The organism is Pseudoalteromonas sp. Of11M-6, from assembly GCF_022347905.1.
Taxonomy (GTDB): Bacteria; Pseudomonadota; Gammaproteobacteria; order Enterobacterales; family Alteromonadaceae; genus Pseudoalteromonas.
This window is the reverse complement of record NZ_JAKRFW010000001.1, coordinates 115,344-173,014: the sequence shown is the minus strand read 5'-3', so window position 1 is coordinate 173,014 and position 57,671 is coordinate 115,344. Positions and strand designations below refer to the sequence as shown.

Here is a 57,671-nt window from a genome sequence, read left to right as displayed (position 1 = left end):
AGTTCGACATTAACGATTATAAAATGAAGACAGAGCTTACCCGCAGCAAACTGGTTACCTCGTTGCTTACCGCTATCCGTTCTTATCAACAAATTTGTGAGCTCGAAGCGCAAAGCCACGCACTAGAGCAGATCCTTTCAGCTTCTCGTGCCATACTCGGACATACCGATATGGGCTCCTTTGCAGCGGCAGTTGTCGCTCAATTGGCAAATATTTTAGATGCGTCAGGCGAAGGCTTAGTGAGTGGCTACCTAGATGATGATATGCATTTAAGGGTGTTTGGCGGTAGTGAGCAGTACCGTGAATTTTTTGGTCATGGTATAGAGCAGCTTGATAATGGTCGTGTCATCATGCAAGTACAAAACTGTATTGATACCGAATCCCACCAATCTACCGCGCATGACATTACCTTCTTACTTGAAAGCAAAAACAAAAAGGCTGCCATTTATTTAGAGCTAGAGGGCGAGCCGTCGGAAGCGCAATTGAAGTTTGCTGAAATATTTCTGACTAACGTTGGTGTTGGTCTTGATAATATCAAGCTATTCAATGAGTTGCGCGAGGTTGCTTACAAGGATAATCTAACCAAACTGCCTAATCGCGCTAACTTTATTGAGAAAATAGAGTCTTACTTTAACCAGCAGCAATCTCTCGTTTTTATTCTTGTTGATATTGCCCAATTTTCTGACATCAATAACGGTTTAGGCCAAGAAGTTGGAAACTTGTTGTTATTAGGGGTTGCCGAGCGAATTAGTATTGAGTTTCCAGAGGCCCAGTTAATTTCACGTATTGGTGCAGATGTGTTTGGCTTTTTAATGCCTGAGTCGCAGTTTGATGAAGAGTCTTTTATTGATAACTTGTGTGTTCCTTACCATGTCGGGGAGCATTTGTTGACCATGCACTTTCATATTGGAGTGTGTCGTCAAGAAGACTTCCAACCGCAGGGTATAGAAACCTTAAAACTCGCGTATATTGCACTTAACCAAGCAAAGCAGTCGAGTATTCCACTAGATTGGTATACCCCAGACTTAGAAGAAAAAATGGCTTGGAAGCTGGGATTAATAAGACAACTCAGGCAAGATTTTGAGATGAAAAAACTAGAGGTCTGGTATCAGCCTCAGTTTTCCATTGTTGATCGCAAGGTGATTGGCTGTGAGGCTTTATTACGTTGGCCTTCTGGAAATGGGAATTACATTTCCCCTGCGATTTTTGTTCCGCTTGCGGAAAATGCAGGGCTTATTGTCGAAATTGGCCAATGGGTATTAGAACAAGCCTGTCAGTTGCAGGCAACTTTGCAGCAACAGGGATTCGGTGAGCTTAGCATTGCTGTTAACGTCTCTGTGCCGCAGTTTAAGGTGCCAAACTATGCACAGCAGGTTAAGGACACTATCTCGTCATTTGATGTAGAGCCTAAACATATAGAGCTCGAAGTGACAGAAAGTGTAGTCATGGATGAGGTAAACTCAGTGATCAATACACTTCAAGAACTCCAGGAATTTGGTGTTGAGGTGGCCATTGATGACTTTGGTACTGGATTTTCTTCTTTGAGCTATTTGCAAAAGCTACCTTTAGCACGGCTTAAAATCGACCGTGCCTTTGTCAAAGATATCCCTCATGATGACAGCGGTGCAATTGCCGATCTTGTCATTTCTTTAGGTCAGCATCTCGGCCTAAAAACAATTGCGGAAGGCGTTGAGACAGAAGAGCAAATGACGGTGTTACAAAAGCTCGGCTGTGATGAAGTACAGGGTTTTTTACTCGCAAAGCCTATGCCTGAAAAGGAGTTACTTGAGTTTTTAGATAATCAGAACAGTGTATAGTAGTGACCTAAGACAAGTATATTACTTGTCTTATATGTTGATGAAGCAACCTTTAAAAAGTGCAGTGATGATCTGTTATGAGGGTCGCTTTTGGAAAGTTTTTCGATTTTAGCCTAAGGGTGCAGAGTGAAATATGTGTTTGTGATATCTACAACACAGGAAGTTAGTGCAGAAGCTCAACTCAGTCTAAATCCAAAATAGGGCGAATATTGCACAAACAAATTGATGCTCACATGAAAAAACAACGGTATTTTGATTAAGACACTGTTACATGGTTCCCATAGGTTAGTTTCCGATTACAGCTTAAATTCTCATTTATAAAGATTACCAAAATAACTTGTACCTGAAATGTGTTTTTTGCTAACGTTGCATAGAGGTTGATTAAATTTTGATCTCTTTAAACACATAGAAGGATATTTAAGTGAAAAAAATTATAATATTACTATGTACTTTTTCTGGAAGTGCATTTGCAGTTGGAGTTCCTAGCGGCTGTAAATATGAAGAGAGTACAATACACGAGCTTAATTTACTTGAATTACCAGCTACTATCGAAGCTGGTTGGAACTTGTATCGAGCCCCAAGTTTTTACACGGTCGTAGAATTTCTGAGATCTTTACCCGGTATAAATTCAAGCTCTTCTGCAAAATTATCAGGCCCTACTTATCTTCTACGTAATCAGAGCTACAGATTTAAAACAGATCTAGAGGTAGGTAATCCAAATGACATGCTTCGAGATGTCGCCTACTACAACTCTGAAAGGGGTCGTTTAGGTAATGACCGAAGTAATTGGGACTCAAATTCATACTTTAATCTGGCGTTTAATTCTACATATGGTGCAGGCTTAGTCTGGTCAACAGTGAGTGATGAGTGCTCTGCTAAAGGTGTAATTGTTCAAGATATGCCCAAAATGGAAGCCGTTAAAAATCCGTATGGTGATAAATACGAAGTAAAAATTGATTTTGAATTAGATCAATTCTCTGAAGCTGCTTTGGATCCTAATGTACCTGTAATTGTTGGTGTTACGACAAAAAGTGATTATTTTAGCGGAGGCACTAAGCGCGTAACCAAAGCAATTTACAATGCGGAGAATCAACTTACAGGAAGTGCTGTGGTAAGAATGAGATTTTCGATGGGTGGTGGACCGTATTATGTGGAAGCATTTATGAATGATGGCAATTATGGTCAGACTAAAAAGCTAGGGATGGTTATGGTACCTGGAGAGCCAACTCGTCCACCTAGCTGCCCGACATGTAATAAAAACTGAGTGAAATGACATCTAAATAATAGTAAATGGCTAGCAATTAGCCATTTACTATTTAAAGTGCTTACATTCTAAATGTAAATCCTGCAAAGATGTAACGGCCTAGGATATCGTGGAACCCCGGATAGGTGTTACCATTAGAGAAGGTTGTAGGGCCATCAGGAACGAGCGGTGGCGTGTTGTCAAACACGTTATTGATACCGGCTCTGAATGAGAGGTTTTCAGTTGCGTTCCATGTTGCAGCAATATCAACATAATCTCTTGCACTCAATGGTACTAGTATTGGTGATTTTGATGGGTCAGCCAATTCCGCAGCTGTAGGACGATAGAACTCTTCCACTTCACTCACATAACGATAGGTCGCTGTAATATTCACATCCCATGGAGTTACCCAAGTTGTTTTAAAGTTATAACGCATATCGGGAACTGGGCTTTCGCATACATTTTTATCCCATTTCCCGGCACACTTATCAACAATCCCACCTGGTGCGTTTTGTGTATCAAACTTCTCCATCCATGTACCAATTAGAGAGAATCTTAAAAGACCCATATCCTCAGGTAACGTGTAACGGTATGATGCATCAAAATCAATACCTGAAGTCTCTACACTACCAATGTTGGTATCTGTAGCGGTTACGGCATCTTCTCCTAACCAAAGCGAACCGGTTTTTTCACCACGGTTTATTAGGCCACAGAGCTCTTCGTTATTGTCTATCGCACATTGCTCTACGATATACTGTACTGGGAAAGGTTGAATGGCGTCGTTAACGGTAATATCAAAGTAATCTACAGCGATATCTAAGCCTTCAACAAACTCAGGAGAGTAAAGAATACCAAATGAATAGGTATCAGACTTCTCAGGCTTGAGGTCTGGGTTTCCTGCTTCAATCGCATTGTATTGCCCCGCTGGATTTGAAGAAACAGAACCATATTGGTCTGCTGTAACACCGGTTCTCATACACTGCTCAAGTGTATAAGCTGGATTAGCTCCCGCACAAGGGTCGTCCCAGTTTACTAGGGCAAGTGAAGACGGTCTCGCCAAGTCTTGAATGTTACCGGCACGCACTGCTCGTTGATAGCTTGTACGTAAACCTAAACTATCGTTAATGCGTATATCAAACGCTGCTTTGTAGGTATCTGTTTGTTTATCTGTTGAGTAATCAGAATAGCGATAAGCGAGTTCTAATGTAATGTAATCCGCAAATGAGCTATCTTCAATTAATGGAATATTTAGCTCAGTAAAGAATTCATTTACATCAAACTGGTCTGAAACGGGTTTTCTTGGTCCACCTTGACCTGCGCCATCGTTAGAAATGAAGTTAATGTCCGGATTAAAATCAATAGCTTCTTTGCGGTGTTCCAGACCCAATACAATACCGACGCCTGTTGAAGTACCAGGCACGACTATGCCATATTCAGTTAAGTCCCCAGTGACGAAACCACTGATTTGTTTTGAACGTGTATCACCGCGAGCAAAGAGTGGAATGGTAAGATAATCAATTTGCTCTTGGGTAATATTTGCTGGGTCGAATATATTCCAAGGGATACAGTCGGGATCGCTACCATCAATAACTGACTCACAGACAATCTTGCCATTGTCATCAGTGGTTGCTTTTAAGGCTCTAACAATTTTACGTTTTGATAGGTCGTTTTGGTAGGTTTGTTCATAAGACACATTTCCGTAGTTAAAGAATGCATCATAAGTCCAGTTATCATCAATTTCGCCTCTCATACCTAATACAAAACGGGTAGAGGTGTGTCGTAAATCATCTTGGCGAGGGCCTCCTTCTACGTTTCGTTTTGCGATAAATGCGCCAGATACAACACCATCGACCGCAGGCCCATTGGCACCGCAAAGGACTTCTCGTTGTTTTGCTGAAAGAAGCGGGTTATCACATTTAATATCGACTTCATTGAAGAAAGAACCAGATGGCGCAATTTGTGCCACGGTACGGTTATCCATGTAGTTCAATTCAGCATAAAAGGTATGTTGATCGGTAAAATTGTAATGGCCAAGCAAACCAAATGTTTTACGCTTGTCCGGACGCTGGAAGTAATTAAGTGGGCCAAAGTTATAGACACTATTACCCGTTGGTACTAGATCATCTCCTGCGACTTTAAAGTCATAGCTAGCTTGGTCTGTGATCCTACCGTCAGGTATTGTGCCAGAGCCACGACATATTCTTTGCCCTGGAGCTGAACTCGTTCTGCTACGATTGATATTCATTGAGCAGGCACTAAAATCACGGGAGTCCTGACGGATTTCATCAATTTCACGCCAAGTGAGGTAACCTGTAATATTGCCTTTATCGTTAGCTGAGTTGATACCAAAAATCATAGATATATCATGTGTATCACCGTCAGTAACTGAGGAATCAGGAATGTCGAAGCCTGAGGCAGTTAGCGCTCGTTGCATGTCTTTATGGTCATTTTTATGGTTGTAAACGCTTCCTTGATAGTCGACTTCAAAGCCTTCAAAGTCGTCTTTCATAATAAAGTTTACAACACCAGCAACAGCATCAGAGCCGTATGTTGCAGATGAACCACCGGTTAGCACATCTACGCGCTCAACCAAAGAGGCTGGGATTTGGTTTACGTCGGCACCAACACCCTCAATTCCAGCTGGTGAGCCTGAGGGTAATCGGCGGCCGTTGACTAAAACTAGTGTTCTAGAAGGGCCTAAATTTCGAAGGTCAACGGTTGCTGTACCAGTAGCACCGTTTGCTGTACCTGAAGTCTGATCTGCGAATACCGCAGGCATGTTGTTCAATAGGTCTTCAACTCGGGTAATGCCCGCGATTTCTATATCTTCAGCGGTTACACTCGTCACAGGACTCGCGCCAGTCATTGCTGCTCGCTTGATTCGTGTACCGGTTACTTCAATTCGTTCGACAGTATTCGCTGTTGTGGTGCCTGACTGTTCAGCATAAGCGATGCCAGATACACCCACTGTTAGCGTTGAACAGGCAAGTAAAGACAGCCTAATGTTCGCTGATAGGTTTGAAAGTTTCATCTTATTTCCTTATGTATTTTGTTAGCAGAATAGGAAAATTTCCCTGCAGCATAGAACTTACATTGCATTTACAGAAACTTCAACACTTAGACTGTAAAGTAGCCAGGAGGAGCCGTGGGGTAGGTTTTTATAGCAAAATTATAAAGATATAAGTTGAAATAACCTATTTTTGAGAAATAAAAAGGGTACCTCAAAGGTACCCAGAATAATTACTATTCAGCAATGAATGCCTCGCCTGATTTGATCCACGCTGCAGGTGGCAACCCTTTCAGGTGGTAATCAAAGTACTCTTTCATGCGAATTGAATAGTCCAACTGATTAGGCAGCTTTTTCAGATGGTGAGGTTCACCTTCGTATTGTAAGAAAATGGCATCTTTATCATGTCTTCTTAGGGCTAAGTAGTATTGGATACCTTCTTGCCAAGGAACCGCCCCATCTTTATCACCAAACATGATCAAAATAGGTGTATTTACCTTATCCGCGTAAAATACCGGAGAGTTCTCTATGTATAATTCAGGCGCCTCCGTTAACGGTTGACCGATACGGCTTTGGCCTGTTTCGTACTGGAACTGTCTTGCAAGACCTGATTCTAAACGGATCCCACTGAAAGCAGAGGTCATATTGGATACTGGTGCGCCAGAGACAACCGCTTTAAACATATCCGTCTGTGTGATCATAAATGCACTTTGGTAACCAGCCCAAGAGTGGCCCTGCAAGCCAATTTTATCTGGATCAGCAACACCTCTATCAATAAGCGCTTGCGCTGCATTGAGCATTGTTTGTGTTGCGGAGCGCCCAGGGTGACCAATTTCAAAACGAATATCAGGCAAGAATATCGCATAACCATTTGAGGTATACATCGGCAGGTTTGGTCTGTGGTTTAGCACCATTTTCGGGAAGTCATACATGCGCTGGCTCATATAGCGGTAGAAGTAAATCACCACAGGCACTTTATCACCAGCTTTATAATCAGCAGGTTTGATTAACACGCCTTGAAGATCTTCGCCATCGTAGCCTTTGTACTTCACAAGTTCAGGTTTTTGGCCCCAAGCAAATGTCTGCTGTTGTGGGTTTAAGTCTGTGAGTTTTGACGGGTTATTAAAGCCACTATCTGATATCCAATAATCAGGAAATTCTTGATAAGACTGTCTTGTGAAAATATAAGTGTCCGCCTCTTTGGCTTTTCTCACTACACTATATTTAGCTTCGCCAGACAAAACAGTTTGCAACTTGTTATCTTGTAGGGAAAGCGTTGCAATATGCGTTTGTTTATTTTCGAGGTTGTGCGCACTTAACAGTAAGGTATCGTCTGGGTTAAAGCCTAGTTTGTCCTTATCTTTATACTCAATGCGGTATTGTGTTTGGGTCTTATAGCCGTCGGTTAGCCGAGTTGCTTTTGCTGTTTTGGTATCAAATGCCCAAATATCATATTTACTGTAGACGTAGAGCGTCGAGCCATCGAGTTGCCAACCAGCAAATCCAAACCCTTTATTTGGTTCTGGCTTATCATGTTTATCATCCGCGAATAGTGCGTTTTTAACCGCTTTGCTTACTGGGGTAAGCTGTTGAGTGGATAGCGACTTCAACCAGACTTGTTCACCGTCGAAATAGGCAGCATGTTTACCGTCAGGCGCGACAGTAGGGCGGTTTGAACTTTCTTTAACGATGAGTTGTTTATCACCATTATCGATATCAACGCTGTAGTAGTCGCGATAAAACCCTTTGTACATGATTTGCTTTAGATATGGTGTATCGTCACTGCCCAGCACAAAGTTTGCGTTTGTGTGAAGTGAAATAGAAGGCACCTGAAGGTTTTCAAGCTGTACTACACGCTCGCCATTTACATGGTAAACCGCTTGATAATGTTGATCTCGGCGGCTTTCGTTCCATGTTTTTATTTCTCTAGTTTTGATTTCAGGATCTGCATTGTGCCAAACCTTTAAGCCTTTTTGTTGGCGAATGGTATCGTAATCAAAAAGCGAGCTTTCATCTGTGTATTTGAGTACTTTGGTTTTTTCTTCAAGCTGTGGACGATTTTCAAAAAACAGTCGTGAGCCGTCTTCAGACCATTTGATTGATGCTGTTTTGCCTGAAAACCAACCGCTTGGGTTGTGGATGTCGGTAATTTTATTGCTTGTTGGAGACCATAATTTGAGTTGGTAGTTGCGACGGCGTTTGTCATCGTTGACATAATTACCCAAATAAAAAGCGACTTGTTGTGAGTTAGGTTGCCAAGCAATGTCTCCCAAAGTGACACCTGGCTCATCAATAAGACTCGTGATTTGATTGCTTGCTAAGTCAATAACAGCAACACGGTTTTTACTGCCATCCTCACTGCGCTGATTGACCAGTATCGCGTTACTATTTGGTGCAACTTTGTATGCTGCGATATTGTCATAGCGAGTACTTTCATTGTGAGAAAGGTTCAGCACTACAAGCGTTAAGGCGTCATCACCCTTATCTGCACTGATTTTGAGTTCATCAGTTTGCTCGTCTGTATTCGCTTTTGCGTCTGACTTTTTGTCGCCTTTTTTTGCATCCTCACGATACACCAGCCACAGGCCATCATCTGAAAGTTGATAATCTTTAACTGAGCTAAAAGTTTGTTGTGCTTTGGTTGTGGTGTTCACCAACACTAAGTTGTTCTTTAGCGTTTTTTTCTTCTTTTTATCTGCAGTTTCTTTTTCAAGTAGGGTAGGGCGTTGGGTAAAACCAACCCATTGAGCGCCTTTATTGATAACTGGATTTGTACCACGGGGAACTGATGCAATCAGTGCTTTATTGTCGAGAGAATACACTTGGCCTTCGCTGTCACCACGGTAAGGCTTTGCACTTAGGCCGAGGAATGTACCTTGTTCGGAGATTACTGTACCTTGTGGGTAACGAAAATCAAAAACGTCTTTAAATTCAAGGCTGGGTTTAGCTGCTAAGCTGCTTACACTAAAAAGTGCCGCACTTAGAAGAGAGAGTTTTAGAGTCATATCTAGAGCATTTTAGTCTTTATTTATTGTGTTTTTATCACTTTTAACAGTGAAACTAAAATGCTCTGCGGTGTGCGGATGTATTTAAGCGGCTAGCCGCAGGTGTTTAAAGCCAGATTTTCTCAAGCTCAACCCACTGTTTATCGAATTGCGCGGTTGGTTTTGCTTTAAAGTCACTTCTTACAAACTGGTTCATCTTACCTTCAACAAAAGCTAAGAATAAGTTAGCCAGTACACTTTCTTCACTCGTGAATGCCTTACCTTCTCGCAGCTTGCGCTCTCTTAAAACTTGTTTGAATTGTGTCTCAAGCTTTTCAAATAAGCTTTGAACTCGTTCACGTAAACGTTCTTGCTCACCTTGTAGTGCATCTCCCGTTAAGATACGTGTGATGCCAGGATTTTTCTCTGCAAAGGCTAGGAGTAGAGTAAGAATGTTGTAGATCCGGTTACGAGTTTCTTTTTCGTTTTCTAGAATTAAATTAATGCGTGACAGCAACGTATCTTCGATGAACTCAATAAGCCCCTCAAACATTCTCGCTTTACTTGGAAAGTGACGATAAAGCGCAGCTTCTGAAACCCCGACTTCAGCAGCGAGTTTAGCTGTGGTGATACGTTGTCCTGGGCTGGTTTCCAACATTTGTGCGAGTGATTGAAGAATTTGCTCTTTGCGATTACTACGTTTTGTCGCTGGCATGAAATTTCCCTTATTTTTCTAATTGTTATATTATTTTTGTCGGGTTTATTAAGCACAGAGAGTGATGCGCAGAAGTGCAAACCCCGACTTGTTTACACATTATCGGGGTATCATGTTAATGTTTTATTCAGTTTCTTTCCAGTCTTTTACATGAAGGTTATTTTATCTTTTCGGCAATAGCTTGCATGACAGTAAGTGCTAACTCTTTTTTGCTAGAGTGAGGGAGTTCAAGTCGGTCTTTTTTCCAATATAGGGTCAATGTGTTGTTATCAGAATTAAAACCACCTGTGCTATCCGATACATCATTCGCACAGATCATATCCAACCCTTTATTGACCAATTTTCCTTGCGCATATTCGGCGACATTCTGCGTCTCAGCGGCAAAGCCAACGGTATAAGGACGAGACTGTTTTAGTGCTGCGACAGTGGCGATAATATCGGGGTTTTTGACCAGTGTAAGTGTGATTTCATCGCCTTGCTTTTTAATCTTTTGCTCGGCAACGGTGGCTGCACGGTAATCAGCGACCGCAGCGCAGCCGATAAAAATATCCGATTGTACGGCATATTCGAGTGCAGCTTGTTGCATCTGCTCAGCACTTTCTACATCAATTCGAGTAATTCCTGTGGGGGTATTCAGTGAAACCGGGCCTGCGATCAGATTTACGCTTGCACCTAAAGCCTTTGCCGCCTCAGCAAGGCTAAAGCCCATTTTTCCTGAACTGTGGTTAGTAATAAAGCGCACCGGATCTAATGCTTCGCGTGTCGGTCCTGCAGTAATAGTTACCGTTTTTCCTGCTAATACTTGCTCAGTAGGGCGAAGTGCAGCTAAACACAGTTGCACCAACTCATGGGGTTCAAGCATGCGTCCTGCGCCTACATCTCCGCAGGCTTGCTCGCCTTTACCGGGTCCCCAGATTTGGACATGGCGTGATGCAAGGGTATTGAGGTTTGCTTGAGTCGATAGATGTGCATACATCTGTTGATTCATTGCCGGCGCTACGGCAACAGGCGCGGGCGTTGCGAGCAGTAATGTGGTCAGTAAATCATCCGCAATACCCGCCGCCATTTTGGCGAGGATATTCGAGGTCGCAGGAGCAACCAGTACTAGGTCTGCCCATTTTGCAAATTCGATATGCCCCATTGACGCTTCTGCTTGTGGGTCAAGCAAAGAGTCAGAAACGATTTCACCAGAGACCGCCTGCATTGTCAGTGGCGTGATAAAGTGCTTAGCAGACTCAGTCATCACCACTTTGACATCTATTTGCTGTTCTTTTAGGCGGCGAACGAGTTCTGCGCATTTGTAAGCAGCGATACCACCGCTGATCCCAAGTAAGAGGCGTTTATTTCTTTGCATGTTTGTTTTATACGATCACAGTATCAATAAACTAAAGATATCACAGTCGGTGATAATTTTTGAATTCTCACTTTTTGGTAGCTACACTTTGGATGCCATGGAGGCAAACACATAAAAGGAAAAATTATGCAAATATCAGCCTTACCCAAATCCGCACGGCCAAGAGAAAAGTTAATAGAGCAAGGCCCTGAGGCATTATCAAATGCCGAGTTATTGGCTATCTTTTTACGCACTGGGATCAAAGGGTTAAATGCCATAGAGCTTGCCGAATCCCTGTTACAAGAACAGCAAACGTTACAGCGTTTATTCAATGCCTCATTAGAAGAGTTTTCAGCGTTAAAAGGCTTAGGCGTTGCCAAATACACTCAGTTACAGGCCGTTTTGGAGTTAAGCCGGCGTTATCTAAAAGAAGAGTGCTTAAGAGAAACGGTATTTCAAAACCCGACAGCGGTACGTGACTATTTGAGTGCTCAACTACGGGGGCTTGGGCATGAAGTGTTTATGGTGCTGTATCTAGACAACCAAAATCGCCTGATAAAAGATGAAGTGTTGTTTCACGGCACAATTAACGCGGCTTCGGTTTATCCAAGAGAAGTAGTAAAGGCGGCACTAAAATACCACTGTGCAGCCGTGATTTTTGCCCATAACCACCCATCGGGTGTAGCAGAGCCCAGCGAAGCGGATAAACTCATCACGAAAAAATTGCAGCAAGGCTTGGCACTGGTCGATATTAATGTACTTGACCATTTAATCGTCGCCGGAAGTCATTGTATTTCGTTTGCCGAACGAGGACTGATTTAAGCTGAGTTGCTGTTTTATCAGGTGGGTTTCGCTTTCTCAAGTTGTCCTTTTGAATTGAGCAAAATGGAATGGAGCTTGATCACTCAGCTTTTACTCGAAGTGTGAGGTAGCTGGTGGAGTGTTGCAGCCCAAATATACGTATAAGCACGAAAATTAAACAGTGAAAATTACGATGTAGAAAGGGCCAAAAAAGAAATTTGCTCGTTAAATCAGCATATTTGTATAAATTTTATAAATTAGTTCAATTTAAATGCAGTTTTTACTTTCCTAGTGGGCTTCGGATCATTATAATTGGCCGCTATCAAATTTACCCATGAGCTGATTTCAGTAGGATCAGATCCTTGATCTCTGCCTGTAGATACTGTATAAAGAGCGCCCTTTGATTTTACCTAGGGCACGCAGTTAAAAGGCCTTTAAGGGAAAATTAAGCTCGAGCGAAGTTATTGGAGATACATAGACATGTCTAAAGTCTGTCAAGTTACAGGTAAGCGCCCAGTGGTTGGTAACCACCGTTCGCACGCGCGCAACGCTACTAAGCGTCGCTTCCTACCTAACCTACAAACACACCGTTTTTGGGTTGAAAGCGAAAAGCGTTTCGTTTCTCTACGCACTACTACTAAAGGTATGCGTATTATCGATAAAAAAGGCATCGACGCGGTATTAGTAGATATCCGTGCTCGCGGCGAAAAAATTTAAGGAGCTTAAATCATGCGTGATAAGATCCGTTTAGTTTCAACTGCTGGTACTGGTTATTTCTACACTACCGACAAGAACAAGCGTAACATGCCTGAAAAAATGGAGATCAAAAAGTTCGACCCTAAGGTTCGTAAACACGTGATCTTCAAAGAAGCGAAAATCAAGTAATTCGTTTCAAGAATCAATAAAAACCCAGCCTCGGCTGGGTTTTTTGTGTTTGTACTTTAATTTTTTACGGCTAATTGCCAAAGCTCTCCACTTGGTTGCTTCAGCTCACTGAAAACCACATCGCCGTTTTGCAATATATCAAACTGCCCAATAAATCGTTGTGGCGGGGTGAAATACAACTTTTCTTGTTTAGTCTTCAGGTCAAATCGCCAAATACTTTTGTCTTTTTCATAGTAAAGCGCATTATCTCTGAGCCGCCAATTCAGCCAATTTCTCACCGGTACATCCGTCACAACTACAGACTCTTGCCCGTCTTCCAGTTGCCAAATTCCGGGCTGTGTAAACTTGGTAAAATACAACACATTATTAAGCTTGTAGCCGCTGTAGCCACCTTGTGTTGTAAGTTGCTGATGTTGGTTTGTTATTAGATTTAGAGACCATAACTGCCAACTACCAGAGCGTTCACTGCTGTAAATGATTTCATTGTTATCTTGGCTGTAATTGGCAACGTAAGGCTTAAGCTCAGTACCTATAAGTTGCATTGTTTTTTGACTGTTGATAGCAAACTGGTAAATGGCGTCTTGATATTCAAAAAGTATTTTAGAAGCGTCATTGTTGAGTTGATAACGTTGAAAGTTAAAAATGTGAGGCAAGTGAACTTGAGTGTGTTGTTGTGTTTCAGTGTTGATAGACCATAAAGCGGAATGCGCGCCGTGATCCGAAATATACCAAACTTGCGGCATTTGATTTGCGCGAGGTAAGCGATTCAACGCCTGATTATCAACAAGTGGTGAAAAGGTTTGCTCCGATACGTCGAAAAGGTGAATTAGGCTAGTTAACTTATATTGATTAAAGAGCAGGGTCTCATTGTTATCTCGTAATACTAGGCTTTCGATTGGTGCTGTGAGCTTGTGAAGCAGTTTTACTTTGCTCGATTTTATATCAGCGCGATAAATGCTGCTGCCTGCGCTAAAGTAAATAGATTGCCCGCTAGCAGACCAAGTCAGTGCCGTGAGATTATAAGGTAACTTAACGGTGCTCTTAACTGACATGCTTGGGTAATCGTACACCGTCAGTTCGTGCTTATCTTCTCCAAGATAGCGTGCGGCGGCGAGTTGGTCTTTAGTTGTGGATAAGCTAAATAGGTGGTCGCCCCTGAGGTTTCCTGAGATTGGAGGAAGCGTTAACTGGATATGCTGCTTTGTATTCAAGTCGAAACGGTAAAGGCCGTATCCACTATGTATATTTGTGCGTTTTCGATAAATGATTTCGTGCGGATTTGCGCCCCATATTAGTTTAATGTTTTCGATAGGCTGGCAAGAGAATAGCGTCGTGTGCCGTGCCTGCGCGATATCAAATTGTTTTACGGTACAGCCATTATCATCGTCAATATAGGCGATGTGTTTGGCGTCTGAGCTTAAGGCTTGTGTGCTGATGTTGCCAGAAAACAGCTTTCTATTTTGCTTGCTGTGATTGAGCCATAACTCCGATTGCTGAGTGTCGGTAGGATGCAGGTAACTAAAGCTTTTATATTGAGGCGCGCTACTTAACTGTAGCTCGATACCGCTCTGGCTCGTTAATTTTTGTGGTAGGAGTGGTTCGTTATTTTGCGCTGGCTGCATGAACTGATAGGCAATAAACGCACATACGCTGGTAATAAGTAGAGAAACACCCAAAAGTGGCGCGATCCGGGAGCTGCTCTTACTTATTGTTGCCGGAGTATGACTTGTGACTGCGGGAATCAGTCGGTATCCAAGGGTAGGGATAGTCTCTATATACTCAGTTTTACCATCTAATTTATTCATATACTGGCGCAATGTCGACACGGCTTTATTGATTGCGCTTTCTGTGACTACGCGACCTTGCCACACTTCTGCAATGAGCTTATCGCGCGAAACAACATTACCATTTGCTGCAATTAAGGTTTGTAGCAATAAGTATGGCTTAGGCTCAAGTCTGATGGAGTCTGTGCTACTCGTCAGCGTTCGATTAACAGTATCAAACCGAATGGCTGCAATCTCATAGCGCATTTATTATCCCTTTGATTATATTGTTTATATTTATTGGTAAGGAATTCCTCACAACGATTTCATGTGAATTCGTCGCGCTCTTTTTCAAAATATTTAGAGTACATGAAAACAATAAAATAGGAATGGCCAACATGACAAGTCGAATGTTTTTAAAACAGGCGTTAGGTTTAACACTCGCAGCTTTAGTCGCGGGTTGTGGCAGCAGTAGCGACAGCAAAAAGGCGTTAAGCAATGACGATGGAGTGTTAAAGCCCGTAAATGGTCTGGAGGTTCATCAACTCAATGAGCGTTACTATTATATGAAGCCGATTGAAAAGCCACATAAAGCGTACAAGCTGATGTTAGCCTTTCATGGTTCTGGAGGCACTGCTTACGGTATGGCAGGTTTAACCAAGCTACATGAACAAAACGATGATTATATAGTCGTTTATCCCAAATCAAAAAACGAAGAGTGGAATGAAGGCTGTGGTTGTAACAAGGCACATCGTTTAGGTGTAGATGACTTAGGCTTTGTTGATCAGATGATTGCAGAAATAAAAGCCAAATATGATGTCATTGACGGTGAAATTTATGCGACCGGCTTTTCTCAAGGCGGGTTATTTGTACAAAACTTATTATGTAACCGCTCGGAGACGTTTAATGCGATAGTAACGGTTGCAGCACCTATGTCCTACCAATTAGGTGATAGCTGTAACTTTTCGACACCTACAAACTACCGAATTATGCACGGTAAAGCAGACTCAGTATTGCCCTATAATGGCAAAAGTCACGCAAATTTTGGGCTACTCTCGTCACCTCAAGCGATTAAAATTATTGCTAATCTAAACTATGAGGCTGCTTTATCTGTTGATGAAGAAATAGCGGAAGGCGTGACGTTAACTCACTATCCTAATCGCAATATTCAAACGCAGCTCATTAGTGTAGACGGGGCTCGTCATAGTTGGAATTTACCACCTGTTCAAACCACCGAATCGATAATGGCATTTTTTGAGTCGACAAGCCGTTATGTGCTGCCCCAAGGCTCTGATCTTATCGCAGTAAACAACGATTATTACCATGTTCGGCAATTAAAGCAGCATGCAGATAAGCCAACCGTGGTCATGCTCTCGGGTGCGAATATGCATTTTCATAGTGATAGTGCTTGGTTCGCGTTACTACAGCCTTACTTGGCAGAGAGTTTTAATGTTTACGTCATTGATAGGCTAGGGCAGGGATTAAGTAGTGTTGATGACGCGCCTTCCATGAATAAATTTGCACACGACCTCCCTGTACTATTTGAAAAGCTCAATCTCAGTGATGTGCATTTGTTGAGTTACGCAAATAGTAATTCAGTGCCGCTAATTGCGATGCAAAAATCACAGAAGTTTCAACAAAAGATAGCAAGCATGTTGTGGTTAGACCCAGATATTTTACTGCCACATTCTATTGCTCAGTATCAAGGTTACCCAGTTGATGTTTATCGTCAATACGGACAAGACTTGATTGATCATGTTGCTGCTGGTAATTGGCAAGAAAAGATGGATAGCAAAATAGCTGAAGAGCAGGCGCATATTGAAACACTGCTTGAAGGAAGCGAGTTTGCAGACTACATGGATTGGCAATATTTCAATCACATAATGCAAACCCGCCACAGTGTTGCAGCTCAACTTACTCGAGTACACGAAATGATGAACTACCATGATGACTTGGAGTTAGTAAGAAACTGGCAGCCAGACAGCAGCATTCCTATTTCAGTGATAGATAGTGAGTTTGAAAAACTAGATATCGCCAATGCAGACTCTGAAGAAGCGAAAGCCAATCTAATAAAATGGGAGGCTGAGGGGAGAAAATGGTCTCAAGAAGTTGCTGAAACCAGCGGTGGGCAGTATTTACCAATATCATCAACTGAGCACCTGCTCCCATTTACCCACCCTGAGCTTATTAAGCAGGCATTGACTGAGCTTGCGAGCCAATGACACCAATCCAGTTTGCTAGATGAGCGCTTGAAGCGTTGAATTAACATATAAAAAACGCGAGCTTGTTTGAGGCTCGCGTTTTTATTTAAAATATTATTTGATAATTAAATCAGTCTGTTACCTCATAGTAACAAACTCCTCGGAGCCGGTTGGGTGTATCGCGACTACCGAGTCAAAGTCTGCTTTGGTTGCGCCCATCTTCATAGCGACGGCGAAACCTTGGATCATCTCATCTACGGCAAAGCCGATGCCGTGTAGGCCTACTACGGTTTCTTCTGGGCCTGCGCATACAAGTTTCATGCGACACGGTTGGCGGTGCTGAGTGACCGCGGTGTACATTGCAGCAAAGGTAGAGGTATAGACCTTGATGTTGTCTTTACCGTACTTTTCTTCCGCTTCTGGCTCTGTTAGGCCAATTGTGCCAATCGGTGGGTGGCTAAAGACGACGGTAGGGACTAGATCGTAATCCATTTTTGCGTTTGGCAATTCCGGATTGAATAGGCGCTCGGCTAGCATTCTACCTGCTTTTACGGCTACCGGAGTAAGCTCAATACCACCATCCATAATATCACCGAGCGCGTAGATACCTTTAGCTGTGGTGTTTTGCCATTCATCGACTTTAATATGGCCGCTAGGCGTGGTTTCTACATCTGTCGCAGCGAGGTTGATAAGATCTGTCATTGGTTCACGACCAATTGCCCAGATCAGTTTGTCTACGGTGTAAGACTCACCATTCTCAAGATGTAAGGTGACTGAGCCATCCTCTTCTTTGGTCACTGACTGTGGTACTGCGTGAGTGTGCAGCGTTGGACCTTCTTTTTCCATTACCTCAGTTAAGGTTTCAACCAAGATAGGATCAAAGTTACGAAGAGGGGCGTGCTTACGAACAAATAGATGGGTTTCTGTGCCCAAGCTGTGCAATACGCCCGCAAGCTCTACCGCGATATAACCCGCGCCCACAACCGCTACGCGGCGAGGTTGCTCTTTAAGCTCAAAGAAACCGTTTGAGTCGATACCGTGCTCAGCGCCTGGAATATTAGGGATCGTTGGGCGGCCACCTACGGTAATATTGATATGATCGGCAGTGTAGTGCTCACCATTGACTTCAATGGTGTTGTTATCAACAAACTTAGCAAAGCCATTGATCACGGTGACGCCATTTTTCGCTAGGTAGCCGTTGTAACCTTGGTGAATACGGCCAATGTAGGCTTCGCGGCTCTCAACGAGTTTACCCCAATCGAAGTTCTTTAGTTCAACATCAAAACCATAATCTGGTGCGTATAGTTTAATGGCTTCAGCAACTTGAGCACCGTGCCACATCGCTTTTTTTGGAACGCAGCCCACGTTTACACAAGTACCGCCTAAGTGCTTTGCTTCTATTAATGCCACCTTGGCACCTCGCATCGCAGCTCGGTTTGCAGATGCGATCCCGCCGCTACCACCACCGATTGCGATATAGTCAAAATGTTGAGCCATAAAAATTCCTCGCCAATTATTTGTTTTGCTTAAACCCTACTACTTTAAATAGCACAAGTGCACAACCGAAGACCGATATTAAGCAAAAATCTGTTCAGATACTTGTAAATGCGGTCATTCACCCTTATTTCAACCTCAATATTAGATTAGAAAATAAAGAGCGTGCCCATGAGTAACCCATTAATCGGGCTAGAAGGATTGCCTCCTTTTTCGAAAATTAAGCCTGAACATATTGTTGAAGCATTAAAATCTGCCATTGCGCACTGTCGTGAAACTATCGACACTGTTTTAGCACAACCAAGCTATACGTGGGACAGTTTTGTACTGCCTTTAGAAGAGTCAGACGATAAATTGAATCGTATGTGGTCACCAGTCTCACATATGCACTCAGTAGTAAATTCAGAAGCGTTACGTAAAGCTTATGATGAGTGTCTGCCATTAATTTCTGAATATTCTACTTATGTTGGTCAGCACCAAGGGTTGTATGAAGCCTATAAAGCGGTAAAAGAATCGGTTGAATTTGGTAACTTAACGATAGCTCAACAGACCTCTGTAGATAATGCTCTACGTGATTTCCAATTGTCGGGCATTGCACTTGAGCCAGTTAAACAAAAGCGTTATGGCGAAATAGTGGCACGGCTGTCGGAGCTGGCATCAAAGTTTGGCAACAATGTAATGGATGCCACTCAGGCATGGCAAAAGCATATTACTGACGAGTCAGAATTAGCAGGGCTACCAGAGTCAGCTTTAGCGCTTGCCGCTCATACTGCTGAAGCCAAAGGATTAGAAGGCTGGGTATTTACGCTAGATTTCCCTTCATATCTTCCTGTGATGACTTACGCAGATAACCAAATGCTCCGTGAAGAGGCTTATCGTGCGTTTGTAACCCGTGCTTCTGATCAAGGGCCTAATGCTGGAGAGTTTGATAACTCAGCGATTATGCATGAAGCACTTACACTTAGACACGAACTGGCTCAGTTGCTTGGCTTTTCTAGTTTTGCAGAAAAATCATTGGCAACCAAAATGGCTGAGACGCCAGAGCAAGTATTTACGTTTTTGAATGACCTGGCCGCTAAGTCAAAACCACAAGCCGAGCAAGAAGTGACTGAACTACGTGACTTTGCGAATAAAGAACACGGTGTAACTGAGTTAAAACCTTGGGACTACGCATATTATGGCGAAAAGTTAAAACAAGCTAAGTATGCGATTTCTGACGAAGCACTGCGCCCTTACTTCCCTGAGCATAAGGTACTTGCCGGTTTATTTGAAACCGTAAATCGCCTGTTTGGGATCCACGTGAGCGAAGTCAAAGACGTTGATACTTATCATCCTGATGTACGCTTTTTTGCTATTCATGATGATAAAGGTGAGTTGCGTGGTCATTTCTATCTCGACCTATATGCTCGTGAACATAAGCGTGGTGGTGCCTGGATGGATGACTGCATGGGCCGAAAAGTACGCGCAAATGGTGAGTTGCAGACTCCTGTCGCTTATTTAGTGTGTAACTTTAATAAAGCTGTTGGCAATAAACCTGCGCTATTTACCCATAATGAAGTAACCACTTTATTCCATGAGTTTGGTCACGGTATTCATCACATGCTAACGCAAGTAGATGCCGCGCCGGTTGCTGGTATTAATGGTGTGGCATGGGATGCGGTTGAGCTGCCAAGTCAGTTTTTAGAAAACTGGTGCTATGAAGAAGAAGCGCTGAACTTCATTTCAGGACACTATGAAACGGGTGAGCCGTTACCAAAAGAAATGTTAGACAAGTTACTGGCGGCAAAGAACTTCCAATCAGCCATGCAAATGCTGCGTCAGTTGGAGTTTTCGTTGTTTGATTTTCATATTCACGCAGACTTTGAGCCAAACACGGATTGCCAAATTCAAGCAACGCTTAATGCGGTGCGTGAGCGTACTGCGGTTGTTAAAGCGCCTGAGTTTAACCGCTTCCAGCATAGCTTTAGCCACATTTTTGCTGGTGGCTATAGCGCGGGTTACTACTCTTATAAGTGGGCAGAAGTGTTGTCTGCGGATGCGTTTTCTAAGTTTGAAGAAGAAGGGATATTCAACCCACAAACCGGGCGTGAATTTATGTATCACATTCTTGAAAAGGGTGGATCGGAAGCGCCAATGGTGCTGTTTACCCGCTTCCGTGGTCGAGAGCCAAAAGTGGATGCGTTACTACGCCACAGCGGGATCGCCGCCTAGTTATATTTCCACTCTAAGCGCCTTCTTCTGAAGGCGTTTTTTTTGTCTTAGAAAGTGTGACTTTTTGTTAGCAAATTCAATATCTCTGACTATTCTATAAAGATATGAATTAATAGGGAAAGCCACATGACGAAACTGGTTCTTGCCATTGATGATGACAAACTCGTCCATCACATTGTTGATGAGGCGCTATCGCGGACATGCAAAATATTACATGCGAAAAATGGTGAGGAAGGCTTGCGGTTGGCTAAAAAATATCGTCCGGATATTATCTTGCTTGATGTCGAGATGCCAGGGCTGTCGGGCTTTGAGGTATGTGAGCAACTCAAAAAACTAGAGGACACTACAGAGATCCCTGTTATGTTTTTGTCTTCTCGTGCCGATATTTCAGAGCGAATGCGGGGCTATAACGCTGGTGCCGCAGACTATATAGTCAAACCTTTTAACGCTGAAGAGTTGTTAGCGCGTATTAATGTCCTTGATGACTATCGAAAAATCTCGTCGCAGCTAAAACAAGATGTACAGCGCGCTCAAACCACAGCTGAAATAGCCATGACTGACTCTGGTGATATGGGCCGTATAATGCGCTACGTTGGGCAGTCGTATCACGCGCATGATCTCAATACGTTGAGCGCTCATTTTTTAGAGTTTTTTATGCCGATGGAGCTCGATGTTGCGGTGGCTTTTTGGTATCACCAAGACGCGATGTTTTACTCCAGCGAGGGAGCGATCCAACCGATAGAGCAAGAGCTATTTGAGAAACACAAAGATAGCAGTCGTTTTGTTGATTTTGGTCGCAGAACCATAATTAACTATCCTAAAGTTTCCTTGCTGATTAAGAACATGCCAGTGGACGATGTTGCCGTTTATGGTCGTTATAAAGATTTATTTCCGCACATACTGGAAGCCACTGATGCCAAAATCAGAGACATGGAAGTCAGTGAAGATGCACTTAAGAAAGTGGAGCATATAGGGCAAGTATTTGCTGAGCTAAGCGATCATTTAAGCGGCGTTGGCGATCATTACAGTGGCAAAGTTGCTGAGTTTCAGACGGTGCTGGAAAGCGACAAGCTTGCAGTCTTAGAACCAAGTGAAAGAGAACGGTTGCAAGAACTCTATGAGCATTTCACTTATTTAAGCGATGAGCTAACCATAATTAAATATAAGTTAGGAGAAGTGACTGAGGTACGCCAGCAGCTTATAGAGAGTTTAAACAAAATAGCGAAACCTTGGGGTGAGGATGAAGTGGCGTCGCAGGCTGATATTGAACTGTTTTAAGCCGCTGGATAATCAAAGACACTAGAAAGGGAAAGGGGTATACTGCCACGGTTGGTAACCCTTGGGAGCTTAGCTTGTATATTCACACCCCTTTTGAAGAAAACAGATCCTACCTAAATACGCTAACTAAGCTGTTTAATTTATCCGCGCTTAATATTAACGAGGCGGAGTTTCAATTGGTTTATGATGAGCTAGGCTTACAATTATTCAAAAAAGATGAACCAAAGCTCGGCGCTATCCGTGTTGATTTTGTGACTGGCGCAGTTGCTCATCGACGCAAATTTGGTGGTGGTAAAGGGCAAGCAATTGCAAAAGCGGTGGGTTTAAATAAAGGTGCTGTGCCTACGGTATTGGATGCGACAGCAGGACTTGGACGCGATGCCTTTGTACTTGCGTCTATGGGTTGCAAAGTCGTGCTACACGAGCGTAACCCGGTAGTCGCAGCGTTGTTATACGATGGCTTGCAACGCGCCTATCAAGATGCTGAAATTGGCGAATGGGTACAGTCAACTATGCGATTGGAATTTGGCTCCAGCCATGAATTGCTAGAGCAAGCGGGTTGGCGTCCAGATATAGTGTATCTTGATCCTATGTTCCCGCATCGTGAAAAATCGGCGCAAGTGAAAAAAGAAATGCGTGTATTCCAAGATTTAGTTGGCAATGACTTGGATGCGGACGCGCTTTTGCCTTTTGCTTTGCAGTTAGCCACAAAAAGGGTGGTGGTAAAACGTCCAGACTACGCTGGCTTCTTAAATGAAAAAACGCCAAGTATGCAAATAAAAACCAAGAAAAACCGCTTTGACGTTTATGTTAATGCCGCAATGAAATAGCACACCACTACCTGATTTAATTTTGTGCAGCAGATATCTAGATGGATATACGCAAAAAGTATGGTTTTGTACTATTGCACAGGAAAGGTAACCAGATTTAATCAAGTTGTCATAAATCCTTAATACTCTTGCGGAGCATTTTGATAAAGGGGTTGTGATTCTATGCGCGTGTCTACTTTTACTCGGTTATTGGCAATATTATTGACGACAGCGAGTATTCTACTTGGGGTGAGTCTGTTTTGGGCGAGCCAAGTATTAACTGAACTTGATGCGCAAGACGCCGCTTACAATCAAGTTAAAAATGCGGTGATCATCGAGCTTGAGGGTACAGTAGAAGATTACTTGAGTGCGGGCGATAGCCAGTATTTAAATAAGGCCGATGAACAAATCAAAGCATTACAGCAAAGTGTAGAGCAGTTGCCACCTGCACTTGCTGAGCAACTTAAAACTAAACTCATACAACTACAACAAGATATTGCAGGCAAATACCGTGCGCTCGGCAAGCTTTCTGGTAACGAACTTGCGTTGTTGGATAATGCGCTTAGGCAAATGTCAGGTTCAGCATCGAGTCTCGTTAAGTATGCAATTAAAGCACAAGATAGTGCCGCCAAAGAATCCTACTTTAATCTTGCTTCAGACTACTTTAGCGAAGTCTCGAATTTGAGCTTATATACCTACCAATTAGTCATGGCTTACGAACAGCAGACCGAACAGAGTTTGATGTCGAGCTTAAGCCGGTTGCAGGATATTGCCGCGCGAATAGACCGACTCGAAAACTTAGGGGTAATGAGTGAGGTAGACGAAGACGAGCTATTTTTAGGTGCCGAAGCCGAAGATTTAGCGCTAGAAATAAAAGCGGAGCTTGTGAGCTGGCCTAAACGTTATGCCCGCGACTTAGAAAATACCTTACAGCAGTCGAAACAACGCCAAGCTGGCATGCTAGCACTGCGAGGTGATATTAAAGCAATTTCAGAGAATATCCTACAAGCAGAAACCAACTTAAAAACAGAGCAGGCTGACGTAAAAACCAATGTGTTTATGCTGTTTGGTGTGGCCATTGGGTTACTCGTACTCCTTGCGGGTGGTGTGTATTTTGTACAGTTCAATCAAGTGTTAACTCCGCTAAGGCAACTACGCGATGGCTTTGCTCAGCTAATCGAAAGCAATGAGTTACGCAATATTGAAAGTAAAAACCAAGACACTGAAATTGGCGAAATTGCGAGTTACTTTAATCAGTTAATTGATAGGCAGCGAGCAGAAGCGGACGAACGCTCAGAAATGCTGAGTGTGATCAATACTTTTATGGAAGAGATGAACACTAACTTGGCGCAGATCTCTGCACAAGCTGGAGATACTTTTGAGCAAATGGAGCAAAACCAAGCACAGCTTGACTCGCTTAGAGCGCTTGGGGCGGATGCCAATCAAATCAACGCGCAAGTTGCCGACAATGCCAATAACACCTTTGAAGCAATGACACAAAGTGTGTCCTATGCGGATGCTATGTTGAGTGCTTCATCTACCACGCAAAAGCGGGTAGAGCAGGGACTGGAGAGCTTAAATGAATTACTTAATGGTGTTTCAGATGTGAGTAAAGTGATTGATATGATCAGCTCCATCGCAGAACAAACAAACCTACTCGCGCTCAATGCGGCGATTGAGTCGGCGCGCGCAGGAGAGCATGGCCGTGGATTTGCGGTCGTTGCGGATGAAGTACGAAAGCTTGCACAGCAAACACAAGCCTCACTGACTGATATCCACCAGCAATTAAATGTTTTGAGTGATAATTCAAACAAAGTATCGACACAAATCTCGGCTTTGGCAGATGAGGCACAGCAGCAAACAGGCCATGCACAAGAGTTGAAACGCAATTCAGAAGGTGTGGCAGAGAGCGCACAGAGCGCCAACCAAGTTGCCGCCCATGCAATGGATCTTGCCAATCAACAATCGGATCTCTTAGATACCTTTGGCCACGCTATGGATAGTATGAAAGGTCAGGTTAATAGCTCACATGAGCAAGTGCAACAAATCCAGCAAAGCCTTAAAGAGAAAATGCGGGAGATTAGAGGTACCTTAGGCCTGCGGTAATCAGGATTGTGCCGTAGGTCGAGATTTATCTCGACAGCATAAGCCAAAACGTCGGAGCCGCTTCACGCGGCGAGCAGTTAAAAGCTCGCGAGGTGAACTCGTTCCTACCAGCGCGTTTTGTAGGTCGAGATTTATCTCGACAGTATAAGCTGAAACGTCGGATCCGCTTCACGCGGCGAGCAGTTACAAGATCGCGAGGTAAACTCGCTCCTACCAGCGAGTGTTGTAGGTTGAGATTTATCTCGACAACATAAGCTAAAACGTAGGAGCCGCTTCACGCGGCGAGCAGTTAAAAGATCGCGAGGTAAACTCGCTCCCACCAGCGCGTTTTGTAGGTTGAGATTTATCTCGATAGCATAAGCCAAAACGTCGGATCCGCTTCACGCGGCGAGCAGTTAAAAGATCGCGAGGTAAACTCGTTCCTACCAGCGAGTGTCGTAGGTCGAGATTTATCTCGACAGTATAAGCTGAAACGTCGGAGCCGCTTCACGCGGCGAGCAGTTACAAGATCGCGAGGTAAACTCGTTCCCACAAACTAAACTCGAAATAATTAAAAAAGGCCGCAAATGCGGCCTCTCGTTGGGGAAAGAAGACTCAATCAGAGCCTACTAATGCTTGCTTATGGCTTGTACTGCGCGTCTAACGTTAGGCCAGAGAAAGTACGGTAAGCATTAATGCTAAGGTGCCATGTACCCGCTTGCGGATTAGTGATAACACAAGTCTCGGTATTACCATTTTCATATGGACGACAGTCATAGCTGCTTGCTGTAGGTTGAGAGCCAAACTTAACGAATAAGTCAGCGTCACCTGAGCCACCAAATGTTTTTACGGTGAAGTCGCTCATACCCTCAGGCACTTCGATTGTGTAGTGCACCCACTGACCGCTTGACGCTGAAATATCTTCAACGGTACCGCCACCTGCTTGTGGACCACCTGTGCTAGAGCCTGAAGTTGCAGCAACTAAGCTTACGCCTGAATAAGCTTTGTAACCGTTAATCATTACATGGTATGTACCAGCTTGAGGTGCGTCAAAGCTACAAACTTCGGCATTACCGCCTTCATAAGGACGACAATCATAGCTGCTTGAAGTTGGTTGACTGCCAAGCTTTACATAAAGGTCAGCATCACCAGTACCACCGCTCATGGTGAAGGTAACATTGGTTTTACCTGCAGGTACATCAAAAGTGAAGAACTGATCACTACCAGCTGCACCACTTAAGCCTGTTTTCGCTACGCCATCTTCAAGCGTATTACCTGTAGGTGGTGTGACAACATCGCCTAAAGCTTCATTTACCGCAGCGGCTGCATCAACAACACCCGTACCACAGTTTGAACAGCTACCCGCGAAGCTGCGTGTAGTGTTTTTCAAAATAGTTTCTACTTCGTCAGGCGTAGCAGATGGTTTTGCTTGCTTGATTAGCGCTGCAACACCCGCAACGTGAGGTGCCGCCATAGACGTACCTTGTGAGTAGTGGTAGCTATCATTTGAAGGAGCACCAGAGCCTGAGTTATGGGTAGATAGGATACCTTCAGGATCATTCGCAAAACTTTGTGCGCCACCCGGAGCGGCAACGTCGATGTTTGCACCATAGTTTGAGTAATAAGCTCGGCTACCATCACGACCTACAGATGCTACGTTTACTACGCCATTACAGTTACCTGGGTTGTAGTTTGCTGAGTTATCGTTGTCGTTACCTGCCGCAATAACAATGACTGTACCGTTGTTACGTGCTTGGTTGATTGCATTTTGTGTAGTTGCGCTACATGCACCACCACCACCTAAACTCATGTTGATAACATCAGCTGGGTTAGCATTTGCAGGCACACCAGATACCGAGCCGCCAGATGCCCATATGATGCCGTCAGCGATGTCAGAAGTTAAGCCACCGCATTTACCAAGAACACGTACAGGCACTACTTTAGCGTCGTAAGCAACACCAGCTACACCTTCGCCATTATTTGTTACTGCAGCAACCGTTCCCGCTACGTGCGTACCATGCCAGCTTGAGTCTTGATCTGCGCGTGGCACAGGTTGACCTGAAGAGTCAGTTCCACACTCACCGCGAGTGACCGCATCACCAGGGTCACGAGCATCGTTGTCACGTGCGCCACCATCGTTAGCAACAAAGGTATTAGAGATCATGTCATAGCCAGGCAGAATGTTGGCATCTAAGTCTAAATGTGGGCGATAACCTGTATCTAGTACCGCAACTACCACACCTTGACCTGTCGCTTTATCCCACGCAGCTGGGGCATTAATGCCTGCTGCTGCTTCGTAGTAATGCCATTGATCGTTATAACGCGGATCGTTAGGCGTTGCGAATGGCTTTAACATTTGGTCAATTTCGATGTATTCAACATTACCAGAAGCCATCACTTCGTTCATGAACGCCTGTGCTTCTTTTGCTGAAAGCTTTTTGTCAGCACGCATAACGTGGTGATTGCTAAGTGCCATTGGGCGTACGTACTTAGCGCGAGTACTCGCTTTGCTGCTCTTAAAGCCTTGTACAAAGCTTTCTGCACGCTGTTGCATTTTAGCAGGAGCAAGATCTGCAGCTGAAAGGCTAATCATTTGTGAACTAGCATCTTTGTACTTGATGATGAACTGTGTACCAAGCGTGCTTTGTGATGATAGTTTTTGTGCCGTTGCTGCAAGCGCTGCATCTTGACCGATTGATTGTGTTGGTGCGGCTGTAACTGCTGTTGCAGTGAATAATGTACTCACTGCGATGCTTAGTGCAGCGCGCTTAAAGTTTTTATTGATTGTCATAATGTTTCCCTAGTTTCTAACTTGTTGTTCAGCTGTTAATAAAAAGCTGATGGTCAGTGAAAGTAAACTCATGGTTAAAAAAAAGAAAGCGCTGTTTTGTTATTTGCACTAATTTTTTAGTTATATGTGGACGGATAAATGGCTATAATAAATTCTTATTGTATTGTTTTTAATCGATATTTTTCATATTTGTGAGAGAGTGAATAAATTTCAGTTACATTGTAAATGACTGTAAACAAAATAGTGTTTTTAACTTTGTGAAGCATTTGTAGCCAGTAGAGTGGGAGTTTGGTTAGTGCTAAAGGTTGGTTTTATTTTATTATTCCAATCTTATTTTCTTGTTTTTTAAGGCTTGAGAAATGATAGCGCTGACATAATGTTTACAAGTGTTTGAAAGGTATGCGAGTTGCTTCTTCTATTCGTCGCTGTGATTAGATAAAGAATCTAGGTATAATTTTCGCTTGGTCGCGATTTTGCCGCTTAAAGCTAAACTGTTGGCAAAACGGTAAGTGTAGAAATCTTAGATAAAAAGTTGAGTGAGTTTATGCAACAAATAGAGGTGGTCGTTATCGGCGCAGGTGCTGCTGGATTGATGTGTGCTGCACAGGCTGGATACCGAGGGCGACAAGTTGCAGTGGTTGATATGGGGAAAAAGCCTGGTCGTAAAATTTTGATCAGTGGTGGTGGCCGCTGTAACTTTACCAACGAAAATGCGTCACCTGCTAACTATCTATGTAAAAACCCACACTTTGTAAAGTCGTGTTTGAGCCGCTATACCCAACATGATTTTATTGAATTGGTAGACCGCCATGGCCTTGCATACCACCACAAAACACTTGGACAATTGTTTTGCGACAATAGCGCGCAAGAGATCGTAGATATTCTTCTTACCGAATGTGACTGGGCGGGCGTGTCACTCCATTTACGTCAAGAAGTATTAGCGGTTGAGCATCAAAGCGATGGCCGCTACTTAGTCAAAACCACAACTCAAACCTTCAACTGCGAGTCAGTGGTGATTGCCGCTGGTGGCCTAACCATGCCAAAACTTGGCGCAACGCCAATCGGCTACAAAATAGCGGAGCAATTCGGTTTAACGGTGTTACCAACCACGGCAGCGCTTGTACCATTTACACTCCATGATCACGACAAAGCACGCTTTGATGGTTTGTCTGGTATTAGCGTAGATAGCCTAGTGACCAGCGAAAGCGGTATCCAATTTAGAGAAAATATTCTCTTTACCCACAGAGGCTTATCTGGCCCCGCAATTTTGCAGATCAGCTCATTTTGGAAAGCAGGTGAGTTTGTTAGCATCAATTTATTACCTGACTTAGATGTGCAAGCACAACTCCATGACTGGCGCAGTGAGCAAGGGCAAAAGAGCCTGAAGAACTTGCTTTCGACCATCTTACCAAAGCGCTTTATTGAGGCCTTAATCAGCGACGGCAGCATCCCAGATAAAAACGCCAACCAACTCAGCCACACAGAGATTGAAAAACTGACAGAAACCCTTACTAGCTGGAAAATAAAACCAAATGGCACAGAGGGTTATCGCACCGCAGAGGTTACGTTAGGTGGTGTAGATACCGACGAATTAAGCTCAAAAACTTTCGAAGCTAAAAAACAAAAAGGCCTGTACTTTATCGGCGAAGTAACAGATGTCACCGGATGGCTCGGGGGCTATAACTTCCAATATGCATGGAGCTCCGGCTGGGCATGCGGACAGGCTTGTTAGCTGTGTATTTGTAACTCCCTCAAAAAATGAAACAGTTTATAAGTAGAATTTTCCATTAACTAAAATAGGAAAATTTACGATGAGAAAAAGCAAGTTCACCGAAACCCAAATTGTCAGCATGATCAAAGAAGCTGAGTCAGGTATTCCTGTACCAGAAATCTGCCGCAAACATGGCATCGGCTAAAGTACATTTTACAAATGGCGCTCAAAATATGGCGGTATGGAAGCGTCTGATATTAAACGCCTCAAAGAGCTTGAAGAAGAAAACCGTAAGCTAAAAGATATGTTTGCAACGCTTAGCCTAAAGCACTCGATGCTTGAGGATATCATCGCAAAAAAGCTGTAAAAACAAGTAGGCGCAGAGCTTGGGTAGAGCATTTGAGAGCTCAATTTAACGTCAGCGTCGCATTTGCTTGTGAAGTGGCAGGGCTAAGCCGCTCAGTTTTTTATTACAAACATAAACGGCCGTTAGATGATGAAGCTATCGACGCATTACTTGCGCTGGTAGAGCGCCATCCTAGGTGGGGGCTGCCTAAGCTATTCAAAATAAAGGTAAGCCGTGGAATAAAAAGCGTGTTGAACGCGTTTACAACATGCTAAAACTAAACTTGGGACGTAAGGGAAAGCGCCGTGTTCCAACAAGAACACCTGAACCATTAAGTGCACCGACACAACATAATGAATCGTGGTCAATGGACTTTATGAGTGAAGCATTAAGCTATGGACATCGTTTTAGAACACTGAATGTGCTGGATGATTTCAACCGACAAGCACTGGCGATTGAAGTCGATACAAGCTTAACTTCTGAACGAGTTATTAGAACACTACAACAAATTATTGCTTGGCGAGGAAAACCAAAGCAGATTAGAGTGGATAATGGTCCAGAATTTACTTCAACGGCACTTGAAGATTGGGCAATAAAAAATGACATCAAGTTGGAATTTATAGAGCCAGGTAGTCCTTACCAGAATGGTTTTGTGGAAAGGTTTAACCGAAGTTATCGTGAAGAAGTGCTAGATTTATACTTGTTTGAGTCACTGCAAGAAGTACGTGAAATCACAGATGAGTGGTTAGATATTTATAATTATGAGCGACCACATGATTCACTTGGCGATATGACACCAATTGGTTATCTTGAGGCTGCATAAAATTCTACGAAATAGCTGTACTAAATTGGGTGGAGTTACAGCTGTACATTGTGAATTCCGCAATTTTCTCATACAATCTGTTTGTTCAATGTGTGGGATTAGATAATGGGCGATGAAATTCTGACTATTCAAGAGGTGGCTGATTACCTCAAATTGAATGAAAAAACGGCGTACAGGCTCGCTAGCGAAGGAAAGCTACCGGGTTTTAAGGTTGGCGGCAGTTGGCGCTTTAAGAGAACAGATCTAGAAGCATGGATCGAAAAACAAAAGGGGTGAGCTTAGTCTCGAACGGAATGCAGCAGATGACAAAAGAACAGCAGATCGAAGAAAGCTTCATCAAAAAATTACAAGATCTCAAGTATACCTATCGACCAGATATTCGTGATAAGGATTCATTAGAGCGTAACTTTCGAGAAAAGTTTGAGAGGCTTAATCGAGTTAATCTAACGGATGCTGAATTTGCCCGCTTGCGTGATGAGATCATAAGCTCAGATGTTTACTCTGCCGCTAAGACCTTACGTGAGCGCAATTCCTTTCAACGCGAGGATGGCACTCCACTGCACTATACATTGGTAAACATCAATGATTGGTGTAAAAACGAATACGAAGTCATCAATCAACTTCGCATAAACACAGATAATAGCCATCACCGATATGATGTGATTATTCTTATCAACGGTGTACCAGTTGTTCAAGTGGAGCTAAAGAGCCACCAGATCGTAACTCGTCGTGCTATGGAACAGATTGTGAACTACAAGAATGATCCTGGTAATGGTTACACCAACACATTACTGTGCTTTATGCAATTGTTCATCGTTAGTAATGAGCATCGAACTTACTATTTTGCGAACAATCATAGCCAACACTTTAGTTTTGATGCTGATGAACGTTTTCTTCCAATTTATCAGCACGCTGACACCAACAATAAAAAGATTGCTCACTTGCATGATTTTGCAAATGACTTTTTGGCTAAATGCACACTAGGACAAATGATTAGTCGTTATATGGTACTTGTGGCTAGTGAACAGAAAATGCTCATTATGCGTCCGTATCAAATATATGCGGTAAAATCGATTGTTGATTGTATTCACCAAAATCGTGGTAATGGCTATATCTGGCATACAACCGGTAGCGGTAAGACTTTGACTTCATTTAAAGCATCTACCTTATTAAAAGACAATAAAGATATTGAAAAGTGTTTATTTGTCGTCGATCGGAAAGACCTAGATCGTCAAACCCGTGAGGAGTTCAACAAATTCCAGGAAGGTTGTGTTGAAGAAAATACCAATACTGAAAAGCTAGTTCGCCGAATGCTTTCGGAGGATTACGCCGATAAAGTTATTGTCACCACAATTCAAAAGCTTGGCTTAGCATTAGATGAAAACAGCAAACGTAATCAGGTTAATAAGAAAAATGGCAAGCCAACATATAAAGAGCGTCTAGAGCCACTGCGTGATAAGAAAATCGTATTTATTTTTGATGAATGCCATCGTTCGCAATTTGGTGATAATCACAAAGCAATTAAGGATTTTTTTCCTAATGCACAATTGTTTGGTTTTACAGGTACACCAATTTTTGATGATAACGCTACATACAAGCAGATCGATGGTACTGTCGCATCTAATGTGACTACGAAAGATGTATTCCAAAAGGAGTTGCATGCCTATACCATCACTCATGCAATTGATGACCGAAATGTACTGAGCTTCCATATTGATTACTTCAGTAAAAATAACGGTGAGAAAAAGCCGAAAAAAGGCGAAAATCCACCGCCGAGAGCTGTAATTAATGCCATCTTAGATAAACATGATAGTGCCACGAGCCAACGCCGCTTCAATGCCATATTGGCGACAGCAAAAATTAATGATGCTATCGAGTATTATCAGCAATTCAAAGCTATTCAAGCAGAGAAACAAGCTGAAGATAGTAGCTTTGAACCGTTAAACATCGCTTGTGTGTTTTCTCCTCCCGCAGAAGGCAACAAAGATGTGCAGCAGTTACAAGAAGATCTGGAGCAAGAAAAGGAAGATAACAAACAGCAGCCAGATGAAAAGAAGAAGGCGCTAACTGCAATCATTGAGGTTTATAATCGGCAATATGGTACTAACCATAAGATTAGTGAGTTCGATCTGTATTACCAAGACGTTCAGCAGCGTATTAAAGATCAGAAATACTCAAACGCTGATTATCCGCGTAAGAATAAGATCGATGTGGTTATTGTTGTGGATATGTTGCTGACAGGTTTCGACTCTAAGTACTTGAACACTCTGTATGTAGATAAAAACCTCAAGCATCATGGTTTAATACAAGCGTTTTCTCGCACCAATCGCGTGTTGAACGACAGTAAACCCTGGGGCAACGTTTTAGACTTCCGTGGTCAGGAAGATGAAGTTAACGCAGCAATTGGTCTTTTCTCTGGTGCTGCTAAGGGGCGTGCCAAAGAAATTTGGTTGGTCGATCCCGCGCCTGTTGTCGTGAATGAATTCAAAGAAGCTGTCGAAAATTTACAAACATTTATGCTCAAGCATGGCTTAGAGTGTACTCCTTCAGACGTAGCTAATTTAAAAGGAGACACCGCTAAAGCAGAGTTTATCAATCATTTTAAAGAAGTGCAGAAGCTCAAAACTCAATTGGATCAATATACTGACTTGAGTGTTGAAAACCAACAAACCGTTGCAGAACTATTGCCGGAAGATACACTGCGTGGCTTTAAAGGCTCCTATCTAGAAACTGCTCAAGAGTTAAAACGAAAGCGGGACAAAGGTGATGATGTTGAAGATGCTGTACAACAACTTGATTTTGAATTCGTACTTTTTGCATCTGCGGTGATTGACTACGACTACATAATGGCATTGATTGCTAAATCTACTCAGACAACCAAGACTAAGCAGACAATGACACGAGCGCAGCTGATCGATTTGATTAGCTCGAGTGCAAACCTGATGGACGAACGAGAAGACATTATCGCTTACATCAACAGTTTGGAAGCAGAGCAAAGCCTGACTGAACAAGAAATCCGCGATGGTTATCTAGCTTTTAAAGCTGCTAAAGCGGGTCAGGAGCTAACAAGAATGGCAAAGAAGCATGGTTTGTCACCGCAAGCCTTAAGCGTTTTTGTCGATGGAATTATGAACAGAATGATATTTGATGGCGAGCAACTTACAGATTTGTTGGAGCCGCTCGAACTGGGCTGGAAGGCTCGACGTTTGGCTGAGATTGCCTTGATGGAAGATCTTGTGCCGCATTTGAAGAAGTTGGCGCAAGGCCGTGAAATTTCGGGGTTAGCCGCTTATGAGTAAGAAAGGAAAAAAAGCATTAGAGCCGAAGCTTAGGTTTAAGAGAGATGATGGTTCAGACTTTTCTTCGTGGAGCGTAAAACCACTCAAAGAGATGGCTGTACGCTGTACTAAAAAGAATGGTGCTGAAGATGTGGGACGTGTATTAACTAACTCTGCATCTGGTGGTGTTGTTGATCAACGAGACTACTTTGAAAAAGACATTGCCAACAAAGACAACCTAGGCGGTTATTATATTGTTGAGAAAGATGCTTACGTATATAACCCTCGTATATCTTCCCTTGCACCTGTAGGGCCTATTTCAAAAAATAAGGTCGGGAAAGGCGTGATGTCTCCTCTGTATACTGTCTTTAAGTTCAACGACAATAACAACGATTTCTATGAGTATTATTTCAAGTCAAACCAATGGCATGATTACATGCGAAAAGTGTCGAATACTGGAGCTCGGTATGATCGTATGAATGTCACCAATGATGACTTCATGAGTATGCCAATGCCTTATCCTGAGAAAGGCGAAAGAGATAAAATTGCAGACTGCCTATCATCTGTCGATGAGCTGATCGTAGCTGAAGAGCAAAAACTAGCTGATTTCAAAGCCCATAAGAAGGGCTTGATGCAACAGCTATTTTCTGCTGATGGAGAAGTTAACCCTACAGTGAGGTTTTCTAATTTCCAAGAAACAGGAGATTGGAAGAAAGTAGAACTAAGTGAACTGGGAGAGCTTATTCCAGGGCTGACTTATAAGCCTGAAGACGTTCGAGAAGAGGGGCTTTTGGTCCTTCGATCATCTAATGTCCAAAATGGAGTAATTTCTTTACAAGATAATGTATATGTCCGACCAGACATCGCGGGAGCAAATATATCTAAGCCCAATGATATTTTGATCTGTGTGAGGAATGGATCTAAATCTCTTATTGGTAAAAATGCACTTATATCTTCTGATGTTCCGTTAAGTACACACGGGGCATTTATGACGGTTTTTAGGACGGTACATCCAAAATTTGTGTACCAATTATTCCAGACCGCTGCGTTTGAAAAACAGGTTGCTGCTGATTTAGGTGCAACAATTAATTCAATCAACGGCAATAGGTTCAAGAAATATGAATTTCTCATACCACCAACAAGTCAAGAGCAGGAGCAAATTGCTTGCTTCTTATCTTCGGTTGATGAACTCATTGAGAATCAAGCTTTAAAAGTAGATCAACTATTGCTTCATAAAAAGGGTTTAATGCAGCAATTGTTCCCATCTATGGAAGAGGTGGGATTATGAGTGAGACAGTTTTTGAAAATCTAAACGCAGTTGCTACCCACCTTCGTGAAAAATTGGACGAGAAAAAATATATCGTTCTTTTTGCCTATAACGGAACGGGAAAGACACGCTTATCTATGGAGTTTAAAGACCTTGGGAAAAATGCTGATGATAGAGATACGCTCTATTTCAATGCATTTACAGAAGATCTATTTTCCTGGGATAACGACCTAGATAATGATGCTGAACGTGTTCTTCGAATAAATGGTGATTCGCGTTTCTTTATAGGCCTGCAAGAGCTAGAAATGGAAAGCCGTATTCGACCACTATTACGTCGTTATGCTGATTTTGATTTCGTTATTGATTACAACGAATGGAGTATCAATTTCGTTCGAGAAGTTAATAATGGCGATACAACCCAAACTATAGAGCATATCAAAGTATCTCGTGGTGAAGAAAACATTTTTGTTTGGTGTTTTTTTCTAGCAGTAGCTCAGCTTGCTGTAGATGGTCAAGAGGCGTATCGCTGGGTCAACTATATCTATATTGATGATCCAATATCATCTTTAGATGACAATAACGCCATCGCTGTGGCAAGTCATCTAGCACAACTATTGAAAGATCAAGATGGTGATATACGCGTTGTTGTTTCGTCTCATCATGCATTATTTTTCAATGTGATTTGGAATGAGTTGGGAGAGAAGCGAAAACAGCTCCAACCTTACTTCTTACGCAGTGACAAGGAAGCTGGTTCTTACATTTTACGCTATACCAATAGCACACCATTTTTTCATCATGTAGCATTGCTAACGCAACTTCATCAGGCTGCGGAGTCCGGTGAACTATATACCTATCACTTTAATATTTTGCGTGGAATTTTGGAAAAAACATCAGCATTTCATGGGTTTAAAAATTTTTCGGCTTGTATTAAGCAAGACGATGATGACCCAGATGGAGTCCTTCATGCTCGTATTATCAATATCCTGAGCCATGGTGATTACTCTATGTTTGAGCCAATGGAAATGCAGGAAGAGAATAAAGGCTACTTCCGTAAAATATTAAATGATTTCATGGAAAACTATCGGTTCAACCCTGAGCTATTCCCAGAATTAACGACTGAGACAAATTAATCATGACTAAAGAACAGCTTAATCAGCTAGGTAAGACCCTCTGGGATATCGCAAATAACTTACGTGGTGCAATGAATGCGGACGATTTTCGTGACTATATGTTGTCGTTTCTGTTTTTGCGTTACTTGTCAGATAATTATGAAACTTCAGCTAAAAAAGAGCTTGGCTCTGATTACCCTAAACTGGCAGAAGGAGACAAGCGTTCACCTTTGGCTGTGTTTTATGAGCAATTGACTGAAACTGAAAGAAAAGAGTTTCAAGAACATATGCGTACAAAGGTTCATTATGTTATTGAGCCGAAGTACTTGTGGAGCAACATTGCAGAGTTGGCTAGATCTCAAAGTTCAGAATTACTAAAAACGTTAGACGACGGTTTTGATCATGTTGAGAATCACAGCTTCAAAAGTACTTTTCAAGGGTTGTTTTCCGAGATAAACCTGAACTCCGAGAAGCTGGGTAAAACCTATACAGCTCGGAATACTAAGCTTTGTACCATTATCCAGAAAGTATCAGAGGGTATTGCTGAATTTTCTACAGACAGCGATATATTGGGGGATGCTTACGAGTATTTGATCGGTGAGTTTGCCGCTGGTTCTGGTAAGAAGGCGGGTGAGTTTTATACACCACAACCGATTTCAGATGTATTGTCTGCAATAGTTTCGTTAGACAGCCAAGATCCTAAGACTGGCTACAAGAAGCGGATTGAAAGTGTAATGGACTTTGCCTGTGGTTCTGGTTCCTTACTGCTTAATGTTCGTAAGCGACTTGGTAAGCATGGTATTGGCAAGATTTACGGCCAAGAAAAGAATATCACTACCTATAACTTAGCTCGCATGAATATGTTATTGCACGGTGTAAAAGATACTGAATTTGAAATTCATCATGGCGATTCACTTCTTAATGACTGGGATCTTTTGAATGAGATGAATCCGGCCAAAAAGCTTAAGTGTGATGCTATTGTAGCTAATCCTCCATTTAGCTATCGTTGGGAACCAAACGAAGCAATGAGTGATGATTTCCGTTTTAAGAGCTATGGTGTAGCACCAAAATCAGCAGCTGATTTTGCTTTTTTGCTTCATGGTTTTCATTTCCTCAGTGATGAAGGCACTATGGCAATTATATTGCCTCATGGAGTGCTGTTTCGAGGTGGTAAAGAGGAAGCAATCCGTAAGAAATTACTGAAAGATGGTAATATCGATACGGTGATTGGCTTGCCAGCAAACTTGTTCTTTTCGACAGGTATTCCGGTTTGTATTCTTGTCCTTAAGAAGTGCAAAAAGTATGATGATGTATTGTTCATCAACGCTAGCGAACATTTTGAGCCAATGAAGCGCCAAAATAAGCTGATGCCAGAACACATTGATAAGATCATCGAGACTTATCAAGAACGTCCAGACAACGTGGAACGCTATGCTCGTAGAGTGACGATGGAGGAGATTGAGAAGAATGATTTCAATCTCAATATATCGCGGTATGTAAGTACAGCTAAATCTGAACAAAAGGTTGATCTTAAAGTTGTAAATGATGAGTTAGTTGTTCTTGAAAAAAGATTAAATGAAGCTCTCGCAACACATAATAGCTTCCTTAGAGAACTAGGCTTACCGATTTTGCCTGGGCAAGTTGATGATAAATAGCCGTTGATACGTGCAATTCTTATACATTTTGATAGGAAGGAAGCTGTCGCACTAACATGTGGTTGTTAGCTAGAGGAATCGCGAGATTTATCTTTCACCTTTAGATATGCGATATCGCAAATAAAATGGTCGCCCTAAGAGCGGCCATTTTTGCTCTTGGAATATTGTTTTCCTAATTTTAAGCTTAAAATTTGGTGATTTTATTAGTGATAAATTTATCAAAGTTTAACTTTCTATTTGATATCGCTTTGTTGAGAGTTTGTCGGTCTATGGACACTTCATTTGTAAGTTATGAGTAAAAGACAAAACGGTTTTGGTCCTGCATTAGGTGAATCATTGCAGAGCTTTATTTTCAGAGTATTAGACCGCAATGGGTTTGGTGATTTTTCCACTGTTGTGACAGGCGGTGGCTGGGGGGTAAGCCAAGTGTGCCTTATCATGCCCGAATTGAATTTGAAGTTATTGAGCCAGAAGTGTTATTTAAGCTGTATGAAAAAAACACAAAAGTGAATCAAACTTGTTTTTCCTCACTTTCTTTTCATTATCATTCTTTTATAGAGACTTTTTACCCAGAGAAGCCAAAAAGCTATTCTGGGCAGCATATTCAAATTCGTTACTGCCAAGAGTGTATCGAAAAGCAGTTGTACGAATCGGGGTATGCTTATTTCAAAGTTGACTGGCTAAATGCAGATAATTGCTCTGAACATTCTTGTCAGCTTTACATTGTGTCACATGGATTATCGCGAGGGGAAACAATAAAAGCCATCAAGGATATTCTTACTGGTAAAGGAGCTTTAGAAAGGAAAACAGATTTAAAGATAGCTGTTGTTGAACCGCCCCTCCATTTCTCTGAAATTGGCTTGTTTTTTGCGAATTGTACTAAGGAAGCCATTTTTGATTATATCTTTTTTGATGAAAAACTTTGCCCAGATGATTATACCGATTTGATACCTACTGGTTTATTAAGACAAGAAAACTCTCATCATCCGACATGGGGAGCAAGGCGAGCCTCACTGCTTCGTAATATTGAATGTTACTATGAACAGGCGATAGAAAAATCCTACTTGCAGATGATGTCATACATTTCCAACACCATGCTTATTGAAAGTAGTTGTCTTGAAGGTTGCGGTAAATTCCAGTTAAAGGTTGCGGCAGAAAGCTGTGATGATTGTAGTAGGATAGGCTGCAAGTTGCACTATTCTGAGCTGGATAGTTGTCGGGGGGCGCGATGTTCATCAACCTTTAAATTTTACACACCATCTTATGTATTTGGCATTAGACATCTTCATACTCGGTAGGCAATTCTCAGCATAGACATCAGCCTATATAGTATTTAGTCTATATTGGATGGTAAGTATCCATGTGGAGGATGGAGATGACAGATACTTTTGCTGAGTACTTTGAACGCTGATTCTTCCAGCAACAAGAACAAAGATGAGAAAAGACGTTACTAAGTAATGTTCCTGATCGCGGACTGTGAGTTTCAGGCACTTCTTAATAAATTGAATAGGTAGATACGATGCCAAGAACTCTTGATCAAATGTTAGCAATTGAAAACACTGAGGTTGTTGCCAAAGCACAAAAGACGGCAACTGATATGCTACTGAATATCCATTTGGCAGAACTCCGCGAACGCATGAATCTTACCCAAGGAGACATTGCCGTTTCTTTAGGAATCAAACAACCGACCGTATCTGATATGGAGAAACCGGGGCGCGATTTGAAGCTGTCTTCCCTCAAACGCTACGTGGAAGCATCTGGTGGTAAGCTGCGCCTTGATGTTGAGCTGCCCGACGGCACCCACTATGTGTTTTCTGTGTAAGAGCCTAAAAGACCAGTTACTGTTATAGCCAGCAAAAGTTGGCGGTTATCAACATTACTTGGTCACTACTCTTGATCGCTTTGCTCATATCGGCAATCTTTATTTTACATGATGGAGTATATTGGCAAACTATATTCTACTTGCACAAGCCCAAATCACGATCAAAAGCGGCTATAGATTGAAATAAATTATAGCTTATCAAAAGAAAGGTTTTTACCAATTTAAAGGGACACTAAGTATGGCACTTAGTGTCCTTTAGTTATTAGCCAGTTATCACGTCATACTGACTTTGCCTACTAACGGTGCTTCAGGATAGGTTTCAATAGTTTCGGCTTCGCCACGGTGATCGCTGGCTAGCTTTTCATAAAGCAGCGGTAAGACAATCAAAGTGAAGAAAGTACCAATGAGCATGCCTGCGACTAAGATAATACCTATGCTGTTGCGCGCTTCTGCGCCTGCACCGGTTACCAATACCAACGGGAAGTGACCAAGCACGGTTGCACCTGTGGTCATCAGTATGGGTCTTAGACGTGTGGCCGCAGCCCCTTTTACCGCCTCAAATTTCGATTTACCTTCAAGCTGTAAGTGGTTCGCAAATTCAACAATCAAGATGCCATTTTTGGCTATTAAGCCTATGAGCGTGATTAGGCCGATTTGACTGTAAATGTTGACGGTCGTGAGTGATAAAAATGGTAACATCAATGCACCTGCGAGTGCCAAAGGTGCGCAGCCGAGTAGTACCACGAGCGGATCTCTAAAGCTGTTGAACTGGATCGTCAGCAAGAAAAACACCACTATCATGGCAAACAGGAGTACGCCAACCATGGTGTTGCCTTCTTTTCTTAGCTGTCTTGATTCACCAGCGTAGTCAATGGAGTAGTGACTAGGTAAGACGTCTGCTGCAATTTCTTCGACCTGTGTGAGCGCTTGCTCTTTGGTAATGTGTGGCAGTGTGCCTGCCAATATTCTAAACGAGTTTTGCTGATTGAATGAGCCAAGCACTCTAGGGCTTGTAAAGGTGCGCAAGGTAGCAAACGCTGAAATCGGAATAAGATCGCCAGCATCCGTTCTTACTTGCATATTAAGAATGTTCTCAGGATTGTACCTTTCGCCATCGCCGACAATGGGAATGACGCGGTAGGCTTTGCCTTCTTTGTTGAAGTAGTTGGCAAAATTATTCGACATATAAATGCTAAGTTGCTCGTTTACCGACGACAAGTTTAGACCTAAGTCAGCAACTAGCTCTCGGTCGATTTCAAGCTCGGCTTGCGGCAGGTCAATTTTTAGGTCGGTATTGACGAACATAAAGCTGCCACTGGCGGTTGCCCGTTGAATAATCTCATCGGCGTACTGCTTCATCGCGGTTGGATCGTCACTGGCACGGAATACTACTTCAACGTCAAACTGCCCTGCGGTAGGAAGCGATGCCGGTAGAATAGGGAATAAACTTAGCCCAGTCACGCTGCCTAACCGGCCGTATAGATCGTATAGCAAGTCGTGTACTGAGTTTTCTCGCTCATCAAATGGTGCAAGCTCTACACCGCCAAAACCCGCTGCTGCCGTAATAATCTGCCAAGTAAACTCAGCGCCTTCAGTGGCGTTCATGACCTCGGCAGTGTCATTCATTTTCGCTGACGTATAAGCTTGAGAAGACTCAGGTGGTGCTTCCACTACGACTTGGATACTGCTTTGATCTTCGATAGGGGCTAGCTCTTTTTGTGATAACAGGTAAAACGGCACCGACAATAAAGAGAACACGATAGCGACAAAAAAGACCTGTGGACGCCACTTAAACAAGGTATCGAGTGCACGAAAATAGAACGTTTGTAATCGATCAAAATAGCCATTGACCTTTTGCGTTAATTTACCTTCTTTACCGCCTTCGGGATTAACGTAAGCACTCATGATGGGCGATAGGGTAATAGCAACCAGCCCAGAAATTAATACCGCAATGGCTAGGGTGAACGCGAACTCTCGGAATAAGAACCCCGTTAAACCTGTTAAAAATCCGATTGGCGCGTAGACCGCTGCAAGGGTCAGCGTCATGGCAATGATTGGGACGAGTAATTGACGTGAACTGATAAGCGCGGCTTGTAATCTGGGTTTGCCTTCGCGCATATGACGCGCAACGTTTTCAACCACCACGATGGCATCATCCACTACTAAACCAACAGAAAGCACGATAGCCAAAATAGTCAGTAGGTTGAGTGAAAAGCCCATTGCTGAGATCACCGCGATTGCGCCTAAAATCGAGATAGGTATGGTAACCAGCGGCACCATGGCGGTTCTAAACGAGCCCATCATCGCGAGTACAACAATCCCCACAAGTAGGACGGTTTCCCCAAGCGTGGTGAAGATTTCTTTTATGGAATCACGCATATAAAGCGTGCCATCGTAGCCAATTCTTAAATGCATGCCGTCGGGTAAGATGGTATTAATCTCATCAATCTTTTTATACAGGGCATCACCAATATCGATTTCATTGGCACCCGGTAATGCCCACACCGCTAAGAATACCGTATCGTGGTCATCAAGGCGTGCGGTTACCATGCCTTCGGCTTCACCGAGTTCTACCGTGGCGATGTTACCGAGCTTGAGTTGCGTGCCATCGATTTCTTTTACCACTAGGTTGTTAAAATCGGCTACCGTTTTTAACGAGGTATTGGCCATCAGGTCGATGCGTTGTCTGTTATTTTCACTGTAACCTAAGGTGGCAATGGTGTTGTTTGCTTGTAGCGCGGCAAATACATCGCTGGCACTTACGCCATAGATAGCGAGTTTTTCGGTATCGAGCCAAATTCGCATTGCTGGATCGCGGCCACCTTCCAGCGTCACTTTTTGTACACCGGGAATATCAGACATAGAAGGGACAACATTTCTGATCAAATAATCGCTCACGTTGTTACGTGGCAGACCTTGAGATTCCACATCGAGATAGAATACCGCATACGGACTATCGGCACGTACGATTTGAATGGCTGGATCTTCCGCTCCGCTGGGTAACTCAAACTTGATCTGGTTTAATCGGGTGGTCAGCTCAGCCAAGGCATCGGTGGTACTATGATTAAGTTCAAGCCAAGCGGTAACTTTGCTAAGTCCCGAGGTAGTTATCGAGTCTACATAGTCGACGCCAGGAACAGTAGAGGCCACTCGCTCGATTGGCTCGGTAACATAGCCTTTAACGACGTCTGCGGCAGCGCCCGTATAGACAGTGTTGATCACCAGTGAGGCACTTTCTATTTTTGGATATTGCTGCACCGATATATCTCGGGCGGCATTAAAACCCGCTAGCACAATAAGCAATGACACCACGATCGCCAGTACCGGCCGGTTAACAAAAATATCCATGATAGACGGCTTATTTTCGTGTAATGCGCTCATTACTGGCCTCCGTTATTGCCATCAACAGCGGCAACCTGATCGGTATAAACCAATAAGTTTTCTTGTAGCTTGAATGCCCCCTCAGCAGCAATAAATTCACCACCACGCAGGCCAGATAGTACAAGTTGCTGATCGTTTACCTTATCGCCTAAAGTAATTTTTACCGGTTTTGCTCGCCAGTTTTGGCTGTCGTCCTTTTCAAGTACATAAACAAATTCGCCAAAGTGATTGCGCGTAATCGCATTGGTTGGCACAACTGCGGCGTTCACAATCTCGGTTGGTACATTGACTAACACCATTTGATTGTGGCTGAGTGTGCCATCGCTGTTTTGTAGCTCAGCACGATAACTTTGTTGACGCGATGCGACATCGACCATTGGCATTTTGGCTGATACGCGAGCAGGCTTTTGGCCGCTGGCATTAGAAATTGCCACGCTAACGTCTTCGCCTAAGTTAGGTTGTGGTAAGGTTTGTGGAATTTTGAAATCCACCCAAATGCTGTCGTCTAACCCAACCAGGAAAGTGATTTCGCTATTGGCATCAAGTAATTGACCAACCTGATATTGCTCTAACCCCGTTTGACCCGGGTAAGGTGCACGAATGGTTTTTTTCTCGATTAATGTGGTTAGTCGTTTTACGTCTGCCAGATTAATTGCCACCTCGGCTTCGGCTTTGTCCACCTCATCTGGGCTGATCCGTTTTTGTTCTAGTAATTTGGCAACCCGTTGATAGGTTGATTTAGCAAGCTTTACTCGAGCTTTAGCCGCTAATAGATTCGCCTCATCAATGCTGCTATCTAAGCGCAACAATATTTGGTTCGCTTCCACTTGTTCACCGGGTTTAAAACCGACGTAAGTGATAAGACCAGGATACTCGTTACTAATAGTGACGGTGCGCTTGGCATGGAGCTGACCTACAACCTTAACCGATTTAATATGCTCAGTGGTTGATACATACGTGCTTTTTACCGAAGCCGAAGGCTCCGGAAAAGACTCCCCAAAGGCGATTGCCGCTTGGATTTGTGTAAACTTCACAAAACCAAGGCTGGTAATAACGATGAGAATGATGACAACGGCCATAAGCCAACGTTTGATGTTCATTGTGATTTCCTTAAGTTAACGAAGCTCGAGCGCTTGCAATTCTTTCTCTATACGTGCCAGAGAGTCTTGAGTGATAGGCTGTTGCCATGGATAGCTGTTAAGTAGCCTCACTGTGCTGCGAATAACAGGGTCATTAAGCTCAAGTGGTGCGAGCAATGAAGCTGTGCCCTCAACAATTTGCTTAGTTTGTTGCAAGCGCAGTACTTGCTCATATCCCACGGTAAGCGCCCAGCCGGTGATGATAATTTCTTCTATCATGTCGTGTAGATCTGGTGTAGCTTGCAACTCACCTGCTTCAATGCCATCAATTAGCGCTTGTTTAAACACGTTTTCACAGCCACCACAGGATTCGATAATTTTATTGGTCCAAAACTCAGAAGCCCTTTTAATCACCGCCTCATTGGTAGAGTAGGACTGCAATTCATAATCAAAAGAGAAGCGTTTTAGCTTTTGTGGCGAGATAAGACACACCGCGAGCATGCGTTCTGGCGTGCTAAGTGGTAACGACAACACTTGCTTAAAAACACTGGATGTATGGGTAAAAGACTCATAGGCCAGCGCCATTACTAGGTCTTCTTTGGTCTGCACAAACTTATAGATTGAGCCCATAGACAATCCTGCAAGCAAAGAGACTTTTGCCATTGTAAAGTCAGTGACTGAAGACTCATTAATGCATTGTTCCGCAGCGTTTAAAATCATGCGTTGCTGGGTTTCTTTATCATATTTAGGTGCCGGTGCCATCGTTTCTCCTTAGAGTTTGAACCTTATTCGAATGGTATTCGAATAAGGTTCAATTATAGAGAGCATTTTTAAAAGTGCAATAAGTAATCAGGGGGGTTGCTTGAAAATGCGATTTAAAGATATCAAAGGGAGTAGAATGAATGCGCTGTACGGCGTTCCTCTGAAAGAACGCCACGCTAATTAACCAAACCTCAGGTTATTTAGTGATTTAAAATCCAGCTTTTAACTGGCTTTAACCACTCGTCTCTCGGGAGATAAAAAGCGCCGTGTTCCTTACCGGTTGAAATCGAAAGCTCTGTAAAGCTTTTGAGGTTTGCAGAGCGTGCTTTCACAAAATCGCAAGAGCCCACTTGATCTGAGGTTTCGTAAACCGACAACACCTTGCCGTAGAGTTTAATCTCGGTTTTACTTTTGATAAGCCCAGCGCAGCCTGCTAGTACCACGTAGTGAATGGCATCATTTTTTAATGCATCACTTGCCATTATCGTTAACGCGCCACCGCGAGAAAACCCCACGAGTGTAATGTTGCTGGCGCTGACGCCCGCGTCCAGTAACTTGTGAACCTTGCTAACCAAGGTTTTTGTATACGCTTCTGGTGCGACGCCTTTAGGGCGATGCTCAGCAATTAGCGTATAGGCATCATCACTTAATGCCTGTTTGATGGCTGGAAAGTCATATTTACCCCAGCGCTTATGAATAGGGGTTTCATTATCACCTTCAACGATATAGCCATGAGAGTAAAAAACATATTTGGCAGATGAATTAATCTGCTCTGGTACATCTGGGTAAACTGCTTTTGCTGAGGCGATCGACGCCATGCAAGCAGCAAATGAGGTGCATACCGCACGTAGTAAACGATTCATTTTTGAGTTTTTTTAGTTGATGTAGAGAGATGGTAGCCAAGCTTTGATAAAAGAAGCAAGCGTAGCGCGATGGGTGATTTTGTATGAGAGAGTTGTGAGAACGAGTTTATTTTGTGGGATCCGGCTCATTGTGTGGGAGCGAGTTCACCTCGCGATCTCTTAACTGCTCGCCGCATGAAGCGGCTCCTACCAGAGTGGCTTACTTTATGGCAGCAGGGTTATTTTGTGGGAGCGAGTTCACCTCGCGATCTCTTAACTGCTCGCCGCATGAAGCGGCTCCTACCAGAATGACTTATTTTATGGGAGCGAGTTTATCTCGCGATCTCTATATCATTTGGCGCTTCAGGCTTACGCCATTGCCAGCTCGCTCTTATCACCCATCCAACGCCAGATAATCGGGTCAACAATATCGCTGTGGTTTTTAAGCACGGTAAAAGCGAGGCTTCTCACTTGCGGTAATAAATGTTTATCACGGCTAAGATCGGCAATTTTTAGCTCTGCCAATCCAGTTTGTTTTGTACCAAGCACTTCACCTGGGCCGCGGATCTCAAGGTCGCGCTCAGCGATGACAAATCCGTCGTTACTTTCTCTAAGCACCCCCAAACGCTTTTGCGCAGTGACCGACAGTGGCGCATGGTAAAGCAGTAAACAATGTGATGCGATTTGTCCGCGACCAACACGGCCGCGCAATTGGTGAAGCTGCGCCAGACCCAAACGCTCAGGGTTTTCTATGATGATAAGGCTAGCGTTGGGTACATCCACGCCCACTTCAATCACGGTAGTTGCAACCAGCACATGGGTATGACCTTGTTTAAATTCGTCCATGATGGTCTGCTTTTCTTGGGCTTTCATGCGACCATGTACCAGCGCAATATTAAGTTCTGGCAAGGCTTCGGCAAGTGCTTTGGCGGTGTCTTCTGCGGCTTGGCATTGTAGCGCCTCCGACTCATCTATAAGCGTACATACCCAGTAAACTTGACGCTTATCTTCAACACAGGCCTTTTGTACTTTTTTGATCACCTCATTGCGTCTGGTGTCTGGCACGGCGACGGTTGTGATTGGTGTTCTGCCCGGTGGTAGCTCGTCGATAATTGAGGTTTCAAGATCTGCATAGGCCGTCATTGCCAAGGTTCTCGGGATTGGGGTTGCGGTCATCACTAACTGATGCGGATAGCAATCGCCAAACTTTCCCTTTTCTCTCAGCGCTAGGCGCTGATGCACACCAAAACGATGTTGCTCGTCGATGATGATAAGCGCAAGGTTAGAAAACTGTACTTGCTCTTGGAATAACGCATGGGTGCCGACCACCATCTGTGCTTGCCCTGAAGCAATACGCTCAAGCGCATGAGTGCGTTCCTTACCTTTGGTTTTACCACCCAGCCATACGGTTTCTATACCCATAGGTTCAAACCAATTAAGGAAGTTGATGCCGTGTTGCTCGGATAGGATCTCAGTGGGTGCCATAATTGCTACTTGGTAACCTTGTGCGATAGCCGTTAACGCGCTAAGCGCTGCCACAAGCGTTTTTCCTGAGCCGACATCCCCTTGCACCAATCGCATCATGGGGTAGGGATGTTGTAAGTCGCCTTTGATCTCTGCCACTACTCGACTTTGGGCATTGGTGGGGGCAAATGGCAAGGATGACAAAAACTGAGCTTCAAGTGGGTTGGTGGGCGGTAGTGCAACCGCTTTTACCGCTTGACCTTTTTGTCTTAGCTTAAGCAAGCTGAGGTTTTGCGCCAATAACTCTTCAAACGCCAATCGTGCCTGTGCAGGATGTTGCCCGAGCTCTAATTGTGCTAAATCCACTTCCTGTGGTGGACGGTGCAGTAATAACAGCGCTTCTTTTAGGCTTTGCTGCGATGGTCGATATTGAGCTGGTAAATAGTCTGGTACATCATATTTGCGTAGTAACTCAACGGCTTGATCGGCAATTGCCCGAATGCTCAGTTGCTTTAATCCTTCGGTGGTAGGATAAACTGGGGTAAGCGTCGCAAGGCTCGGATCGCTCGGTGCAGAGCGCGTCTCTTTGATGCTGTATTCTGGATGCGCCATTTCAAAGCCATAATGACCGCGGCGAACTTCACCAAAACAGCGGATCACTTTGCCCGCTTGCATGGCATTTTTTTGTGCTGCATTAAAGTTGAAAAAGCGCAGCGCGATCCGCCCCGTCCCATCATTAACATAACACACCAACATGCGGCGTTTGCCTTGCGTGATTTCGCTGCGTTCAATCTCGGCTTCAATGCTGACATGGCTATGCGCTTGCAGCTCGCAGATAGGATAGGTGCGCGCACGATCTTCGTAGCGTAGCGGAAGGTGAAATAACATGTCTTGCACCGATTGAATGCCAAGTTTGGCCAAACGCTCGGCCGCTTTTGGGCCTACGCCTTTTAATTCGGTGATTGGATAAGTGGCCAAATTTGGTGTCGACATGCTAATCCTCTAGCGCGATCCGCGTTATTTATTTCTTCTGCGTAAACTTAAGAATGTCCCAAAAAGCGTCGTCTGCAACGATTTCACCGTGCTCATCAAGTGCCGGGTAAGGTAGCCCTTTTTCGCGACAGCGGGTTGCAATGATTGGATGACATCCTTCAAATAGTAACTTATGTTTTACCACAGGATCCATCATATCTGTACGTTTGTACAGTCCTGCTGCATCTCTTTGGCGCTGCGCTTCGTATAAAATAAGCGCTGCAGCAACAGACACATTGAGTGATTGCACCATACCTTGCATTGGGATCACGATGTGCTGATCCGCATGCTCAAGTGCGCGCTCTGAGATCCCTAAACGCTCTTGCCCGACAATAATAGCGGTAGGTTTAGTGTAATCAATTTCACGAAAATCAACGGCGCTATCACTAAGGTTGGTTGCTAATAATTGTACACCTGGGTTTTGTTCACGAATTGTCGCAACAGCTTGGTCTATATCCTCATGCATATGGGTTTCAACCCAATTTTTGCTGCCGCCAGAGGTATTGTTTGTTAACCGTCTTTGATCTTGTGGCCATACTGCGTGTACGTGGTGGCAGCCAACCGCGTCTGCGGTACGCACAATCGCTGACAGATTATGGTGCTTATGCACTTCATCTAGGCACACTGTGAGGTCGGTTTGGCGTCTATCTAATACGCTTTTTACACGATGGAATCTATTCTCAGCCATCTACTTACTACTCTAATCAAAAAATTCCCGCGATTATAACAAAAAAGAAGCTAGGGCATAACGGTGCGCTGAATTGGGTTTTGCAGTGAGATCAGCGTTTCGGTTGACTGGATCGACTCAATGGTTTGCACTTTATTAATAAGCACATCTTGAAGGTGGTCGATGGAGCGCGCCATCACTTTGATAAAAATGCTGTAATTGCCCGTGGTGTAGTAGGCTTCAACAACTTCTTCAAATTCCTTTAAACGTGCGATGGCTCCCGGGTAGTCGCCAGCGTGTTTTAAGTTTATTCCGATAAAACAGCAGACATCATAACCAAGTCGTTTGGCATTAATGCTCACTTGAGTCCCTTCAATGATCCCCGCTTGCTTCATTTTTTCGACCCGAACATGGATGGTACCGGCGCTAACAGCAAATCTTTTTGCTAATTCCGCGTAGGGCGTTCGTGCATTTTCTTTTAAAGCGTGAAGGATGGATCTATCCAGATTGTCGATCTCATAATTTTCCATGTAAATATCCATTAGCAATTATCGTTTATATAAAATTTATAGCATATTTTTGATGAAAACAATTATGTAAAGGTGTTTTTGTTGCGGGTTATTGATGTTTGTGTCGGTTTCTTTAAATATAGACTCAACAAAACGACAAATTCGGGAATGAGGACCTAACCATGTTGAGCAAGTATCAAGAGACACAAAAACAGATAGCACGAGTAAAACAAGTATTTTCAGCACAGCTAACCGAGCAATTGGGTTTAGTTGAAGTACAAGCGCCTATTTTGGCGCGTTTGGGCGACGGTATTCAAGACAACCTAAGTGGCCACGAGCAGGCGGTGCAGGTAAAAGTGAAAACGCTACCGGATGCGCAGTTTGAGGTAGTGCATTCACTTGCTAAGTGGAAGCGCAAAACACTAGGCGATTATGGTTTTGCTAAAGGCGAAGGCCTCTATACGCACATGAAAGCGCTACGTCCAGACGAAGATAAGCTATCGCCAATCCATTCTGTCTATGTGGATCAGTGGGACTGGGAAAAGGTGATTTGCGAAAACAGTGAGCGTTCGCTGGCAAAACTAAAAGAAACGGTAGAAACCCTTTATCGTTCAATTAAAGCAACGGAAAAAGTGGTTGAGGATGAGTTTGGCATTGCGGCATTCCTCCCTGAGAAAATTACGTTTGTGCACAGCGAAGAATTACGCACTATGTATCCAAATTTCACAGCCAAGCAACGTGAAAAAGCGATTGCCCAAGAATATGGCGCGGTATTTTTAATTGGCATTGGTGGTGAGCTTGGTGATGGTAAGATTCATGACGTTCGCGCGCCGGATTACGACGACTGGTCAACGCCAACATGCGACAAATACCAAGGGCTTAACGGTGATATTTTGGTATGGAACCCGGTGCTAGAAGATGCATTTGAAATCTCATCAATGGGCATTCGTGTTTGCCCTGATTCGCTTGCAAGACAGCTTAAATTAACCGATGACGAAGCACGCTTGAGCTTAGATTGGCACCAACAATTAGTTGCGGGTGAATTACCACAAACGATAGGAGGTGGTATTGGCCAATCGCGTTTAGTGATGTTGCTGTTGCAAAAGCAGCATATTGGTCAGGTACAAGTTGGGGTATGGCCTGAAGAAGTACGTAGCAGCGTAGCTGATTTGCTTTAAACAGATCGCGAGGTGAACTCGCTCCTACTGGGTGAATACTCTGGTAGGAGCTGCTTTACGCGGCGAGGGGTTAAAAGATCGCGAGGTGAACTCGCTCCTACGTGGTGACTACCTTGGTAGGAGATACTTTACGCGGCGAGCAGTGAAAAGATTGCGAGGTGAACTCGCTCCTACTGGGTGAATATTTTGTTAGGAGATGCTTTACGCGGCGAGCAGTGAAAAGATCGCGAGGTGAGCTCGTTCCTACTGGGTGAATACTTTGGTAGGAGCCGCTTCACGCGGCGAGCAGTTAAAAGATCGCGAGGTGAACTCGTTCCTACGAGGTGAACACCGTGGTAGGAGCCGCTTCACGCGGCGAGCGGTTAAAAGATCGCGAGATGAACTCGCTCCTACTGGGTGAGTACTTGGGTAGGAGCCGCTTCACGCGGCGAGGGGTTAAAAGATCGCGAGGTGAACTCGATCCTACTGGGTGAATATTTTGTTAGGAGCTGCTTTACGCGGCGAGGGGTTAATAGATCGCGAGGTGAACTCGCTCCTACTGGGTGAATATTCTGGTAGGCGCTGCTTCACACGGCGAGCAGTTAAGAGATCGCGAGATGAACTCGCTCCTACTGGGTGAATATTTTGCTAGGAGATGCTTTACGCGGCGAGCAGTGAAAAGATCGCGAGGTGAACTCGCTCCTACGGGGTGAATACTTGGGTAGGAGATGCTTTAGGCGGCGAGCGGTTAAAAGATTGCGAGGTGAATTCGTTCCTACTGGGTGAATACTTGGGTAGGAGCCGTTTCACGCGGTGAGCAGTGAAAAGATCGCGAGGTGAACTCGCTCCTACTGGGTGAATACTTTGGTAGGAGCAGCTTTACACAGCAAAATAACATTCTGTTTTAGAGGAATAAATTTAGCACAGTGATAGGTTTCTGGGTTACTCACAACGCTGAATTTATTCCTCGACTTTTCCTTATTCTCATCCCTAGTGTATTCTTATACGTTACTCGGTATAATGCCCGCTTTTAGCTCTGCGGCAGACTTGAGTAAACCAATACCACTCGGCCGGTACTTATTGTTGAGAATGACTATGACATCACCTACACGCGGTAATCTGTTTATCCTTTCTGCGCCTTCTGGTGCGGGTAAATCAAGTTTAATCAAAGCGTTATTGGAAAAGCACGACGATATTAAAGTGTCGGTGTCTCACACTACGCGTGCTCCTCGTCCAGGCGAAGAAAACGGCGTACATTACCATTTTGTCTCGGTTGATGAATTTAAGCAGCTGATCGATAAAGGCGATTTCTTTGAGTGGGCGCAAGTATTCGAAAATTACTACGGCACTTCAAAACAAGCGATAGAAGATCAGCTTGCCGCTGGTATTGATGTGTTTTTAGATATCGACTGGCAGGGTGCGCGTCAGGTGCGTGAGTTGATGCCTGAAGTAAAGACCATCTTTATTTTACCTCCTTCAACTGCGGAGCTAGAAAAGCGCTTAAATGGTCGTGGTCAAGACTCTCAAGAAGTAATCGCAGGTCGCATGGCTGAAGCGAAATCAGAAAGCTCACATTACAACGAGTTTGACTATATTCTTGTCAATGATGACTTTGAGCAAACACGCGGTGAGCTTGAACATATTGTGATTGCCGCAAGACTTGAGCAACAAGCACAGTCTATCCGTCATCAAGCGCTTATCGCTGACTTGCTAAAATAATTACTTTTAAACCTGAGGTTTTTTAACCATCAATACTTGGCGAAAGGCTAGACATACAGTAAACTAGCCTTTTGCATAATGAACTGAATTTGGAGTGCTTCGATGGCTCGCGTAACTGTAGAAGATGCAGTAGATAAAATTGGTAACCGCTTTGACTTGATTTTAGTAGCAGCGCGTCGCGCTCGCCAAATTTCTGTAGGCGGTAAAGATCCTATGGTTGATGCTGAAAACGACAAGCCAACCGTAATCGCGCTACGTGAAATTGAGCAAGGTTTTGTAACCACTGACTCGCTTGATATTATCGACCGTGAAGAGCAGCAGCATCAAGAAGCTGCAGAGCTTGCTGCAGTAGCTGCAATCGTTGGTGGCAATCGCTAATCCAACCACTGTCTAGATTCAATAATGCCAGCTTTTTTGCTGGCATTATTGTTTTATAGCAATTGAAATTAAGCAAATTGGTATAAATCGCCAGCACATTACACAACGCGTAACGCCTTTAACTTCCTAACAAGTAGCATAAATTGTTCATTGGCATTGCTGGTGTTTCATCGTATATTCTTAAGTAACTAGCTTGTAACCCGTTTTATACTCGCCGAGTATAGCTTCTCTGAAACATTGGAGTGTGAATGTATCTGTTTGAAGGCCTCAAAAAGAAAATCTCAGAATATTTGTCACCAGAAGACGTCGATTTGGTGCAAAAAGCCTATGTCGTGGCCCGTGAGGCACACGAGGGACAGACGCGCTCTAGCGGTGAGCCCTATATCACTCACCCAGTAGAAGTAACCCAGATCCTTGCGAGCATGAGGCTTGATCATGAAACACTCATGGCTGCGCTGATGCACGATGTTATTGAAGATACTGACTTTAGCCAAGACGACTTAGCAGAGATCTTTGGTGATACGGTCGCTGAGTTGGTGGAAGGGGTGTCAAAGCTCGATAAACTGAGCTTCAAAGATAAAAAAGAGTTCCAAGCCGAAAACTATCGCAAGATGATCATGGCGATGACGCAGGATATTCGTGTCATCCTTATTAAACTTGCAGACAGAACGCACAATATGCGAACGCTAGGTGCTTTGCGTCCTGACAAGCGCCGTCGAATTGCCCGCGAAACACTAGAGATTTATGCGCCAATTGCAAACCGCCTTGGTATTCATGATATTAAAAATGAGTTAGAAGACCTCGGGTTTCAGGCGTTATATCCGATGCGCTATCGTGCGTTACGTTCAGAAGTCGCAAAAGCACGTGGTAATCGTAAAGAAGTGGTCAGCAATATTCAGTCTGAGATTGAATCTAGACTGGAAGAAGCGGGTATTCAAGGCTCAGTAAAAGGCCGTGAAAAGCACTTATACAGTATTTACCGCAAGATGCTGAATAAAGAGTTAATGTTTAACGAGGTGATGGACATTTACGCCTTTAGGATCAATGTCGACAACCTAGATACTTGCTACCGTGTGCTAGGCGTTGCACATAATTTATATAAGCCAATTGAAACTCGTTTTAAAGACTATATTGCCGTACCGAAAACCAACGGTTATCAGTCGCTTCATACGTCGCTGGTAGGCCCGCACGGTATTCCGGTAGAAATCCAAATTCGTACTCACGATATGGATCATATGGCGGATAAAGGGGTAGCGGCGCACTGGATGTATAAAAAGTCAGGCGATAATGCCGGCCATACCGCGCAGCAGCGTGCGCGTCAGTGGATGCAAAGCTTGCTTGAACTGCAGCAAAGTGCAGGCTCGTCTTTTGAATTTGTGGAAAACGTTAAAACCGAATTATTCCCAGAAGAAATTTACGTCTTTACGCCAGATGGCCGTATTGTCGAGTTACCTATGGGCGCAACGGCGGTAGATTTTGCCTATGCCGTGCATACCGATGTGGGTAATACCTGCGTGGGTGCTCGTGTAAACCGTAAGCCTTATCCTTTGAGTAAAGCGCTCGATACCGGCCAAACGGTCGAGGTTATTACTAGCTCAGGTGCACACCCTAACGCTACTTGGCTGAATTTTGTGGTAACGGGTAAAGCACGCCTTGGGATCCGCAATTACCTCAAGAGCCAACAAGAAGAAGAAGCGATCCAACTAGGCCGCCGTTTACTCGACTCGGCACTGGGTGAGTATAAGCTAGATGATATTGCTCAAGAGCAAATCGACAACGTACTTGAAGAGCATAACCTCAATACCTTGTTGGAGCTGCTGGTTGAGATTGGGTGTGGCAATATCATGAGTGTATTGATAGCGAAGCGTTTACTGCAAGATGATAATGCGGTAGAAGATATTGCTAAACGTGCTAAAGCCGCGATAATCGGAACAGAAGGCATGTTGGTAACCTATGCTAAATGTTGTCGCCCTGTGCCGGGTGACGCTATCACAGCATATATGAGCCAAGGCAAAGGCCTAATGGTTCACCGCCAAGAATGTAAAAATATTAAGGGTTGGCGCAACGAGCGTTCGAAGTACTTCGTCGTGAAGTGGGAAGACAACCCAGAGAAAGAATATATAGCAGCGCTGCGTGTGGAAATTATTAACCACCAAGGTGCGTTGGCTAAATTAACCAATGTGGTTGCGACGACTCAAGCTAATATTGTCGAAATCGCAACGGACGAAAAAGAAAGTAATTTATACGTGATTGATTTAGGTATTACCGTGAAAAACCGAATTCATGTTGCTGATATTATGCGCCGAATTCGAGTGATGCCAGATGTACAACGCGTGTATCGTAAAAAATAAAGGAACATTAATGAACAAAGCTATTATTTCAACAGATAAAGCGCCAGCAGCAATTGGCACTTACAACCAAGCGGTAAAAGTTGGTACTGCGGTCTATTTATCTGGTCAAATTCCATTGGTGCCAGAGACGATGGAATTTATTTCTGAAGATTTTGCAGAGCAAACGCACCAAGTGTTCAAAAACCTTATCGCAGTATGTGAAGAGGCTGGTGGCGAGTTACAAGATATGGTTAAGGTTAATATCTTCCTAACTGATCTGAGTAACTTTGCAACGGTCAACGAGATCATGGCTCAGTATTTTAGAAAGCCATATCCAGCTCGTGCTGCAATTGGTGTAAAAGAACTACCAAAAGGCGCACAAGTTGAGATTGATGGCATTATGGAGTTACCTTCAACTAACTAACCTCAGGTTAGCTAATAGTTAGATATATTTCTTCGCTCCAGTGTCAATCGCTGGAGCGGCTTTTCAAAAAGCCAACACAGTCCACTCATTTTCCCCTCGCTTTACATTACAGGAAGTCCCATGACCGCAGCCAGCGCACTTACTAGCCGTGCATTGAAATTAAAAGCAAGTACTGCTGATCTTCATGACAGTATAGATAGCAGCATTATGGCAAAAGACCCGTTTGCCAGCATTGAGCGTTATCTCCAGTTTTTGACTCTTCAGTACCTGTTTCTTAACGATGTCGCTGCATTATATGAGCACCGTGAACTCTCTATGCATATTGACGATCTCAAATCGCGCCGACGGCTTGGGTTGTTAGAGCAGGACTTTGCTGACTTACAGCACACATTACCTGTGCCGTCTTTGTCGCCGTTTATCACAACTTCAACCGAGTTTGCGACTGCTTTGGGAGCGCTTTATGTCGTTGAAGGCTCTAAGGTTGGGGCCGCGATGCTTGGGCGTCAAGTGCAGGCGCGTTTGCCCGTCACAGGTGAGTATGGCGCGCGTTACTTAGCAGGCCCAGGTTCCGGGCGCGGCAGTGCGTGGCGTCACTTAATTCAATTTATCGATACGGTTGAGTTAACTAGTGCACAAGAAGATGCATTGATCACCGGCGCTCGTCAGGCTTTTATGCGTTTTCAGCAGTATCAAGCAGAGGTCTATGCTTAATACAATTGTATAAGTTGAACGGAGAATAACAGGGTTGTTGTCGCGACATAGTGTCGCGACAGGTTAGTGACTAGCACATATTGGTCGGGCAATCACAATGTAATGTATTTGGCTCAGGAACACACGCTAACGCCTTAGATGGGCAGGCCATCGTTGGGCCATCGGTGTCACAGTTTAAGTCGCGACTACAATAGTAGGAACAACCACCACCAATCTCACGGGTCTTGTTGTTATCCAAAATTAGCTTACTACCTGCTAATGACTTCAATTGCTTTTTGTTCAGTTTTAAATCCATCGTTTATTCCTTCAATTGATTTAGGGTAAAAGCAGCACAGATCACTATGACCTATGCTGTGGCTCGGATTTTTTAAGCGTTGAGTCTTCTTCACTTTCTTTAATTGGCGCAGGACGAAAACGTTCAACATAGATAGTAGCCAATAGAGTGGTTATGACGAGTGAAAGCAATACAGATTTTAGGTATGGATAACTATTGAATACAAAACCCCAATGCCAGAATTGTTTTGCAAAGCTTTCTTCAATACCCAAATACTCTAAGTTACGAATTATGTTCTCGGAAAAAGCAGCTATATCTACGAGTATAAATAGGAAGAAAACACCCACCAATAAGATATCCGCATGTGTCATGTAGATATATTCACGCTGAGCAGGGTTGCGTCGTTCAACATAATATAAGGATAAGCGAACTCTATTTTTAAAATAAAAGAATAGACATAGGTCGCACATTAACTGTAGTAAATAAATTGCTAGATTTTGATAGAAAGGTTTTTCATCAACTAGTAGTTTAGCTAATATCAGCTCAAAGCCTGCCAGCTCTATGAGCATAACCAGTAGAATACAGGTACTAATATGTTGAATATTTAACTGTTCTCTGGCTAGGAACGTAAACGATAAAATTAAAAGTAAAATAGGTATGTCAACGAAGCGCCCGAAAGAATGATGTACGAATGCTAAAAAGCACCAAAGCAGAGCAAAAACAATTGCAAAATAATACGTTTTATTCACTATTTATTCCCTTTAATTAGCACCGTCATCGGAGTTCGGTTGGTTCAGTTTGGGATCATCCACCTGTTTTCCTGTGCTGCCACCTCTAACCTGACTCGCGCTTTTAGTGCCAATAAGTTGTATACTGTTTATTTTATTTTTTGTGGAAATAAGGCTTTTATGGGTCTTAAAGTGGTTCAAAAGTATCATGGCAGTATTCCTTTTAGTTTTTGCAGTGGTTAAAATCGTTAATACTGTACTCTGAAACTCACCTATTGAGAATATTTTGTAAAGCTGAAGTAGCTTATGTGCCTAGTTTTGGATCTACTACTGTTCCGCCATGAGAAGCCATAGAGGAAGTTCGAGGGTCATGTTTAACCACTCCTAGGCTGCCACCTTTAATGGACTTTAAACTATACATTGGTAACTTTTTGATTTTTATTGCCTTACTAAGTTTTTTTTGCATTCCAAATTTCATTCTTTTAATCCTTTTACTACTTAAACCAGCTGAAAACATGATTACTTACTCTTCCACTTTCTTTGCATCAGGAGAGGTCGGGCTTTTGCGTCTTAATTGGGTATCACTAATTAAGCTTCGTAGCGCTTGAAACTGTTTAATAATGGGAGAAAGGTCAATATCACAGTACCTACACCAAACCTGAAAGTGATCCCAAGGTATACGGCTTACACCATTTTCATAGTTTTCGTAGGTTTGGCGGCTAATACCCACAAGGTCAGCCATTTGCTGCGTGGTTTTTTGGGCAGCAAGGCGCATTCTTCTAAGGT

The 57,671-nt window shown here is 43.5% G+C and carries 42 protein-coding genes and 1 pseudogene (2 of these 43 cut by a window edge); 25 read left to right on the top strand and 18 right to left on the bottom strand.

From position 1 onward, the window contains the following. Together MHN32_RS00695 and MHN32_RS00690 are read left to right on the top strand one after the other, a co-directional pair. On the top strand, positions 1 to 1,817 hold the 3' portion of the coding sequence (locus MHN32_RS00695) for an EAL domain-containing protein (protein WP_239420637.1). 382 nt of this gene lie to the left of the window's left edge; 1,817 of the gene's 2,199 nt are visible here — the last part of the coding sequence; its start codon lies beyond the left edge, outside the window; the stop codon is at positions 1,815 to 1,817. A 421-nt stretch (positions 1,818 to 2,238) separates the two neighbouring features. Beyond that, positions 2,239 to 3,081 carry a hypothetical protein gene (locus MHN32_RS00690; RefSeq protein ID WP_010605896.1) on the top strand — a complete coding sequence of 281 codons (843 nt, stop codon included), beginning with the start codon at positions 2,239 to 2,241 and terminating at the stop codon, positions 3,079 to 3,081. Positions 3,082 to 3,142: 61 nt separating this feature from the next. Here MHN32_RS00690 and MHN32_RS00685 read toward each other — a convergent pair whose 3' ends face one another. The 4 genes from MHN32_RS00685 to coaBC form a co-directional block, all read right to left on the bottom strand. After that, positions 3,143 to 6,091 carry a TonB-dependent receptor gene (locus MHN32_RS00685; RefSeq protein ID WP_010605895.1) on the bottom strand — a complete coding sequence of 983 codons (2,949 nt, stop codon included), beginning with the start codon at positions 6,089 to 6,091 and terminating at the stop codon, positions 3,143 to 3,145. A gap of 212 nt (positions 6,092 to 6,303) precedes the next feature. Continuing rightward, complete coding sequence (locus MHN32_RS00680; protein ID WP_239420636.1) at positions 6,304 to 9,072, bottom strand: prolyl oligopeptidase family serine peptidase; 2,769 nt, start codon at positions 9,070 to 9,072, stop codon at positions 6,304 to 6,306. Between the two features lie 106 nt (positions 9,073 to 9,178). Next, positions 9,179 to 9,766, bottom strand: a complete 588-nt coding sequence (slmA, locus tag MHN32_RS00675) for a nucleoid occlusion factor SlmA (protein WP_010376740.1) — start codon at positions 9,764 to 9,766, stop codon at positions 9,179 to 9,181. 157 nt (positions 9,767 to 9,923) lie between these two features. Beyond that, entirely contained in the window at positions 9,924 to 11,120 is a 1,197-nt protein-coding gene (gene coaBC / locus MHN32_RS00670; RefSeq protein WP_010605892.1) for a bifunctional phosphopantothenoylcysteine decarboxylase/phosphopantothenate--cysteine ligase CoaBC, read from the bottom strand. Between the two features lie 126 nt (positions 11,121 to 11,246). Here coaBC and radC point away from each other — a divergent pair, with 126 nt between their 5' ends. The 3 genes from radC to rpmG all read left to right on the top strand — a co-directional run bounded on the left by radC (position 11,247) and on the right by rpmG (position 12,785). After that, positions 11,247 to 11,921 (top strand): DNA repair protein RadC, encoded by a 675-nt coding sequence (radC, locus tag MHN32_RS00665; protein WP_010605891.1) that lies wholly within the window; start codon positions 11,247 to 11,249, stop codon positions 11,919 to 11,921. Between the two features lie 459 nt (positions 11,922 to 12,380). Continuing rightward, positions 12,381 to 12,617 (top strand): 50S ribosomal protein L28, encoded by a 237-nt coding sequence (gene rpmB / locus MHN32_RS00660; protein WP_010605890.1) that lies wholly within the window; start codon positions 12,381 to 12,383, stop codon positions 12,615 to 12,617. Between the two features lie 12 nt (positions 12,618 to 12,629). Next, positions 12,630 to 12,785, top strand: a complete 156-nt coding sequence (gene rpmG, locus MHN32_RS00655; protein WP_010364212.1) for a 50S ribosomal protein L33 — start codon at positions 12,630 to 12,632, stop codon at positions 12,783 to 12,785. A 56-nt stretch (positions 12,786 to 12,841) separates the two neighbouring features. Here rpmG and MHN32_RS00650 read toward each other — a convergent pair whose 3' ends face one another. After that, positions 12,842 to 14,815: a winged helix-turn-helix domain-containing protein gene (locus MHN32_RS00650; RefSeq protein WP_239420635.1), complete on the bottom strand. Its 1,974-nt coding sequence runs from the start codon at positions 14,813 to 14,815 to the stop codon at positions 12,842 to 12,844. 131 nt (positions 14,816 to 14,946) lie between these two features. On the opposite strand from MHN32_RS00650, the gene MHN32_RS00645 reads away from it, so the two are divergent. Then, positions 14,947 to 16,770, top strand: a complete 1,824-nt coding sequence (locus MHN32_RS00645; protein WP_239420634.1) for an alpha/beta hydrolase — start codon at positions 14,947 to 14,949, stop codon at positions 16,768 to 16,770. A gap of 117 nt (positions 16,771 to 16,887) precedes the next feature. Here the strand turns inward: MHN32_RS00645 and gorA are convergent, their stop codons facing one another. Continuing rightward, positions 16,888 to 18,246, bottom strand: a complete 1,359-nt coding sequence (gene gorA / locus MHN32_RS00640) for a glutathione-disulfide reductase (RefSeq protein ID WP_010376766.1) — start codon at positions 18,244 to 18,246, stop codon at positions 16,888 to 16,890. 168 nt (positions 18,247 to 18,414) lie between these two features. Here gorA and prlC point away from each other — a divergent pair, with 168 nt between their 5' ends. The 4 genes from prlC to MHN32_RS00620 all read left to right on the top strand — a co-directional run bounded on the left by prlC (position 18,415) and on the right by MHN32_RS00620 (position 24,647). Next, on the top strand, positions 18,415 to 20,454 hold the full coding sequence (gene prlC / locus MHN32_RS00635) for an oligopeptidase A (protein WP_239420633.1): 2,040 nt from the start codon (positions 18,415 to 18,417) through the stop codon (positions 20,452 to 20,454). 126 nt (positions 20,455 to 20,580) lie between these two features. Then, the gene (locus MHN32_RS00630; RefSeq protein WP_010605885.1) at positions 20,581 to 21,732 is read left to right on the top strand and encodes a response regulator; all 1,152 of its coding nucleotides are present in this window, start codon (positions 20,581 to 20,583) and stop codon (positions 21,730 to 21,732) included. A 131-nt stretch (positions 21,733 to 21,863) separates the two neighbouring features. Continuing rightward, positions 21,864 to 22,562 (top strand): class I SAM-dependent methyltransferase, encoded by a 699-nt coding sequence (locus MHN32_RS00625; protein ID WP_233525240.1) that lies wholly within the window; start codon positions 21,864 to 21,866, stop codon positions 22,560 to 22,562. Positions 22,563 to 22,724: 162 nt separating this feature from the next. Then, positions 22,725 to 24,647 carry a methyl-accepting chemotaxis protein gene (locus MHN32_RS00620; RefSeq protein ID WP_239420632.1) on the top strand — a complete coding sequence of 641 codons (1,923 nt, stop codon included), beginning with the start codon at positions 22,725 to 22,727 and terminating at the stop codon, positions 24,645 to 24,647. Positions 24,648 to 25,266: 619 nt separating this feature from the next. On the opposite strand, the gene MHN32_RS00615 is transcribed toward MHN32_RS00620, so the two are convergent. Next, positions 25,267 to 27,417 carry a S8 family peptidase gene (locus MHN32_RS00615; RefSeq protein WP_239420631.1) on the bottom strand — a complete coding sequence of 717 codons (2,151 nt, stop codon included), beginning with the start codon at positions 27,415 to 27,417 and terminating at the stop codon, positions 25,267 to 25,269. A 544-nt stretch (positions 27,418 to 27,961) separates the two neighbouring features. Here MHN32_RS00615 and MHN32_RS00610 point away from each other — a divergent pair. The 9 genes and pseudogenes from MHN32_RS00610 to MHN32_RS00570 all read left to right on the top strand — a co-directional run bounded on the left by MHN32_RS00610 (position 27,962) and on the right by MHN32_RS00570 (position 39,428). After that, complete coding sequence (locus MHN32_RS00610; protein WP_174170478.1) at positions 27,962 to 29,149, top strand: NAD(P)/FAD-dependent oxidoreductase; 1,188 nt, start codon at positions 27,962 to 27,964, stop codon at positions 29,147 to 29,149. A 79-nt stretch (positions 29,150 to 29,228) separates the two neighbouring features. Further along, positions 29,229 to 30,297, top strand: a pseudogene (locus tag MHN32_RS00605) (IS3 family transposase). Positions 30,298 to 30,402: 105 nt separating this feature from the next. Continuing rightward, positions 30,403 to 30,573 (top strand): helix-turn-helix domain-containing protein, encoded by a 171-nt coding sequence (locus MHN32_RS00600; protein ID WP_239420630.1) that lies wholly within the window; start codon positions 30,403 to 30,405, stop codon positions 30,571 to 30,573. Next, on the top strand, positions 30,549 to 33,596 hold the full coding sequence (locus MHN32_RS00595; RefSeq protein WP_239420629.1) for a type I restriction endonuclease subunit R: 3,048 nt from the start codon (positions 30,549 to 30,551) through the stop codon (positions 33,594 to 33,596). The genes MHN32_RS00600 and MHN32_RS00595 overlap by 25 nt, the downstream gene beginning before the upstream one ends. Continuing rightward, positions 33,589 to 34,863: a restriction endonuclease subunit S gene (locus MHN32_RS00590; RefSeq protein WP_042522584.1), complete on the top strand. Its 1,275-nt coding sequence runs from the start codon at positions 33,589 to 33,591 to the stop codon at positions 34,861 to 34,863. Before MHN32_RS00595 ends, MHN32_RS00590 begins: the two co-directional genes overlap by 8 nt. Beyond that, a complete protein-coding gene (locus tag MHN32_RS00585; protein ID WP_239420628.1) occupies positions 34,860 to 35,972 on the top strand; it encodes an AAA family ATPase in 1,113 nt (370 codons plus the stop codon). The genes MHN32_RS00590 and MHN32_RS00585 overlap by 4 nt, the downstream gene beginning before the upstream one ends. 2 nt (positions 35,973 to 35,974) lie before the next feature. Beyond that, entirely contained in the window at positions 35,975 to 37,606 is a 1,632-nt protein-coding gene (locus tag MHN32_RS00580) for a type I restriction-modification system subunit M (RefSeq protein ID WP_239420619.1), read from the top strand. A gap of 428 nt (positions 37,607 to 38,034) precedes the next feature. Then, the gene (locus tag MHN32_RS00575) at positions 38,035 to 38,904 is read left to right on the top strand and encodes a hypothetical protein (RefSeq protein WP_239420618.1); all 870 of its coding nucleotides are present in this window, start codon (positions 38,035 to 38,037) and stop codon (positions 38,902 to 38,904) included. A gap of 221 nt (positions 38,905 to 39,125) precedes the next feature. Beyond that, positions 39,126 to 39,428 (top strand): XRE family transcriptional regulator, encoded by a 303-nt coding sequence (locus MHN32_RS00570; protein WP_239420616.1) that lies wholly within the window; start codon positions 39,126 to 39,128, stop codon positions 39,426 to 39,428. Between the two features lie 273 nt (positions 39,429 to 39,701). On the opposite strand, the gene MHN32_RS00565 is transcribed toward MHN32_RS00570, so the two are convergent. The 7 genes from MHN32_RS00565 to asnC form a co-directional block, all read right to left on the bottom strand. After that, positions 39,702 to 42,809 carry an efflux RND transporter permease subunit gene (locus tag MHN32_RS00565; RefSeq protein ID WP_174170477.1) on the bottom strand — a complete coding sequence of 1,036 codons (3,108 nt, stop codon included), beginning with the start codon at positions 42,807 to 42,809 and terminating at the stop codon, positions 39,702 to 39,704. Continuing rightward, positions 42,809 to 43,909 (bottom strand): efflux RND transporter periplasmic adaptor subunit, encoded by a 1,101-nt coding sequence (locus MHN32_RS00560; RefSeq protein WP_239420614.1) that lies wholly within the window; start codon positions 43,907 to 43,909, stop codon positions 42,809 to 42,811. Before MHN32_RS00560 ends, MHN32_RS00565 begins: the two co-directional genes overlap by 1 nt. 15 nt (positions 43,910 to 43,924) lie before the next feature. Further along, positions 43,925 to 44,650, bottom strand: coding sequence for a TetR/AcrR family transcriptional regulator (locus MHN32_RS00555; RefSeq protein WP_239420612.1), 726 nt, complete (start codon positions 44,648 to 44,650; stop codon positions 43,925 to 43,927). 200 nt (positions 44,651 to 44,850) lie between these two features. After that, positions 44,851 to 45,513 (bottom strand): esterase, encoded by a 663-nt coding sequence (locus MHN32_RS00550; RefSeq protein ID WP_010605870.1) that lies wholly within the window; start codon positions 45,511 to 45,513, stop codon positions 44,851 to 44,853. Between the two features lie 348 nt (positions 45,514 to 45,861). Continuing rightward, positions 45,862 to 47,949 (bottom strand): ATP-dependent DNA helicase RecG, encoded by a 2,088-nt coding sequence (recG, locus tag MHN32_RS00545; RefSeq protein WP_239420605.1) that lies wholly within the window; start codon positions 47,947 to 47,949, stop codon positions 45,862 to 45,864. Between the two features lie 28 nt (positions 47,950 to 47,977). Further along, positions 47,978 to 48,676, bottom strand: a complete 699-nt coding sequence (gene trmH / locus MHN32_RS00540; RefSeq protein WP_010605868.1) for a tRNA (guanosine(18)-2'-O)-methyltransferase TrmH — start codon at positions 48,674 to 48,676, stop codon at positions 47,978 to 47,980. A 50-nt stretch (positions 48,677 to 48,726) separates the two neighbouring features. Beyond that, positions 48,727 to 49,185, bottom strand: coding sequence for a transcriptional regulator AsnC (asnC, locus tag MHN32_RS00535; RefSeq protein ID WP_010374296.1), 459 nt, complete (start codon positions 49,183 to 49,185; stop codon positions 48,727 to 48,729). Between the two features lie 161 nt (positions 49,186 to 49,346). On the opposite strand from asnC, the gene asnA reads away from it, so the two are divergent. From asnA to MHN32_RS00505, 6 genes are all read left to right on the top strand, one after another. After that, the gene (asnA, locus tag MHN32_RS00530; protein WP_239420598.1) at positions 49,347 to 50,342 is read left to right on the top strand and encodes an aspartate--ammonia ligase; all 996 of its coding nucleotides are present in this window, start codon (positions 49,347 to 49,349) and stop codon (positions 50,340 to 50,342) included. A 1,074-nt stretch (positions 50,343 to 51,416) separates the two neighbouring features. Beyond that, the gene (gmk, locus tag MHN32_RS00525; RefSeq protein WP_010605867.1) at positions 51,417 to 52,040 is read left to right on the top strand and encodes a guanylate kinase; all 624 of its coding nucleotides are present in this window, start codon (positions 51,417 to 51,419) and stop codon (positions 52,038 to 52,040) included. A 102-nt stretch (positions 52,041 to 52,142) separates the two neighbouring features. Further along, positions 52,143 to 52,418 carry a DNA-directed RNA polymerase subunit omega gene (gene rpoZ, locus MHN32_RS00520; RefSeq protein ID WP_010374289.1) on the top strand — a complete coding sequence of 92 codons (276 nt, stop codon included), beginning with the start codon at positions 52,143 to 52,145 and terminating at the stop codon, positions 52,416 to 52,418. A 248-nt stretch (positions 52,419 to 52,666) separates the two neighbouring features. Beyond that, a complete protein-coding gene (gene spoT, locus MHN32_RS00515) occupies positions 52,667 to 54,769 on the top strand; it encodes a bifunctional GTP diphosphokinase/guanosine-3',5'-bis pyrophosphate 3'-pyrophosphohydrolase (protein ID WP_239420592.1) in 2,103 nt (700 codons plus the stop codon). A 10-nt stretch (positions 54,770 to 54,779) separates the two neighbouring features. Continuing rightward, the gene (locus MHN32_RS00510) at positions 54,780 to 55,172 is read left to right on the top strand and encodes a RidA family protein (RefSeq protein WP_010374286.1); all 393 of its coding nucleotides are present in this window, start codon (positions 54,780 to 54,782) and stop codon (positions 55,170 to 55,172) included. Positions 55,173 to 55,292: 120 nt separating this feature from the next. Then, entirely contained in the window at positions 55,293 to 55,883 is a 591-nt protein-coding gene (locus tag MHN32_RS00505; RefSeq protein WP_239420578.1) for a biliverdin-producing heme oxygenase, read from the top strand. A 70-nt stretch (positions 55,884 to 55,953) separates the two neighbouring features. Here the strand turns inward: MHN32_RS00505 and MHN32_RS00500 are convergent, their stop codons facing one another. The 4 genes from MHN32_RS00500 to MHN32_RS00485 form a co-directional block, all read right to left on the bottom strand. After that, complete coding sequence (locus tag MHN32_RS00500; RefSeq protein ID WP_017218402.1) at positions 55,954 to 56,178, bottom strand: hypothetical protein; 225 nt, start codon at positions 56,176 to 56,178, stop codon at positions 55,954 to 55,956. A gap of 44 nt (positions 56,179 to 56,222) precedes the next feature. Continuing rightward, on the bottom strand, positions 56,223 to 56,906 hold the full coding sequence (locus MHN32_RS00495; RefSeq protein WP_174170473.1) for a hypothetical protein: 684 nt from the start codon (positions 56,904 to 56,906) through the stop codon (positions 56,223 to 56,225). 283 nt (positions 56,907 to 57,189) lie between these two features. Next, on the bottom strand, positions 57,190 to 57,363 hold the full coding sequence (locus tag MHN32_RS00490) for a hypothetical protein (RefSeq protein ID WP_167310199.1): 174 nt from the start codon (positions 57,361 to 57,363) through the stop codon (positions 57,190 to 57,192). 45 nt (positions 57,364 to 57,408) lie between these two features. Beyond that, positions 57,409 to 57,671, bottom strand: the 3' portion of a protein-coding gene (locus MHN32_RS00485) for a helix-turn-helix transcriptional regulator (protein ID WP_235366773.1). 55 nt of this gene lie beyond the right edge of the window; only the last 263 of its 318 coding nucleotides appear in the window; its start codon lies beyond the right edge, outside the window — the gene reads right to left on this strand; its stop codon occupies positions 57,409 to 57,411.

Bases quoted from the DNA above. Each gene is read 5' to 3' on its own strand.
- MHN32_RS00685 (WP_010605895.1), bottom strand. From the start codon at position 6,091: ATGAAACTTTCAAACCTATCAGCGAACATTAGGCTGTCTTTACTTGCC.
- MHN32_RS00680 (WP_239420636.1), bottom strand. From the start codon at position 9,072: ATGACTCTAAAACTCTCTCTTCTAAGTGCGGCACTTTTTAGTGTAAGC.
- slmA (WP_010376740.1), bottom strand. From the start codon at position 9,766: ATGCCAGCGACAAAACGTAGTAATCGCAAAGAGCAAATTCTTCAATCA.
- coaBC (WP_010605892.1), bottom strand. From the start codon at position 11,120: ATGCAAAGAAATAAACGCCTCTTACTTGGGATCAGCGGTGGTATCGCT.
- radC (WP_010605891.1), top strand. From the start codon at position 11,247: ATGCAAATATCAGCCTTACCCAAATCCGCACGGCCAAGAGAAAAGTTA.
- rpmB (WP_010605890.1), top strand. From the start codon at position 12,381: ATGTCTAAAGTCTGTCAAGTTACAGGTAAGCGCCCAGTGGTTGGTAAC.
- rpmG (WP_010364212.1), top strand. From the start codon at position 12,630: ATGCGTGATAAGATCCGTTTAGTTTCAACTGCTGGTACTGGTTATTTC.
- MHN32_RS00650 (WP_239420635.1), bottom strand. From the start codon at position 14,815: ATGCGCTATGAGATTGCAGCCATTCGGTTTGATACTGTTAATCGAACG.
- MHN32_RS00645 (WP_239420634.1), top strand. From the start codon at position 14,947: ATGACAAGTCGAATGTTTTTAAAACAGGCGTTAGGTTTAACACTCGCA.
- gorA (WP_010376766.1), bottom strand. From the start codon at position 18,246: ATGGCTCAACATTTTGACTATATCGCAATCGGTGGTGGTAGCGGCGGG.
- prlC (WP_239420633.1), top strand. From the start codon at position 18,415: ATGAGTAACCCATTAATCGGGCTAGAAGGATTGCCTCCTTTTTCGAAA.
- MHN32_RS00630 (WP_010605885.1), top strand. From the start codon at position 20,581: ATGACGAAACTGGTTCTTGCCATTGATGATGACAAACTCGTCCATCAC.
- MHN32_RS00620 (WP_239420632.1), top strand. From the start codon at position 22,725: ATGCGCGTGTCTACTTTTACTCGGTTATTGGCAATATTATTGACGACA.
- MHN32_RS00615 (WP_239420631.1), bottom strand. From the start codon at position 27,417: ATGACAATCAATAAAAACTTTAAGCGCGCTGCACTAAGCATCGCAGTG.
- MHN32_RS00610 (WP_174170478.1), top strand. From the start codon at position 27,962: ATGCAACAAATAGAGGTGGTCGTTATCGGCGCAGGTGCTGCTGGATTG.
- MHN32_RS00600 (WP_239420630.1), top strand. From the start codon at position 30,403: ATGGGCGATGAAATTCTGACTATTCAAGAGGTGGCTGATTACCTCAAA.
- MHN32_RS00595 (WP_239420629.1), top strand. From the start codon at position 30,549: ATGGATCGAAAAACAAAAGGGGTGAGCTTAGTCTCGAACGGAATGCAG.
- MHN32_RS00590 (WP_042522584.1), top strand. From the start codon at position 33,589: ATGAGTAAGAAAGGAAAAAAAGCATTAGAGCCGAAGCTTAGGTTTAAG.
- MHN32_RS00585 (WP_239420628.1), top strand. From the start codon at position 34,860: ATGAGTGAGACAGTTTTTGAAAATCTAAACGCAGTTGCTACCCACCTT.
- MHN32_RS00580 (WP_239420619.1), top strand. From the start codon at position 35,975: ATGACTAAAGAACAGCTTAATCAGCTAGGTAAGACCCTCTGGGATATC.
- MHN32_RS00570 (WP_239420616.1), top strand. From the start codon at position 39,126: ATGCCAAGAACTCTTGATCAAATGTTAGCAATTGAAAACACTGAGGTT.
- MHN32_RS00565 (WP_174170477.1), bottom strand. From the start codon at position 42,809: ATGAGCGCATTACACGAAAATAAGCCGTCTATCATGGATATTTTTGTT.
- MHN32_RS00560 (WP_239420614.1), bottom strand. From the start codon at position 43,909: ATGAACATCAAACGTTGGCTTATGGCCGTTGTCATCATTCTCATCGTT.
- MHN32_RS00555 (WP_239420612.1), bottom strand. From the start codon at position 44,650: ATGGCACCGGCACCTAAATATGATAAAGAAACCCAGCAACGCATGATT.
- MHN32_RS00550 (WP_010605870.1), bottom strand. From the start codon at position 45,513: ATGAATCGTTTACTACGTGCGGTATGCACCTCATTTGCTGCTTGCATG.
- recG (WP_239420605.1), bottom strand. From the start codon at position 47,949: ATGTCGACACCAAATTTGGCCACTTATCCAATCACCGAATTAAAAGGC.
- trmH (WP_010605868.1), bottom strand. From the start codon at position 48,676: ATGGCTGAGAATAGATTCCATCGTGTAAAAAGCGTATTAGATAGACGC.
- asnC (WP_010374296.1), bottom strand. From the start codon at position 49,185: ATGGAAAATTATGAGATCGACAATCTGGATAGATCCATCCTTCACGCT.
- asnA (WP_239420598.1), top strand. From the start codon at position 49,347: ATGTTGAGCAAGTATCAAGAGACACAAAAACAGATAGCACGAGTAAAA.
- gmk (WP_010605867.1), top strand. From the start codon at position 51,417: ATGACATCACCTACACGCGGTAATCTGTTTATCCTTTCTGCGCCTTCT.
- rpoZ (WP_010374289.1), top strand. From the start codon at position 52,143: ATGGCTCGCGTAACTGTAGAAGATGCAGTAGATAAAATTGGTAACCGC.
- spoT (WP_239420592.1), top strand. From the start codon at position 52,667: ATGTATCTGTTTGAAGGCCTCAAAAAGAAAATCTCAGAATATTTGTCA.
- MHN32_RS00510 (WP_010374286.1), top strand. From the start codon at position 54,780: ATGAACAAAGCTATTATTTCAACAGATAAAGCGCCAGCAGCAATTGGC.
- MHN32_RS00505 (WP_239420578.1), top strand. From the start codon at position 55,293: ATGACCGCAGCCAGCGCACTTACTAGCCGTGCATTGAAATTAAAAGCA.
- MHN32_RS00500 (WP_017218402.1), bottom strand. From the start codon at position 56,178: ATGGATTTAAAACTGAACAAAAAGCAATTGAAGTCATTAGCAGGTAGT.
- MHN32_RS00490 (WP_167310199.1), bottom strand. From the start codon at position 57,363: ATGAAATTTGGAATGCAAAAAAAACTTAGTAAGGCAATAAAAATCAAA.